Source organism: Pseudothauera rhizosphaerae (genome assembly GCF_004801305.1).
Lineage (GTDB): Bacteria > Pseudomonadota > Gammaproteobacteria > Burkholderiales > Rhodocyclaceae > Pseudothauera > Pseudothauera rhizosphaerae.
The window spans coordinates 55,778-111,396 of the sequence record NZ_SSOD01000007.1 but is presented as its reverse complement, the minus strand read 5'-3'; the positions used below and the strand labels follow the sequence as shown (position 1 = coordinate 111,396).

Below are 55,619 nucleotides of genomic sequence, written 5' to 3'. Positions count from 1 at the left end.
GTACTTGAGGGCGGCTTCCGAGATGCGCTTGGATTCCACGCCCAGGTCCTGGGCGCTTTTCTGCAGGAAGTGGCGCACCAGGATGGGGATGTCCTCGCGCCGCTCCCGCAGCGCCGGCAGGCGCAGGCGGATGACGTTGAGGCGGTGGAAGAGGTCTTCGCGGAACAGGCCCTGGCGCACCCGGTCTTCCAGGTTCTGGTGGGTGGCGGCGATGACGCGCACGTTGGCCTTGATGGGCTGGTGGCCGCCGACGCGGTAGAAGTGGCCGTCGGAGAGCACGCGCAGCAGGCGGGTCTGCAGTTCCGGCGGCATGTCGCCGATCTCGTCCAGGAACAGCGTGCCGCCTTCGGCCTGCTCGAAGCGGCCGCGGCGCTGGGTGGCGGCGCCGGTGAAGGCGCCGCGCTCGTGGCCGAAGAGTTCGGATTCCAGCAGGTCGCGGGGGATGGCCGCGGTGTTGATGGCGATGAAGGGCGCGTCGCGGCGCGGGCTGTGGCGGTGCAGCGCGCGGGCGACCAGTTCCTTGCCGGTGCCGGATTCGCCGTTGATCAGCACCGTGGCGTGGGACTGGGACAGCCGGCCGATGGCGCGGAAGACTTCCTGCATGGACGGCGCCTGGCCGAGGATCTCCGGGGCGAGGGTGGTTTCGACGTCAGCACCAACCTGGTGCGCGTTCTGGTCGATCGCACGCCGAACGAGTGCAACCGCCTGATCCACGTCGAAGGGTTTGGGCAGGTATTCGAAGGCGCCGCCCTGGAAGGCCGCGACCGCGCTCTCCAGGTCCGAGTAGGCGGTCATGATGATCACCGGCACCTGCGGGTAGCGCGCCTTGACCTTCTGCAGCAGGTCGAGTCCGGATTCGCCGGGCATGCGGATGTCGGAGATCAGCACCTTGGGCGGCTGGGACTCGTCCTGCAGGGCAAGCAGGGCCTCGCTGGCGGAGGTGAAGCTGCGGTGCGGAATGTCCTCGCGGCCGAGCGCCTTTTCCAGCACCCAGCGGATGGAACGGTCGTCGTCAACGATCCAGACTGTATTCATGAGCGATGCACTATTCTGGTGCGAGCGATGCCGGAGTCCGGCTCAGGAGCGCTCGGTGATTGGCAGCAGAATGGTGAAGCAGGTGCGCCCGGGGCGGCTTTCCACTTCTATCATTCCCTGGTGCTGCTCGATGAAGCTTTGGGCCAGCGACAGACCCAGTCCGCTTCCACCTTCCCGCCCCGAGACCAGCGGGTAGAAGATCTTGTCGCCGATCTCCTCCGGGATGCCGGGGCCGTTGTCGATCACTCGCAATTCCAATGCCAGCTTGAAGCGGCGTTTGGCCAGCGTGACCTGGCGCGCGACGCGGGTGCGCAGGCGGATTTCGCCGCGGCCGTCGAGGGCCTGGGCGGCGTTGCGCACGATGTTGAGAATGGCCTGGATGAGCTGTTCCCGGTCGGCGGTGAGCGCGGGCAGGCTGGTGTCGTAGTCGCGCCGCACGGTGAGTTCGGGGAACTCGGCGAGGATGAGCCGGCGCACCCGTTCGAGCACGTCGTGGATGTTGAGCTGTCCGGGGCGCATCATGCCGTGGGAGGTCAGCAGGCGGTTCATCAGGTCCTGCAGGCGGTCGGCCTCGGCGATGATGACTTCGGTGTATTCGCGCAGCAGCGGGTCGGTGAGCTCGCGTTCGAGCAACTGGGCCGAGCCGCGGATGCCGCCCAGCGGGTTCTTGATTTCGTGGGCCAGGTTGCGGATCAGTTCGCGGTTGGCCTGCTGCTGCTGCAGCAACTGCTCCTCGCGGGCGACGCGCAACTGGGCGTCGATGGGGCGGAATTCGAGCAGCAGGCTCACGCCGGCGGCCTCGATGGGGCTCACCGTGCAGTCCAGGTGCAGGGCCTCGGTGCCGGGACGCTGGATGCGCAGATCCTGGCCGGTGTAGCTCCAGTTGTTGTGCAGGGCGTTCTGCAGCGCCGCCGTGAGACCGGGCGGGTCGCCGAGCAGGCGGGCGAGCGGCTGGCCGGCCAGCTTGCGCCGGCTGATCGCGAACAGGTTTTCCGCGCCGGGGTTGAGGTAGCGGATGATCAGGCCGCCGTCCACCAGTACGACGGCCGAGGACAGCAGTTCCAGCCCGGCAAAGGGGCTGTTCGAGTTCAGGGGGGCGGGGTGTGGGGTCATGGGCGCGGCCGGGGTGTAATTCGCTTGCATAGCAAGAGGCGCGCCAGATATCCCCTTACCTCAGTTCCTGCAATTCGCGCTGGATCGCCTCGACGTTGCGCTGGTGCAGTTCCGCCTTGTCCTTGAAGGGCTGCAGGCGTGCTTCGCGCTTGGCCAGGTTGATGGTGGCCGGCCCTACGTCGACGACGGTTTTCTTGCCGCCGTCAGGGGTTGTGATCGTACGGGTCGTGCGTTTCGGCGCGTTGCGGTCCTCCGGCGTATCCCGCGCCTCTTCCTCGGCCAGGGCCTTGCGTGCTTCGGCCAGGGCTTCCTGTTCCTTGGCGAGTTCCGTTTGCAGGATTTCGCGCCGCGTGCCGTCGCGTTCGCGCTGGGTATCGGGGGCAACGCGGGGGAAACCGCCGGGCGTGGCCTGAGGGCTGGGCGTGCGCTCCGGCACGGGGACCGAGGAGACCGGCAGGTCCTGCTTCAGCACCGTGCAGCCCTGCATCGACGTGCGGTCGTTGGTGTAGGTGACGCGTCCTTCGGCATCCACGCACTTGTAGACCTGGGCGTGGGCCGAGGCGGCGAACACGGTGAGCAGCGACAGGAGGAGTTTGCGCATCGCGACCTGCATCGGGAAAAAGCGGTTGAACTGGGACCCGGAGCCGCCGGCGGAGTTCGCCGGCGGGAACCCGGCAATTAGACCGCATAAAAAAGGGACGGGCAATGCCCGTCCCTTCCTGGTCAGCCGAATGCGCGGATTACAGGCTGTAGTACAGGTCGAATTCCACCGGGTGGGTGGTGACGCGCACGCGGTTGACTTCCTCGGTCTTCAGCTCGATGTAGGCATCGAGGAAGTCGTTGGAGAACACGCCGCCGCGGGTCAGGAACTCGCGGTCCTTGTCCAGTTCGGCCAGCGCCTGGTCGAGGCTGAAGCAGACGGTCGGGATCTTCGCGTCTTCTTCCGGCGGCAGGTCGTACAGGTTCTTGTCGGCCGGATCGCCCGGGTGGATCTTGTTCTGGATGCCGTCCAGGCCGGCCATCAGCAGCGCGGCGAAGGCCAGGTACGGGTTGGCGGCCGGGTCCGGGAAGCGCGACTCGATGCGGCGGCCCTTCGGGTTGGCGACGTAGGGGATGCGGATCGAGGCCGAGCGGTTGCGGGCGGAGTAGGCCAGCTTGATCGGCGCTTCGTAGTGCGGCACCAGACGCTTGTAGGAGTTGGTGGCCGGGTTGGTGATGGCGTTCAGCGCCTTGGCGTGCTTGATGATGCCGCCAATGTAGTACAGCGCGGTTTCCGACAGGCCGGCGTAGCCGTTGCCCGCGAACAGGTTCTGGCCGTCCTTCCAGATGGACTGGTGGACGTGCATGCCGGAGCCGTTGTCACCGACGATGGGCTTGGGCATGAAGGTCGCCGTCTTGCCGTACTGGTGGGCGACGTTGTGCACGATGTACTTCAGGGTCTGGGTCCAGTCGGCGCGCTTGGTCAGGGTGTTGAACTTGGTGCCGATTTCGCACTGGCCGGCGTTGGCCACTTCGTGGTGGTGCACTTCGACCGGGATGCCCACGCCTTCGAGCGCCAGCACCATGGCGGCGCGAATGTCGTTGAGGCTGTCCACCGGGGGAACCGGGAAGTAGCCGCCCTTGACCTTGGGACGGTGGCCGGTGTTGCCGCCTTCGAACTTGTCGGCGGTGGACCAGGCCGCTTCTTCGGAGGTGACCTTGCTGTAGACGCCGGACATGTCCACCGACCATTCCACCGAGTCGAAGATGAAGAATTCGGGTTCCGGGCCGAAGAAGGCGGTGTCGCCGATGCCGGTGCTCTTCAGGTAGGCCTCGGCGCGCTTGGCGATGGAGCGCGGGTCGCGGTCGTAGCCCTTGCCGTCGGAGGGCTCGATGACGTCACACGTGAGGACCAGGGTGGTTTCGTCGTAGAACGGGTCGATGTAGGCGGTGGAGGCTTCCGGCATCAGGATCATGTCGGAGGCCTGGATGCCCTTCCAGCCGGAGATGGACGAACCGTCGAACGGGTGGCCGTGTTCGAAGTGCTCTTCTTCGAAGGCCGACACCGGCAGGCCGACGTGCTGTTCCTTGCCACGGGTATCGGTAAAGCGCAGGTCGATGAAGCGCACTTCATTTTCCTGGATCAGCTTCATGACGTCTTGAGCGTTCATATTCACTCCTGGTGAGATGAGGCGAAATTCGGGTAACGGTGAGTCACGCCGGCCTGGGGGCCGGAGCTTCCTCGCCACAAGTTTGTGGAGCCTGCGGCTCCGGAAACGCTGGCCTCGCCAGTCCCGCCATGAAGGCGGGCCTGCGCTCGACCCGTGGTCACTCCGTTGCGGCGCAAGGTAAGCAGCATCCGTGCCATGCGTTCCGGGGACGTGCAACATTGTGCCACAAGGGCGGGAAATACATGGGGTTCCCGCGAATGCACCGAAGCGGTGCGTTCGCGGATGATCGTGCATCGTTATGGTGCAATGCGTACATAGAAAGACATGCTGCGATAGGCCGGATTGCCATCGGTCAGCGCTTGCACGCGCCGTTTGAGTGCATCGGGGTCGACGCCGCCGACGGAAGGCAGCAGGACCTCCACCTCCAGCCGGTCGCCGAGGAAGTGGATCTGCACCCGCTGGGGCGCGGGGGCGTCGGGCGCCAGCGTCTCCTGCACCAGCTTCAGCACCTCGGCGCGGTCCGGCAGCGGGCCAGGGGGGACGATGTGCAGCACGCCGTCGTCCTCGCTGTCGATGTGCACCAGCACTTCCTGCACCTCGGGGTGGGCGGCGCGCACGCGGAAATACACCGCGTCCGAGATGTGGTGTCCCTCGGACACCGTGATGCGAGGGTCCACCCGCACGTGGGCGTCGCACAGCACGCGGTCGGCCATGCGCCGGGTGCGCAGGTCGTGCAGGCCGGCCACGCCGGGGGTCTGTTCGATGGTGGCGCGCAGGCGGGCGAGCTCCTCCTCGGGCAGACCGGTGTCGATCAGTTCGCGGATCGCCCGCCAGGCCAGGCGCGCGCCCATGTGCAGGATCAGAAAGCCCACCACGGCGGCGGCCAGCGGTTCCAGGAAGGGGTAGCCCGCCAGGCTGCCGCCGATGCCGGCCGCGACCACCAGCGAGGAGGCCGCGTCCGAGCGCGCATGCCAGGCATTGGCTTCCAGCACCGGCGCACGCAGGCGGCGGGCCGCGCGCAGCGTGAAGCGGAACAGCACCTCCTTGGCGGCCAGCGTGAATAGCGCCATGGCCAGCGCCGCTCCATGCAGTTCGGGTAGCGCACCGATATTCTGCAGGCGGATGCCGGAACTCCACAGAAAGCCCAGCCCGACCCCCGCGAGGATGAGGCCGAGGGCGAGCGAGGCGGCGGTCTCGATGCGCCCGTGGCCGTAGGGATGGTTCTTGTCAGCCGGTTCCGCGCCGCCGCGCGCAGCGGCCAGCACCATGATGTCGGTGATCAGGTCGGACAGGGTGTGGGTGGCGTCGGCGACCAGGCTGAAGGCGTTGGCGAACAGGCCGACGACGATCTGGCCGACGGTGAGGACGGTGTTGGTCAGGATGGCGATCAGGGCGACACGCTGCATGGCTGCAGCGCGCGCCTGGGCGGTGGAAGGGGCGAGGCGGGGAGGGCTGCGCGACATGTCGTGTTCCGGTGGGCGGGGGTATACTTCCGCGTTCCAGATCGAATTCTAGCCGGACCGTCGCCATGGGAACCCTATCCGACCTGCTCGGGCTCGCCCAGCAACGTGCGCAAGACCGCAAACTGCCCTATCAGGGGGCGCTGACCCCGCAGGAAGCCTGGCAGGTCTGGCAGGCCGCGCCCGGCGCCAAGCTGGTGGACGTGCGCACCCGGGCCGAGTGGGACTGGGTGGGCCACATCCCCGGCGCGGTCGAGATTGAGTGGAACACCTGGCCGGGCGCCCAGCCCAACCCGAATTTCCTCACCCAGCTCCGCCAGCAGGTGGACCCGGAGGCGCTGGTGCTGTTCGTCTGCCGTTCCGGCATCCGTTCCGATGCCGCCGCGCGTGCGGCCAGCGGCGCGGGCTACAACAACTGCTACAACGTCCTCGAAGGTTTCGAGGGCGACAAGGATGCCAACGGCCAGCGCGGCAAGGTGGGCGGCTGGCGCCATGCCGGCCTGCCGTGGCACCAGGGCTGAAGCCCGCTGTCCAACCCGTCCCCCAACGAGTTCGAGTCCCATGCAAGTCGCCACCATCGCCTTCGACCGCTTCAACGCCCTGGCCGACGACCAGGCGCAGGAGCGCATCCGCGCCGCCCGCGCGCGCCTGGGCAGCCGGGCCGTGCTGCTGTGCCACCATTACCAGCGCGCCGACGTGTACCAGCACGCCGACCTCACCGGCGACTCCCTCAAGCTCGCGCGCCTGGCCTCCCAGACCGATGCGGAGTTCATCGTGTTCTGCGGCGTGCATTTCATGGCCGAGGTGGCCGACATCCTGTCGCGGCCCGAGCAGACCGTGATCCTGCCCGATCTGGCGGCCGGCTGTTCCATGGCCGACATGGCCAACCTCGCCAAGGTGGAGCGCTGCTGGCGCGAACTCACCGAGGTGCTGGGCAAGCCCGACGAGTTGATCACCCCGGTCACCTACATCAATTCCGCGGCCGACCTGAAGGCCTTCTGCGGCGAGCACGGCGGCATCGTCTGTACGTCGACCAACGCGCCCGTGATCCTGGACTGGGCCTTCGCCCAGCGCGAGAAGGTGCTGTTCTTCCCGGACCAGCATCTGGGCCGCTGGACCGGCTACAAGAAGGGCATCCCGCTGGACAAGATGGTGGTGTGGGACCCGGACCTGGAGTACGGCGGCCTCACCCCGGAGCAGATCCGCAACGCCAGGATCCTGCTGTGGAAGGGCCACTGTTCGGTGCACCAGATGTTCCAGGAAAGCCACATCCGCCGCTGGCGCATGCAGCATCCGGACGGCTTGGTGATCTCCCACCCGGAAAGCAACCTGGACGTGTGCATCAACTCGGACTACGTGGGTTCCACCGAGTACATCCTCAAGACCATCACCGCCGCGCCGCCCAACACGCGCTGGCTGGTGGGCACCGAGCTGAACCTGGTGAACCGCCTGGCGGAGGAGATGAAGCCCCAGGGCAAGATCGTGCAGTTCATGGCGCCCACGGTGTGCATGTGCTCCACCATGCAGCGCATCGACCCGCAGCACCTGGCCTGGGCGCTGGAAAACCTCGCCGACGGCAAGGTGGTCAACGCCATCCGCGTGCCGCCCCACGAGGCGGAACTGGCCAAGGTGGCGCTGGACCGGATGCTGGCGGTTTCCTGAATCAGCCCTTCGGCCACAGGATCATCTGCGTGCAGCGGAACAGCGCGATGGTGCGCCCGCTGGCGGCGTCGCTGACCACCGCGTCCCACACCTGGGTCGTGCGCCCCAGGTGCTGGGCAGTGGCGATGCAGGAGACGCTGCCGCCTTCCCGCACCGTGCCCAGGTGGTTGCTCTTCAGCTCGATGGTGGTGAAGGATTCCGCCCCTTCCGGCAGGTGGGCCATGGCGGCGTAGCCGCAGGTGGTGTCGGCCAGGGCGACGATGCTGGCCGCGTGCAGGAAGTCGTTGGGCGCCACGTGCAGCTTCTTCACCGGCATGCGGCTGGTCAGCGTGCGTTCGGCCAGGGTCAGCAGTTCGATGCCCAGGTAGCCGGGCAGGTACTCGTTGCCGCGTTCGTTCAGCAGTTCGGCGTGGATGTCGGGGCGCAGCGTGCTCATGGGGTGGTCTCCTCGTTGTCGTTGTGGCAGATCGGGTCAGGCCGGCGCGGTGGCGCGCACCACCGGCGCTTCGCGGATGGGCAGGTTCACCAGCGCGGCGGCCGCGGCCAGCGCGATGTCCGCATACCACATCCACGTGTAGTCGCCGCTCAGGGTGATGCTGACGCCGCCCAGCCAGGCGCCGAGGAAGCCGCCGATCTGGTGGGAGAGCAGCGTGAGCCCGAACAGGGTGGCGAGATAGCGGATGCCGAAGAGCTTGCCCACCAGGGCCGCGGTGGGCGGCACCGTGGCGAGCCAGGTGAAGCCCAGCCCCGCGGCGAAGAGGTAGAAGGTCCATTCGGTCTTGGGCAGCATCAGGTAGAGCGCCACCAGCACCGCGCGCGAGCCGTACATGATCGCCAGCACGTTGCGGCTGCGGTAGCGCGCCACGCAGGCGCCGGCGTACAGGCTGCCGAAGATGTTGGCCAGCCCGATGATGGCCAGCGACCAGCTCGCCACCGTGGGCGGCAGACCGCACAGGTCCACCTCGCCGGGCAGGTGGGTGACCAGGAAGGCGATGTGGAAGCCGCAGGTGAAGAAGCCGGCGTGCAGCAGCAGATAGCTGCGGTCCTTGAGGGCGTTGCCGATCGCACGCATCACCCCGGTGTCTTCCTCGTGGTGGTGCAGCGGCGCAAGACTCGGTTTCGCCACCCTGCCGATCAGCGGCAGGGCCGCCAGCGTCAGCACCGCCAGCGACCACAGCGCGCCCATCCAGCCGAAGACCTGGATCAGCTTCTGCAGCAGCGGGGCGAAGACGAACTGGCCAAAAGAGCCGCCGGCGTTGATCACCCCGGACGCCGTGCCGCGCGCCTCGGCCGGCAGGCGCTGGGCGGCGGCGCCGATCAGCACCGAGAAGCTGCCCGCGCCCGAGCCGATGGCCGACAGCAGCCCCAGCGAGAAGACCAGGCCCCAGGTGGAGTCCATGAAGGGCGTGATGGCGCTGCCCACCGCCAGCAGCAGGATGCCGGCGACCAGCACCGCCCGCGGCCCCCAGCGGTCGGCCGCGGCGCCGGCGATGGGCTGGATCGCGCCCCAGGTGAACTGGGCCACCGCCAGGGCCAGGCTGATGGAAGCGATGCCGAGGCCGGTGGCGGTGTTGATCGGGCTGACGAAGAGGCCGAGGGACTGGCGCGCGCCCATGGTGATGGCGAGGATGCCGGCGGCGGCCAGCGTGACGAACAGCGCCTCGGGCTGGCGCAGGGAACGGAACATGGGGAGGGTCTGGAAAGTGGCAGGGAAGGGCACGCACCGGCGGACGGGCGGTGCGATGGCGTGAGGATAGGTTCCGGATCGGACACGAAAAAGCCCATAATCCGATCCGTTATGTCAACGGATCATTGACAAATGTCCCATACGAATCGCCCCGCGGGCCCGGGGGATGCGCGATGAACTGGCTGCCCGCCTGGGAGGGCTTCATCCGCGTGGTCGAAGGCGGCAGCATGGCCGCCGCGGCGCGCGCGCTGGGCTGCACGCGTGCCCAGGTCAGCAAGCAGATCGCCGAGCTGGAGCGCCGCCTGGACGTGCGGCTGTTCGAACGCTCCACCCGCCGCCTGGCGCTGACCCCGGCGGGTGCGGTCTTCCACCAGCACGCGCTGCGGGCGCTGGAGGCGGTGGAAAGCACGGAGACCGCGGTGCGCAACCTGGGCGACGCGCCCCGCGGCACGCTGCGCGTGAGTGCCACGGTGAGCTTCGGCCGGCACTGGGTGGCGCCGCTGCTGCCGGAGATCACCGCCGTCCATCCCGAGTTGGAGATCGAGCTGATCCTCACCGACCACATCGTGGACCTGGTGGGCGACAACATCGACCTCGCCCTGCGCATGACGCGGCTGCCGCCCGAAGATGCGGTGGCGCGCCGCATCGTGAGCCTGCGCCGGGTGATCTGCGCCGCGCCCGCCTACCTCGCCCGCCACGGCGTTCCGCGCACGCCCCAGGACCTGCTGCAGCACCAGTGTCTGAGCTACGTGCTGGGCGACGGCAAGACCTGGACGCTGGTGGACGAGCGCGGCACCAAGACCCTGGTGCCGGTACGCAGCCGCATCCATTTCAACAACGCCGACTGCATGCTGGACGCGGCGCTGGCCGGCCACGGCATCGCCATCCTGTCCACCTACCTGTGCCATCGCGAACTGGCCGCCGGCAGCCTGCTCACCGTGCTCGACGGCCATGAGCCGGACATCGTTTACGGGCGGGAACTCTACGCCTGCTACACGCCGAGCCGGGTGCGGGTGCCCAAGGTGAGGGTGTTCCTCGATGCGCTGATGCGGCGCTTCCAGCCGCTGCCGCCGTGGGAGCGGGCGTCCGGCGGCGCGTTGCCGCGCTGAACGGCGGTTCAGGGGCGGATGAAGGCCGCCACCTTCGGATCGCGCCGCAGTTCGGCGAGGTCCTCGGGCCCGGGCAGCCGGGGGCGGTCCCGGTCCACGTTGACCATGCACAGGAAGCCCAGGTGGCCGCCCTCGCTGGCGCGGAACTGGTGCCAGCTCAGGGCCGGGATGTGCACCAGGTCGTGCGTGCCCACCGCGCGCACTTCATTGCCCACCAGGCAGGCGCCGCCGCCGGAGAGGATCAGCACCGCGTGCTCGTGCTCGTGGCGCTCCAGCGTGGAATGCCCGCCCGGGCCGATCTCGAAGTAGCGCAGCTCGCAGCCCAGCGCTTCGGTGCGGAACAGCAACTGGCGGCTGATGCCGAGGAATGGCGCGCTGCCTTCCGGCTTGTAGTCCAGCACCTCGACCTCGTCCCAGCGCCGTCCCGCTCGGGCCTTGCGGAAAACGGGGTGGCTCATCGTCCCTCTCCCATGGCATGCACGCGGGCGACGAAGGCACGCGCGGCGGCGCGCAGGTCGTCGGCTTCGAGCAGGGCGCCGCCGATCAGCAGTATCACGTCGGCGCCGTAGAAATCGACCATCTCCTCCACCCGCGCCGGCGTCATGCCGCCGGCCGGCACCGGCAGCGCCGGCGCGAGCGGACCCCAGGGGGCGCTTGCGGCCTCGGCGATGGCGCGGCAGGTCTGCGGCGTGTAGCTGAAGCGGCCGCCGTGGTTGGGGTAGATCACCGCGTCCGCCCCGGCCAGGCGGAACAGCTTGCCGATCAGCGCCTGGGGGGCGATGCGCGCCGCACCCCCGAGGGCCGGATGGGCCAGTACCGGCAAGCCTTCCTCGGCCAGTTCCTGCAGCGCGCCCAGGCCGGACGCCATGGGCGCCAGCATCACCATGCCCACGCCGGCCTCGCGCACGATGCGCATCTGCTCGCGCAGCCGGCGCGGGCCGCCGCCCAGGCTGGGCGCATACACGCAGCGATGGCCGCCGGCGCGGTTGGCCGCGGCGATGGCGCGCTGCACCGCCTCCACCCGGCGCGCGAAGGGCGCCGCGGCCTGGTCGGCGAGGCCGTGGTCATCCTTGACGATGTCGATGCCCCCGGCGGCGAGTTCGCCGGCCAGCGCGGCCAGCACCTCGGGCGGGCTGCCCTGGGGTTTGAGGGCGCTGCAGGTCAGGGGCCGCGAGGTGGCGCCGACGAGCATGCGCAGTCCGGCGATGCCGAAGCGCGGACCGCCGAAACGCGCCAGCGCCTGGTCCGGCATGTGCACGTCGAGGAGTTCCACTTCCGGCTGCAGGGAGCAGTTGCCGAACAGCATGTTCATCAACTGGCCGGCCTCGTAACCCGTGGTTTCCAGCGCCAGGCCCAGCGTGACGCGGAAGTGCTCCGCATCCTCCTGCGCGATCGCCTCGACCCGGCCCACGACCTCGGCCAGCACGCGCGCATCGCGCACCGCCGCGGCGGGCATCTCCACGCTCTGCTCGACGGCGAGGGCGGCGGCGCGCCGTTCGATGTCCGCCGCGCTGGCGCGGATGCGGTAGGTCGCCTGCAGTCTGTTCATGAAACGGGTTTAAATTTCACCTTCAGGGCGCATATTATGCCCTGTGGCCGGAGTGCATCCGGCATCCTGTCCGCCCCCCATGAAGCTGCGCATCTGCACCTACAACATCCACAAGGGCTTCTCGCAGTTCAACCGCCGCATGGTGGTGCATGAGTTGCGCGAGGGCCTGCGCAGCCTGGATGTAGACCTCGTCTTCCTGCAGGAAGTGCAGGGCCTGCACCTGGGCCACGCGGTGCGCCACGGCAACTGGCCGGCCGATCCGCAGCACGAGTTCCTGGCCCGGGACATCTGGCACCAGACCGCCTACGGCGGCAACGCGATGTACGACCACGGCCACCACGGCAACGCTATCCTGAGCCGCCACCTGATCCTCTCCGCGGACAACCAGGACGTTTCCGACCACCGCTTCGAACGGCGCGGCCTGCTCCATTGCGAAGTCGAGCTGCCCGGCTTCCCGCAGCCGGTGCATTGCGTGTGCGTGCATCTGGGCCTGATGGCCGGCAGCCGACGCCGCCAGATGGCCGCCCTGGCCGAGCGCATGGAGCGGCTCGCCGCCGACGGGGCGCCGCTCATCATCGCCGGCGATTTCAACGACTGGCGCAACCACGCCGACGACATCCTGGCGGGCCGGCTGGGCCTCACGGAAGTCTTCCACCTGCAGCGTGGCCGTCCCGCGCGCAGCTACCCCAGCCACCGGCCGGTGTTTCGCCTCGACCGCATCTACGTGCGCGGCTTTTCCGTGCGCGACGCCCAGGTGCATCACGGCGTGCCCTGGTCGCAGTTGTCCGATCACGCCGCCCTCACTGCGGAGCTGGAGCCCTTGGCGTGAGCCGCTTCATCGCCGGCAATGCGCTGACCCTGCTGGAAACGGGGCAGGCCTATTTCCCCGCGCTGATCGACGCCGTGGACGGCGCGCGCCAGGAGATTTTCCTGGAGACCTACATCTTCGAGCCCGACGAGGTGGGCCGCCAGGTGGCCGCTGCGCTCGGGCGCGCCGCCCGGCGCGGGGTACGCGTGCGGGTGCTGGTGGACGGCTTCGGCGGGCGCAGCTTCGTGCGCGAGCTGATGTCCGCGCTGGAGGCCGACGGCGTGCAGGTGCTGATCTACCGCCGCGAGGTGCGCGCCCTGTCCCTGCGCCGCTACCGCCTGCGCCGCCTGCACCGCAAGCTGGTGGTGGTGGACGGCCGGGTGGCCTTCGTGGGCGGCATCAACATCGTGGACGACTTCGACGCCGGTGCCCCCCACCATCCGCGCTTCGACTACGCCCTGCGCGTCGAAGGGCCGCTGCTCGCCCACATGCTGGCCTCGGTGCATCGGCTGTGGCGGCTGGTGTCGTGGGCCAACTTCCGCCGCCGCCTCCACGAGCCGCTGCTGGCCCCGGCCCAGGCGGCGCCATCCGGGCGGCTGCGCGCGGCCTTCGTGATCCGCGACAACATCCGCCACCGGCGCGACATCGAGAACGCCTACCTGGCCGCGATCGGGCACGCCCGCGAGCAGGTGGTGATCGCCTGCGCCTACTTCTTCCCCGGCCGGCGCTTCCGCCGCGCGCTGATCGAGGCCACGCGGCGCGGCGTGCGGGTCACGCTGCTGCTGCAGGGACTGGCCGACCACCCGGTGCTGGCGAGCGCAAGCCGCGCGCTCTACCCCTATTTCCTCGAGCACGGCATCCGCCTGTTCGAGTACCACCGCAGCTACCTGCACGCCAAGGTGGCCGTGGTGGACGACCGCTGGGCCACGGTGGGGTCCAGCAACATCGACCCCTTCAGCCTGCTGCTGGCGCGCGAGGCCAACGTGGTGGTGGTGGATGCCGCCTTCGCCGCCGAACTGCGCGGCAGCCTGGCGCGGGCGATGGGCGAGGGCGCCCGGGAGCTGCGCCACGGGGACTGGCACCGCCAGCGTCCGCTGCGCCGCTGGGGCAGTTGGCTGGCCTACCAGTTCGTGCGCCTGGTGATCGGCGTGGCGGGGTACGGCGGCAAGCACTAGAGGGTAGGTTCCTCCCCCTTCAAGGGGGAGGTCAGGAGGGGGATGGGTTTCGGTTCATTGCGACGCTAAACCCATCCCCACCCCAACCCTCCCCTTGAAGGGGAGGGAGTAAACACCCGGCTCTTCGACACGTTCAAGGCGAATGCCGCCGGTGTTCCGGCACCACCTTTCAGCGCACGTTGGGCAGCAGGGGGCGCTTGGACGAGATCACGCCGGTGTTCACGCCGGCCCAGTTGAGCCCGCCGAACAGGCGTGCGTGCTCGATCTTCACACAGCGGTCCATGACCACCTGCAGGCCGGCGGCTTCGGCGCGCCGTGCGGCTTCCTCGTTGATCACGCCGAGCTGCATCCAGAAGGTCTTCGCACCGATGGCCACCGCGTCGTCCACCAGCGGCGGCACGTCCTCCGGCTTGCGGAACACGTCCACCATGTCCACCGGCACCGGAACGTCGCGCAGGCTGGGGTAGCACTTCTGCCCCAGCACCTCGTCGTAGGCCGGGTTCACCGGGATGATCGTGTAGCCGTGCTCCAGCATGTATTTGGCGGCGAAGTTGCTCGGCCGGTGCCAGTTGGCCGACAACCCCACCACCGCGATGCTGCGGGTGCCGAGCAGCACCCGGCGCAGTCCGTCGATATCGTCGATCATTCCCTGCAAGTCTCCTCGTACGCTCACAACTCCGGGGCCGGCAAGTGGCGCAGCCGGGGCACGGCGGCCAGCACCCAGTGGGCCCGCGCCCACTGCCACAGCTCGGCCAGCGGGGCGCGCTCCAGCCCGGAAGGCGGATTCTGGCCCAGAAAGCGGAGCGCCGCCACCAGGGCGGCACCGGGCGCCAGTTCGTCCACGGCGCGGGCCAGCGTCTGCTTGGAGAGCTTCTCCCCCGCGGCATTGGTCGCCACCGGCAGATGGGCGTAGTGCGGCGTGGGATGGCCCAGCAGGCGCTGCAGGCAGACCTGCCGGCCGGTGGATTCCAGCAGGTCGGCGCCCCGCACCACGTGGCTGACGCCGGCCTCCGCGTCGTCTACCACCACCGCGAGCTGGTAGGCATACAGCCCGTCGGCGCGCAGCACGATGAAATCCCCCGCTTCCCGCGCCAGGTCTTCTTCCTGCCGGCCCTGCACCGCATCGTCGAAGACCACAGCGCCTTCCGCCTTCACCCGCCACGCGCGCGCGCTGCGCCCCGGCGGCAGGCCGTTGCGGCAGGTGCCGGGATAGACGTGGGAGCCGTCGCGGGCCAGCGCGGAATCGGCCAGTTCGCGGCGCGTGCAGGCGCAGGGGTAGACCGCGCCCTGCGCCTTCAGCCGCGCCAGCGCCGCGGCATAGGCGTCCTGGCGCCGGCTCTGCCACACCGGCTCGCCGTCCCAGTCGAAACCGAAGCGCTCCAGCGTGCGCAGGATGTCCTCGGCCGCGCCGGGCACGCAGCGCGGCACGTCCAGGTCCTCGATGCGCAGCAACCAGCGCCCGTCCCGGCTGCGGGCGTCCAGCCAACTGCCGGTCGCGGCCACCAGCGAGCCGAAATGCAGTGGGCCGGTGGGCGAGGGGGCGAAGCGGCCGACGTAGGGCGTGGCGGAACTGTTCATCGGTGCGCCGGATCATAGCACCCGTGTCATGGCCGAGCCGTATCTTCGGCAGGGCGCCGTTGGGCGCCCGCAATGACTTGGCCCGGCATGTCCGGAGCCTCTTGTGCGGCCGGCTATGTACTGCGTACGGTCGTGAGTGACTCCTGGTGACAGCCCCCGGTTGTCGGCATGAGAGTGGCAGAGCACGTCCGGCATGCCATGCAGCGTTCGATTTCGATCGTCAAGGACAGCCGCGGGTCGGCCGGGATGTTCCACCCTGTCAACTTGCGCAGCCGCTCCATCAGTTCCCCGTCCTGAAAGCCGACGCTGCGCCGGCAAGACCGGCATACCAGACGATGCGTCGCTGCGTGGGCCTCGGCCACATGGCGGTGAGGGACCGAATAGGCCGCTCTCGGGCCGCTGTTGCCCGGCACCCACTCGCGGGCCAGCAGACCCGCCGATACGAACTCGCCCAGTACCCGATACGTGGTTCCCATGCTCACCGCCATGCCGCCTTCGGCCAGATTCCTGAAGACATCCTCAGCCGTAACGGGATGCGCCTCGACGGCGACCCATTGCAGGATGCTCACTCGTGCCTGGGTGGGGCGCAGCCGGGCGGCACGCAGTCGTTCGAACACGCTGAGCGTGGGATTCCGCAAGCGTAGCGGCAGGTCGGCGCGGTTCAGGGGCATGGCCGCTTGTCTCCGTGTCGATTTCGGTTGTCGGGCCGGTTTCGGGCTGCCGCGAGGCGACCGCGATCTTCACGTTCTCGGCAATCCGGCAATTGAATGCTCCCGGTTCGCCCGGGCAGCGCTTGTGAAGTTCAGACGTTTTTTCGCGCAAAGCGGCCAGAAATCTGTAGCGGCCCGATCAGAGCCGGACCGTCAGCGCGAGCTTCATCGTGCGCCCCGGCGCCGGCTGCATGACGCGGGCCATGGGGTCGATGTAGTAGCGGTTGGTGATGTTGTTGATGCCGAAGTCGATGCTGATCCGGTCGTCGAGCCGGTAGCTGGCGTAGGCGTCGAAGACCATGACGGGGTCCCAGTAGTAGGGGCGGTTGAAGCCCCAGCCGCTCTGGCCGAACCTTTCCTCGTCCTCGTTCTTCGCCTCGGCGTGGTAGGTCAGCCGGCCGCCGATCTCCAGCCGGCGCTGCAGCAGGCGGGTGCCCAGGTCGAGGTTGATGGAGTACTCGGGCTGCAGGCTGGTGCGGGCGAAGCTGAGCGGGAAGCCGGCGGTCACGCATTCCGGGATGCGGCCCTGGACCGGGTCCAGGTAGGCGGCGTAGTCCTTGTCGCACATCTCCTGCTTGAGCCGGTAGGTCGCCCCCAGGCTGCCGAACCAGGCGCCGGCATCGAGGCGCGACTGCAGTTCGACGCCGGTGAGCTTCTTGCGGTCGAACTGGACGATGTTGAAATTGTGGTCGCGGTCGATGTAGTCGCGGATCTGGTTGTCGAAGTAGTTGATGCGGAAGTCGGCGAACTGCAGGCGGCGGAAGAGGCCGCGCAGGTCGTGCACGTAGCCGATCTCCCAGTTGTAGGCGTGCTCGGGCTTGCTCGCCGCGCTCGTGACGCCGCGGCCATCGGCGTAGCCCCAGGCGGCCTGGGTGTCCTCGAAGATGGTGGGGAAGCGGACGAATTCCGCATAGCGTGCATAGACGCGCGCGTTGTCGCTGAGGAAGGCGGTGACGCCGAATTGCGGCGCCCAGGCATGGCCTTTCTTCTTCTCCGGCTTCTGCCAGGGATTGGAGGGTGCGCTGCCCTGGACGGTGGTACGGCTGCCAACGATGTACCTGCTGACGCTGCCGGTATTGCCCTGGGCGTCCTGGACCTGTTCGGCGACGTCTACCGTACCGTTCTGGAAGGGGTTGTTGGCGGCGAAGCCCTCGTGGGTGCCGTTGTAGGGGATATCGACGTAGGTTTGCTCGTAACGGTAGCCGTTGATCTTCCCCGTGTTTATGTAGTCGTCACGGTTGCCGAAGTACTCCGTCATGATCAGGGAGGCCAGTTCTTCGCCCAGTTCTTCGCCCAGTTCTTCGCCCAGTTCTTCGGCGAGGCTGGCTGCAGCAATGTCATAGTCGTAGGCATTCGCCTGGTCCACCGCAGCGGCGGCCGAGTCCGACATCAGTTGCTGGACGTCGTACCGCAATGCCACTGTCGGCGTGGGCACCCGCCAGTTCGCCTCCTGTTTCGTCCGCATCTCGGCTAGCTTGTCGTCGTAGGACCAGTAGTCGCTGTAGCGCGTGCCGGCGGAAAACTGCAGCCAGTTGGTCGGCGTCCAGTCGAAGTTGAGGCTGTAGTTCTGCTGCTCACGGGTGCCGGAGCGCGGACCGAGGTGGTTGGCGCCCCAGGTCAGTTCCGTCACCCGGTAGCCCTCGGAGGCGTCGCGCTCGCGCAGCTTCTCGCGGGTGAAGTCGCCGCCCACGGTGAGGTTCAGCGTGGGGTGCAGGCGGAAAGTGTTGCTCAGGTTGACGCCCCAGCGGTCGTGGCTGGAGATCTGCAGCGCCTTGGGGTAGATGGTGAACTGGCCGTCGGTGTTCGGCTCGCGTTCGGGCGGTGTGGCGGGGACGCTGGCGCAGCCACCCAGGCTGGTATCGCCGACCACATGGCATCTCACGTAGTCGTTCCAGGCCGTGTCGCCGCGCCGGTATGTCCCGCCGTCTATGCCGAAGACGTAGTCGCCATTCTGGTGCCGGCGGCTGTCGTTCCGGGTCATCCACAGCCCGGCCTTGAGGTCGATCCAGGCGTTGCCTTCCGGCTGCCAGGCATAGTCGAGATGGTAGCTGTCCTGCTTGACCTCGCTGTACGGGTATTGGGCCTGGGTGCCGTCCACGCCGGAGCTGTCGCGCACCGCCCATGAGACCAGCCAGGGGACGCTCTCGCCGAAACTGTGGTCGCTGTGCATGTAGCCCAGCTTCAGCGTCTGCCGGTCCGGCAGACGCAGCGTGCCCTTGAGCAGCGTGGATTCGAGTTCGCTGGAGGTGTTGGCGACCTCCTGGCCGGGCAGGAAGTAGTTGGCGACGTAGGAATGCTCCAGCCCGCCCACGCCGCCGTCCTGGTCGTACTGGGCCTCGGCCTGTTCGCGCCACTTGTCGCTGCGGTAGCTGCTGGCGCCGTTCTTGCCGCTGAAGTAGTTGCCGCGTTTCCGGTAGCTGTAGGCGGCGAGCAGGTCGAAGTATTCCTGCTTGGTCGCCAGGGCGAGGCGGAAGGCCTTGTCGTCGAAATCGAAGTCGGTGCCATTTGAGCCCTTGCGCGGGGTCATCTCGCTGCCATGCCCCAGGCGGAAGGCCAGCGTGCCGTCGTAATTCGAGTACACGCCGGGAATGTCGCGGTAATCCTTGCCGAAGTTGCTGAAGCTGCTTTCGTCGGGTTTGACGGCGTTGGTCGCGGTCTCCAGCTTGACCTCGGCGCCGAAGGTCCGGCCCGGCTGGACGATGTCGTCGACGTCCAGCGTCCTGACCTGCACCGAGCCGCCGATGCCGCTCCTGACGCCGGGCGTCATCGACGGCCCCTTCTCGACCATGATGCTGCCGATCAGGTTGGGATCGAGGTAGTTGCGGTTGGCGACGCCGGCCGGCCCCATCCATACCGAGGTGGCCTGCTCGGTGCCGTCCACCGTCAGCGGGATGCGGCCTTCGCCCTGGATGCCGCGGATGTTCGGGTCGAGCGCGCCGCTGTTGCGCGAGTCGCCGCTATAGACGCCGTTCAGCCCCTTGAACAGGTCGCCGACCGAGGTGCCCTTGTAGCGCTCGATTTCTTCCTTGCCGGCATAGACGTTGGAGACGTCCCTGGCATAGACCTCGTTGCGGCCGGCCTCGTCCCGGCTTTCGGGCCGGCCGGTGACGACGACTTCCTCCAGCGCGGCGGCTTTGGCCTTCTCCTTGTCATCCGTGTCTTCCTTGTCGGCGCCGGCATCGTCGGGCAGGGCCGGTATGGCTGCGCCGGTTTGCTGGGCGTGGGCATGGCCGGAGGAAAGGGCGATGCAGAGGATCCAGGCCAGCAGCCTGGGCCGGAGCCTTCCGGGAAGAGTCAGTGACGACATGGCGAATCTCGATCTCCGTATCTGTGGCTGGGGCATTCCGCTTTGGCGGACCCGGCTGTGGATGGCGGCCGTCGCGCCGAACGGGCGCGGGCCGGGGACGAAGGCCATCAGGGGGATGGCATCCGGCGGAGTCGATTATCTGAATAAATAAGAATGCGTATCAGTTAGATACGTATGCGTAGCGGCGTATTTCCTATGCGTTGCCGGCGGACGCGTGGAAACCGGCCGCGCCGTGGGGAACGGCGCAGCGCCGGCGGGAAGGGTGCGGCGGAGGATGCCTACCGGCGCCTGGCGCCGAAGATGGACTTGGGCGAACGGCCGAAGTAGCGGGTGAAGGCGACGGAGAAGTTGTTGGGGTATTTGTAGCCCACCTGCCAGGCGGCCTGGGCGACCTGCTGGCCCGCTTCGAGCAGGGTGTAGGCCTTGCGCATGCGCAGTTCGAGCAGCACGCCGGCCGGCGTATTGTCGTACAGGTAGCGGAAGCCTTCCTTGAGCTTGTTCTCGTTGATGCCGACCTTGGTGGCGAGGTATTCCGTGGTCAGCGGCTGGTCCAGCTGCTGGGCGAGGATGTCGCGGGCGCGCTCGATGCGTTCGAGATCGTCGGTGGTGAGCGGCGCCGAGTCGGGCGGCGGCGGCGCCAGCAGGTTGAACTGCTCGGCCAGCAGGCTGAGCGCGTGGATCTGCAGGTCCACGCGGTGGTGGCAGTGGGGCTGGGCCATGACGCAGGGCTGCATGTAGCGGTTCAGCGCCGAGGCATGGGCCGAGGTCGCGCCGGTGCTGGCGCGGAAGGCGAGCCGGTGCAGGCCGCCGCTGCCCAGGATCTGGTCGGCGCGCTCGCTGCCCACGTACTTCTGCAGCGCGGCCTCGCCGATCACCAGGCGCAGTTGGGAGACGGCGCAGCCCCCTTCATAGTGGCGCTCGCCGCGCAGCGCGCGGAAGGTGCTGATGGTGGTGTGGCCGGCCTCGAACAGCAGGCTGGAGGCGTCCGTCCCGAGATAGCCGGACTTGCCGTGCAGGCCGACGGTCACGACCATGACGCGCCCTTCGTGCGGACCCAGGCTCTCCTCGATCAGCGGGCGGACCGGGTGGTAGTGCAGCCGGCCGAGCAGGATGTCGTGCTCGAGCTGCATGCATTCGGTGTAGCAGTGGCCGAGGTCGTCGGGCAGCTGCAGCCGCAGCCGGCCGTCGTCCTGGGCACACAGCGCGCGCGGCTGATCGGGCGTCAGGCGGCAGCAACTCTTGTAGGCGCTCATCTGTTTCTCCTGGATTTGCGCATTCCGCATACGAATGACTCCGCTTCGCATAGCCATCGATGCGAATGATTCTCATTGATATATATATCATCAAACGCATCGTTATCGATGTTTGTGATTTGTCTTCGTGTCATGAAGGGAGGAACGCAGTGCGCCATCGACTGAGGGGCGGTGCCCCATCGACATCAGCATCCGCCGGACGTGCGCCCGCGTGCGCCGGAAGCCGGCCCGGGGCGCCGCGGGCGCGCGTGCATCCGTGCGATCCGGAGCCGCGATGATTCCATGTCCCGAACCCGTCACCAGTCCCCACGCCCTGCAGGCGTGCTGGGACATGCAACTGGCCGGCGTGGGCGCCGATGCCCTGCGCGTGGCGCTGGAGTGCGGCCTGTTCGCGCACCTGGCGGGCTACGCCAGCCCCGGCGAAGTCGCCGACAGGCTGGCGCTGGATGCCGCCGGCGCCGGCTATGTCCTGGAACTGCTGTGGGGCATGGAACTGGTGGAGCGCGACGGCGCCGCGCCGCGCTACCGCAACCTGCCGGTGGCGGCGCGCTATCTCGATCCGGCGTCCGGGCAGTACTGCGGCGACGCCCTGCTGTTCCGCCACCGCGTCGTGCGCGAGGTCGGCGCCGGCCTGGGCGACCGGCTCCGCACCGGGGCGGGCCGGGCGGCGAACCCGGATGCCGCCGCCGCGCGGCGCGCCTGGGCGGAGGCGGCGCGCACCCAGATCGCGCAGGAACAGCGCGCCGTCACCGCCGAGGTGGCCGTCGGCCTGCTGGCGGCGCTGCCCGAGTTCCGCCAGGCCACGCGGCTGCTGGACCTCGGCGGCGGGCCGGGGCTGGTGGCCATCGCCGCGGCCAGGGCGCAGCCGGATCTGGGCGGGGTGGTATTCGAGTACGAGGAGGCGGCCGCCGTCGCCCGCGAGCACATCGCCGCGGCCGGCCTGTCGCGGCGCCTGAGCGCCGTGGGCGGCGATCTCGCCACCGACGCGCTGGGAGAGGGGTTCGACCTCGTCTGGTGTTCCTCGGTGCTGCATTTCGTGCCGGACATCCCGGACGTGCTCGACCGCGTGCGCCGCGCCATGCGGCCGGGCGGCGTGCTGGTCTGCTGTCACGGCGAACTGCGGGCCGAGGCGCGCGACGCCTGGCGCGTGCTGCAGTACTACCTGCCGTTGCGGATGCAGGGCCGGCACGTGCTGGCCGAGGGCGAACTGGCGTGCTGTCTGGCGCGCGCCGGTTTCATCGACATACAGCGGATCGACGGCGTGCGCTTTCCGGTGGCGCCCGTCACCGCGCTGATCGCGCGCAAGGCGCGGGGAGAGGGAGAATGACGAAGCTGCGACTGCTGGGCCTGCAACTGGCGTTCGGCTGGATGAACCTGGTGCTGGCGGTGCCCGCCATCTACCTGATGTTCGGCATGCCGCTGGTGATGCGCCAGCACGGCTGGTCGGGGACGGAGATCGGGCTGTTCCAGCTGGCGGCGCTGCCGGCCGTGTTCAAGTTCCTGCTGGCGCTGCCGGTGCAGCGGCTGCGGCTGGGCAGGGGGCATTTCGTGCATTGGCTGCTGCTGCTGGGCGCCGTGCTGCTGGCGCTGTTCTGGCTGATCGGCCGGCACAACCTGATCGAGCAGCGCCTGCCGCTGTTCGCGCTGACCTTCGCCATCAGCATCGCCGCCACCTGGGCGGACATTCCGCTGAACGCCCTGGCCGTGCAGTGGCTGCCGCGCTCCGAGCAGTTGCGCGCGGGCAGCATCCGCTCGGCGGCGCTGTTCGTCGGCGCCATCGTCGGCGGTGGCCTCATGCTGCTGGTGCAGGCGCGCTGGGGCTGGCAGGCGCCGTTCGTGCTGATGGGGCTGGGTCTGGCGCTCGGCTGCCTGCCCTTCCTGGCGCTGCGGGCGCGGGCCGCGCTGCCCGCGCTGGAGGCCGCGGACGCCGCCCAGGGCGTGCTGGCGGACTGGGCCGGCTTCTTCGGCCAGCCGGGCGCGCGCCAATGGACCTGGCTGCTGCTGATCGGCTTTCCCTTCATCGGCGCGGCCTGGCTCTATCTGAAACCGCTGATGCTGGACCAGGGCATGCCGCTGGAGCAGGTGGCGTGGACCGTGGGCGTGGCCGGCGGCGTCACCGGCGCGCTGTTCAGCCTCGTCGGCGGACGTCTGGTGCCGCTGCTGGGGACGGCGCGCGCGATCGTCCTCTATCTGCTGGCCGCGCTGTGCGCCCTGGTGCTGCTGTCGGTGACGGTGTGGGCGCAGCTCGGGCCGCGCTGGCTGACGGGCTGCGTGCTGGCGGTGGCGGCGAGCATGGGCGCGCTGTCGGCGCTGATGTTCGGCCTGACGATGTTCTTCACCCGCAGGCAGCGCAACGCTTCCGACTACGGCTTGCAGTCGACGCTGTTCACGGTGACGCGGCTGGCGGTGCCGGTGGCAGCCGGGCTGATGCTCGACCATCTCGGCCAGCTCGGCATGCTCGCCGGCCTGAGCGTGGGCGTGCTGTGCGCCTTCGCCTTCGCATGGCGGGTGCGGCACAGCGTCGGCGGCAGGGCCGAGAGCCTGCTCGCCGCGGAGTGAAGGCGCGGCGGTGTCCGGAACCGGACTGGGGAGCGGCCGCAATCCCGTTGCTGCATCGCCCGCCAGCCTTGTGCGTAAAGCCGCGGACTCCTGGCCGGTCTCGCGCACGGAGGCTGCATCGGTCAGACGTTGAACAGGAAATTCAGCACGTCCCCGTCCTTGACCACGTAGTCCTTGCCTTCCGCACGCATCTTGCCCGCTTCCTTGGCGCCGGCTTCGCCCTTGTACTGGATGAAGTCCTCGTAGGCGATGGTCTGGGCGCGGATGAAGCCGCGTTCGAAGTCGGTGTGGATGACGCCGGCCGCCTGCGGTGCGGTGTCGCCGGTGTGGATGGTCCAGGCGCGCACTTCCTTCACGCCGGCGGTGAAGTAGGTCTGCAGGCCGAGCAGCTTGTAGCCGGCGCGGATCAGGCGGTCGAGGCCGGGTTCTTCCAGGCCCATGGATTCCAGGAAATCCTTCTTGTCGGCGTCGTCCAGGTCGGCGATCTCGGCCTCGATGGCGGCGCACAGGGCGACCACCTCGGCGCCTTCGGCGGCGGCATGGGCGCGCACGGCGTCCAGATGCGGGTTGTTCTCGAAGCCGTCCTCGGCCACATTGGCGGCGTACAGCACCGGCTTGGCGGTGATGAGGCAGAAGGGTCTCAGCAGCGCCCATTCTTCCTTGCTGAAGTCGAGCGCGCGCACGGGCCTGGCCTCGTTGAGCTGGGCGAGGCACTTTTCCAGCACCGCGACCAGCGCCTTGGCTTCCTTGTCGCCGGAGGCGGCGGGGCGCTTGTAGCGGGTGACGGCCTTGTCCACCGTGGCCATGTCGGCGAGCGCGAGTTCGGTGTCGATGACCTCGATGTCGCGGATCGGGTCCACGCTGCCGGAGACGTGCACCACGTTGTCGTCGGCGAAGCAGCGCACCACATGCACGATGGCGTCGGTTTCACGGATGTTGGCGAGGAACTGGTTGCCCAGCCCTTCGCCCTTGGAGGCGCCGGCGACCAGCCCCGCGATGTCCACGAACTCGACGATGGCGGGCTGCACGCGCTGCGGCTTGACGATCTCGGACAGCGCAGCGAGGCGCGGGTCCGGCACTTCCACGATGCCGACGTTGGGCTCGATGGTGCAGAAGGGGTAGTTCGCCGCTTCGATGCCGGCCTTGGTGAGGGCGTTGAACAGGGTCGACTTGCCGACGTTGGGCAGGCCGACGATTCCGCATTTGAGGCTCATGGCGTGGATTCGTCCTTGGAGTTGTCGGGGGCGCGCGGCGCCTTCGGGGCCTTCGGCGGCTTGGGTGCGGCCGGGCGGGCGTTGAGGCGTTGGGTGGCGGTGTTCCAGTCGCCGGCGGCGATCTTCGGCCAGGCGAGCAGCGCGCGGTCGATGGCTTCGTCGATCAGCGCCTGCTCCTCGCACCGCGCGGGCTTGAGGACGAAGTTCACCACCTCGTTGCGGTCGCCGGGATGGCCGATGCCGATGCGCAGCCGCCAGTAGTCGTTGGTGCCCAGGTGGGCGGAGGTGTCCTTGAGGCCGTTGTGGCCGCCGAGGCCGCCGCCGAACTTGAGCCGCAACTGGCCGGGCGGGATGTCCAGCTCGTCGTGCACGACGAGAATCTCGGCGGGCTGGATGCGGTAGAAGCGCGCCAGCGCGCCGATGGCCTGGCCGGAGCGGTTCATGAACGTCTGCGGCATCAGCAGCCAGACCCCGGCTTCGCGCGCGTTGGCGACCAGGCCGTGGAAGCGCGATTCGTGGGCGAAGCGCGTGCCGAGCTGGTCGGCGAGCCGCTCACAAAACCAAAACCCGGCGTTGTGCCGGGTCTGGGTGTATTCGCTGCCCGGATTGCCGAGGCCGACGACGAGACGCGGGGCTGCTGCGGTCATCGGATAAGGCTCTCCACGATCCGGGCGGGCACGGGCGTTCAGCCTTCGGCGCTGCCTTCTTCTTCGGCAGCGGCCTCGCCCTTGGTCTTCAGCACGGTGACGACGACCGGGTCGGCATCGCCGTGGAGCACCAGATCGACGCCCTCAGGCAGTTTGATCTGCGAGGCGTGGATGGACTGGTCGGCTTCCAGGCCGCCCAGGTCCACCTCGATGAACGTCGGCAGGTCGCCCGGCAGGCAGTTCACATCCAGTTCGGTGATGACGTGGGAGATCAGGCCGCCGCCGAGCTTGACGGCCGGGCTGTTCTCGCCGTTGGCGAAGTGCAGCGGCACCTTCAGGTGGATCTTGTGGGTGGCGTCCACGCGCTGGAAGTCGATGTGCAGCACTTGCGGCTTGTAGGCGTGCCACTGGGCGTCGCGCAGCACCACGGTCTGCTTCTTGCCGTCCAGGTCGACGGTCAGCACGGAAGAGTGGAAGGCTTCCTTGTTGAGCAGGTGGTACAACTCGTTGTGATCCATGGTGATCGGCAGGGCGGCGACGTCGCCGCCGTAGATGATGCCGGGCAGTTGGCCGGCGCGACGCAGGCGGCGGCTCGCACTCGATCCCTGTTCCTCGCGCTGGGTGGCCTTGAACTCGATGGTCATTGTGATGCTCCTGGATTGAAACGCCCCGCCCGCGACCAGGCGGGGCCGGTTGGGCCCGCCGGCACGGGGCCGGCGGGCGAATTCTCGATTACTCCATGAACAGCGAGGAGACGGACTCCTCGTTGCTGATGCGCAGCACGGTGTCGGCCAGCAGCGAGGCCACCGACACCTGGCGGATGCGTCCGCTGGCCTTGGCGTCGTCCCGCAGCGGGATGGTGTCGGTGACGACCAGTTCGTCCAGTTCGGAATCGCTGATGCGCGACACCGCGGCACCGGACAGCACCGCGTGGGTGCAGTAGGCCAGCACGCGCTGGGCGCCGTTTTCCTTCAGCGCGCTGGCGGCCTTGCACAGGGTGCCGGCGGTGTCGACGATGTCGTCCATGATCACGCAGGTGCGGCCTTCGACTTCGCCGATGATGTTCATCACTTCCGAGACGTTGGCCTTGGGGCGGCGCTTGTCGATGATCGCCAGGTCGCATTCCATGCGCTTGGCGAAGGCGCGCGCGCGCACCACGCCGCCCACGTCCGGCGAGACCACCAGCAGGTTGTCGTACTTCTGCTTGTCCAGGTCGGCCAGCAGCACCGGCGCGGCATAGACGTTGTCCACCGGAATGTCGAAGAAGCCCTGGATCTGGTCGGCGTGGAGATCCATGGTGAGCAGGCGCTGCACGCCCGCGGCCTGCAGCATGTTGGCGACGACCTTGGCCGTGATCGGCACGCGCGCCGAGCGCGGGCGGCGATCTTGGCGGGCGTAGCCGAAGTAGGGGATGGCGGCGGTGATGCGGCCGGCGGAGGCGCGCTTGAGGGCGTCCACCAGCACCAGCATTTCCATCAGGTTCTCGTTGGTGGGCGCGCAGGTCGGCTGCAGGACGAAGACGTCCTTGCCGCGCACGTTCTCCAGCAGTTCGATGTTCACTTCGCCGTCGGAGAAGCGGCCCACCGTGGCGGAACCGAGGGAAATGCCCAGCCTGCGCGCCACGTCGGTGGCAAGCTTGGGGTTGGCGTTGCCGGTGAAGACCATCAGGCTGCCGTGGGGCATAACCGCATCTCCGATGCCGATAGAATGACTGCTGCGAAAACGACTCGGGCAGGCGCAAGGCCTGCCCGGTTTGTCTGGCTGGGGAGGAAGGATTCGAACCCTCGAATGCCGGAATCAAAATCCGGTGCCTTGACCAACTTGGCGACTCCCCAAGAAACCTGTTCGACAGCTCAACCGACCAGATCGAAGAGCGGGTGTCGCGGCAGGCTGCGTGCTTTCCACGCCTTCCATCGCGCCGGGCAGCTTTCGACGATGCGCTGGGCATCGGCTTCTGCTGCGACCTGTGCGAACACACAGGCACCGGAACCGGTCATTCTCGCCGGCGCAAACCGCGCCAGCCAGTCGATTGCTGCGGCCACTTCCGGGTAACGGTTGCATGCCACGGGCTGCAAGTCGTTTCGGGTGGTGCTCGCTGCGAAGTCCGCAATTTTGATGGGTTCGGTATTTCGCGTCAACTCCCCCGCGGAGAAAATTTCCGCGGTCGGCACGACGACGCCGGGAGAGACGATGACGTACCACGCCCCGGGCAGTTCGAGCGCCTGCAGGCGCTCGCCCACGCCTTCGACGAAGGCATCGCGGCCGTAGATGAAGAAGGGCACGTCCGCCCCCAGTTCCAGGCCCAGCGCCTGCAGGGCCTCGCGGTCCAGGCCGGTGCCCCACAGGTGGTTCAGGGCGATGAGCGTGGTGGCCGCATCCGAACTGCCGCCGCCCAGGCCGCCGCCCATGGGCAGTTGCTTGTCCACCTCGATGTCGGCGCCCAGGGTACAGCCGCTGCGGCCTTGCAGCAGGCGGGCGGCGCGTACGACGAGGTCGTCGGCTTCCGCCACGCTGGGCACGCTGCCCAGGCGGCGGATCAGGCCGTCGGCGCGGCGGCGGAAGTTCAGCCGGTCGCCCCAGTCCAGCAGGCGGAAGGCGCTCTGCAGCAGGTGGTAGCCGTCCGCGCGGCGCCCGACGACGTGCAGGAACAGGTTGAGCTTGGCCGGCGCGAGGCAGGCGTTCAAGGTGTCGGGGGGGAGACTCACGGCGCGGGGGTCCAGTGGTCGATGATCAGGCGCAGGCGGGCGTCGCCGCGGGAGAGGTCGATGCGGCGCGGCGGGGCGGCGGGATCGTCCGCGGCGTACTCGGGGTATTCGATGCGCCAGCCGGTGTCGACGACCAGCGCCGGACGGCCGCGGGCGTCGCGCGCGCGGACCTCGCCATGGGGGCCGGGCGCGGCCTGCACCCAGGCGGGCAGCAGCGCGACCGGGGCGTCGACGCCGAGCACCTGGGGGAGCAACTCGTCCGCATTGGCGGCGGCGTAGCGGCGGCCGTCGGCGGTGCGCAGCAGCGCGCCGTGGCGGTCGCGCTCCAGTTGGGCGACGATTTGCCCGAGGGGGCTGAGTACCGTCCAGCGGTCGCCGTCGGCCTGGTGTTGCCATTCGAGCCGGCCGCTGGCTGCGCTGGCGCCGTCGCTCGCCGACAGGCGGCCTTCGAGCGTAAAGCCGGCTGCGAGGGGGCGTTCGGCGGCCGGCGTATGGATGGCGAGAGGTGTGGCGCAACCGGCGGCGAGCAGGCTGGCGGCGAGCAGGGCGGCCGGCGCATGGCGCCTGGTGCAGGGGTGCGGCATGGGTTTCCGGGGGCTTCAGCGGCGCAGGCGGTCGATGGTGTCCTGCAGCCCGCGGTGGCCGGGGTGGGCGGCGAGCGCCTCGTCCCAGATCTTCCGGGCTTCCGTCTGGCGGTCGAGGGACCACAGCACTTCGCCCAGGTGCGCGGCGATCTCGGGGTCGGCGCGGATGGCGTAGGCGCGCTCCAGGTGGTCCAGCGCGTCGGCCGCCGCGCCGCGGCGGAAGCGCACCCAGCCCATGCTGTCGAGGATGAAGGGGTCGTCGGGGGAAAGCTCCAGCGCGCGTCCGATCAGGTTTTCGGCCTCGTCCAGACGCAGGCCGCGGTCGGCCAGCGAGTAGCCGAGGGCGTTGTAGGCATGGGCGTGGTCGGGGTCGAGGGCGATCAGCTTGCGCAGGCGCGACTCCATGACTTCGAGGCGCTCCAGGCGCTCGGCGAGCATGGCCGATTCGTACAGCAGGTCGGTGTCGTCCGGGCTGCGGCGCAGCCCTTCATCGAGCAGGTTGAAGGCGGCTGCGGGCTGCTCCGCGTCGCGCAGCAACTGCGTTTCCGCCAGCAGCAGGCGCTTGCGCGTTTCGGCATCGGCCTCGGCGGCGTGCAGCCAGCCGCGGCCCTCGTCGAGCCTACCGTGGCGGGCGAGCAGCTGCGCCGCCCGTACCCGTGCCTGCACCGCGTGCGGACCACTGCCGACGCTGCGGTAATGGGCCAGCGCGCCGTCCAGGTCGTTGCGGCGCTCGGCGATCTGCGCGAGGTTCAGGCGGATGGTGTCGGCCTCCGGGTGGCCGGCGGCGAGTGCCTCGTTGAACAGGCGTTCGGCCTGGTCGAAGTCCTCCAGTTGGGCCGAAAGCAGTCCCACGGCGTAGAGCAGGTCGCGGTCGCCGGGCGCGTCCTGGAGCAGTTGCTGGAACTCTGCGCGTGCGGCGTCGAACTGCTGCAGCGCGACCATCAGGCGGGCGTGCAGCAGGCGGGCGTTGCGGCTGTCCGGATGGCGGACGAGGTAGTCGTCGATCAGCACGGCCGCGGCGCGGTTGTCGTTGGCCTGTTGCAGCAACTGGGCCTTCATCAGCACCGCGGGCTCCCAGTCGGGATGCACTTCCAGCGCGCCGTCGATGGCCGCCAGCGCCTCCTCCGTGTCCTGCGCGACGGCGGCGGCCTGGGCGCGCGCGTAGTGCGCCTCGGGATGGTCGAGATAGGGTTCGGTGAGCCGTTCGACGATGCGCAGCACCGTCTGCTTGTCGGAAATCCGCGCCAGCGCGCGGTTGAGCGCCATCAGGTTCGGTCCCAGGCGTTCGGGCGATTCGGCGAGGATGCGGGCGAAATGGATCTGCACGTCGTCGAGGCGGTCGCCGCCGCTGGCGAGCATGCCGGCGAGGAGCCGCCGCGCTTCCTCGGAGGACGGATCGGCACGGTTCCAGATGCGCGCCGCCTCGATGGCCGCCTCGAAGTTGCGTGCGAACAGCGCGATCTCGGCCGCGCGCCGCGCGATGCGCGGGTCGTTCGTGCGGCGGGCGACTTCCAGATAGGCCTGCACCGACAGGCCCAGTTCGCCGCGGGCGCCGGCAATCTCCGCGAGCAGGAACTGGTACAGCGTCTCCGCGGTGAGTTCCTGGGCGGGCAGGTTGGCTGGCGTCTCGTCGCTTGCCGGCAGTTCCTCCTGCGCCGTGGCGGCGAGCGGCAGGACGAGCGCCAGGGCGAGGCCGAGGCGCCGGGCGAAGCGGGCGAGGTTGCGGGAAGAGGGGGTCATGGGCGCGGTCCGGCAGGACTTCGAGGGGGGGATTGGGGCATGCGCCTTGCGGGGCGTCACATCGTCCCGGGCGGCAGGTTGCCCGGTTTGATGCTTGAACTAGAATTGCGTTCGCCCGATGTTAACCAGTCGAGAGGGGCGAGTCGAGAGCGCGGACGTCATCGGCCCGATTCCCGGACGACATGCCCCTGCGGCCGCCCCCATCGAATCGCCACCTCCAACCGCCACCTCCACCCATGCCCGAACTGCCCGAAGTCGAAACCACCCGCCGCGGCATCCGCCCCCACGTCGAAGGACGCACCCTGAGCGCGCTGGTGGTGCGCAATGCCAGCCTGCGCCTGCCGGTGCCCGCGGATTTGCCTGAACTCCTCGTCGGACACGCCGTGCAGACCGTGGGGCGGCGTGCCAAGTACCTGCTGCTCGGCTTCGAACACGGCAGCGTGATCGTGCATCTGGGCATGTCCGGCAGCCTGCGGGTGGTGCCGGCCGCGCTGCCACCGGACAAGCACGACCACGTGGATTTCGTGTTCGGCGAAATCGCGCTGCGCCTGCGCGACCCGCGGCGCTTCGGGCTGGTGGTGTGGCAGGCCGGCGACGCGGCGTTTCATCCGCTGCTCGCCTCCCTCGGGCTGGAACCGCTGGACGACGGTTTCGACGGCGCCTGGCTGTTCCGCGCCACGCGCGGCCTGCGCCAGCCCATCAAGCACACGCTGATGGACGCGCACCGCGTGGTCGGCGTGGGCAACATCTACGCCTCGGAAAGCCTGTTCCGCGCCCGTATCCATCCGCTGGAACCGGCCGGCGCGCTCGGCCGCCAGCGCTGCGAGCGGCTCGCCGCCAGCGTGCGCGAGACCCTGGCGGAGGCGATCGCCGCGGGCGGCAGCACGCTGCGCGATTTCGTCGGTGGCGACGGCCGCCCCGGATACTTCCAGCAGCAGTACTTCGCCTATGGGCGCGAGGGCGAACCCTGCCGGGTGTGCGGAACGCCGGTGCGCCGTTTCGTCACCGCGCAGCGCTCCACGTGGTTCTGCCCGCGCTGCCAGGTGCGCCGCGGATGAAGCCTGCGGAATCCAATGGAATGGCATGCGCCGCGGTTCGGCGCTATGCTAGCGAAGTGCCAAAAATCTCACGTTCCGCATTCGCGGACTGTCCGGAGCATGACATGAACCTGGTCGATCAGTTTTCCGCCTACGGGCGCTGGCGGTCCGAAGCGGCCGAAGCCGTGGGCCGGTTGCGCAACTGGCTGTCGCGCAACGAGGTGGGCGACGCGCAGGGTGACATGCGGCTGCAGTACATCCTCGACCGCCTGCGCGACGACAAGCTCACCGTAGCCTTCGTCGCCGAGTTCTCCCGCGGCAAGTCCGAACTGATCAACGCCATCTTCTTCGCCGATTTCGGCGACCGCATCCTGCCGTCGAGCGCGGGGCGCACCACCATGTGCCCCACCGAGCTCAAGTGGAGCGAGGGCGACCGCCCGGAGATCCGCCTGCTGCCGATCGCCACCCGCGCCGCGCACGCGGGTGTGAGCGAGCTCAAGCGCTTCCCGGAAGAGTGGGAAGTCACGCCGCTGCCGGCCGATTCGGCGGCCGGCCTGCAGCAGGCACTGTCGCGGGTGGGCGAGACCACCCGTGTGTCGCAGGACGATGCACGCAACTACGGCTTCCACATCGACCCGAGCGGCGAGAAAGGACTGAAACCGGGCGCGGATGGCCAGGTGGAGATTCCGAGCTGGCGCCATGCGGTGATCCAGTTTCCCCATCCGCTGCTCGAACAGGGGCTGGTGATCCTCGACACGCCGGGGCTCAACGCCATCGGTGCGGAGCCGGAACTGACCCTGTCGCTGCTGCCCAATGCCCATGCGGTGCTGTTCATCCTTGCCGCCGATACCGGCGTCACGCAGAGCGACATGGCCGTGTGGCGCGAGTACGTGCACGCCGGCCAGGGGCGGCAGAAGGGCCGGCTGGTGGTGCTCAACAAGATCGACGGCCTGTGGGACGGCCTGCGCGACGAGGCCCGGATCGATGCCGAAATCACCCGCCAGGTGGCGTCGGTGGCCGACACGCTGGAAGTCGGCCGCAACGCGGTGTTCCCGGTGTCGGCGCAGAAAGGGCTGGTCGGCCGCATCAACCGCGACGCCGCCCTGCTCGAACGCAGCCGCCTGCCGGCGCTGGAACGGGCGCTCACCGAGGATCTGCTGCCCACCAAGCAGGAGATCGTGCGCGACAACACCCTGGGCGAGACCGAGGACCTCGCCGGCCAGGCATCGGCGCTGCTGGAGGCGCGCCTGTCCGGCCTGCGCGAGCAGTTGCAGGAACTGACCGACCTGCGCGGCAAGAACCAGAGCGTCATCGAGTACATGATGCGCAAGATCCGCACCGAGAAGGACGAGTTCGAGCAGGGGCTGCAGAAGTACTACGCGGTGCGCTCGGTGTTCACCAACCTGACCAACAACCTGCTCGGCCACCTGGGGCTGGACACCCTGCGCAACGAAACCCGGCGCACCCGCGAGGAGATGCTCGAATCGACCTTCTCCAAGGGGCTGAAGGACGCCATGGAAGGCTTCTTCGCCCGCCTGCGCGCCAACTTCAAGGCCTCCAACGACGAGATCACCGAAATCACCACCATGCTGGAGGCGATGTACAAGCGCTTCTCGGTGGAGCACGGCCTCAAGCTGACGCCGCCCGAGGCCTTCTCCACCCGCCGCTACGTGCGCGAGCTGGACCGGCTGCAGAAAGCCTTCGACCGCCAGATCAACAATGCGCTGGTGCTGGTCACCACCGAAAAGCACACGCTCACGCAGAAGTTCTTCGAAACCGTGGCGCTGCAGGCGCGGCGCACCTTCGAACTGGCCAACCGGGACGTGGAGCAGTGGCTGCGCGCGGTGATGTCGCCGCTGGAAACCCAGGTGCGCGAATACCAGTTGCAGCTCAAGCGCCGCCTGGAGAGCGTCAAGCGCATCCACCAGGCCACCGACACGCTGGAAGACCGGGTGGAGGAGCTCAAGCAGGCCGAGGTGCAGTTGCTGCGCCAGATGGACGAGCTGGATGGCCTGGCCGAGGCGATCCGCAGCGCACTGGGCGTCGCGCGCCCCGGGAGCGGCGGGGTGTCCGCAGCGGCCGACGAGAAAGTGGCCTGAGCGCCGGCGGGCGTCCGGCCGTAGACGAACGGGGGCGGGTCCGAGGACCCGCCCCCGTGTCGTTCATCGCCGCTGGTTCACTTGCTGGCGGTCAGGCGGATGAACTTTTCCATCAACTGCTCGCGGGTTTCCTGGTGGCCGGGGTCGTGCGGGATACAGTCCACCGGGCAGACCTGCTGGCACTGCGGTTCATCGAAGTGGCCGACGCATTCGGTGCACTTTCCGGGGTCGATCTGGTAAATCTCGTCCCCCTGCGAGATCGCGCCGTTGGGGCACTCGGGTTCGCACACGTCGCAGTTGATGCACTCGTCGGTGATCATCAGGGCCATCTGTCACTTCCTCACTATTGCTCAGGTTTCAATTTCAGGCGCAGCCGGTCATTGACGACCGGCTGCACGAACTTGCTCACGTCGCCCCCCAACCGGGCGATTTCGCGCACCATCGTGGCGGAGATGAACATGTATTCGTCGGCCGGAGTCAGGAACACCGTCTCGACGTCCGGATAGAGCTTGCGGTTCATCCCCGCCATCTGGAACTCGTACTCGAAGTCCGAGACCGCCCGCAGCCCGCGCAGGATCAGGCGTGCATCCTGCGAACGCAGAAAATCCATCAGCAGACCGTCGAAGCCGGTCACCGTCACGTTGGGGAAGGGCGCCAGCACCTCGCGCGCGATCTCCACCCTTTCCTCCATGGTGAAGATCGGCGCCTTGCCGGCGCTGCGCGCCACGCCCACGATCACCTTGTCGAACAGCATCGCGGCACGGCGCACGATGTCCTCGTGTCCGCGGGTCAGCGGGTCGAAGGTGCCCGGGTAAACCACCTTGCCGTGTCTCACGCTGCATTCCCCCGCATCAGATGAAAGTGCACCTGTCCGGCGCGCCCCTGTTTGACCGTGGACCAGCCGCCGAGTCCCCGCAGCGGCGCTTCGGCTTCGACGTACAGCCAGCCATCCGGCTCGAGAATCCTGCCGAGCAGCGGCGCGATCCGTTCCAGCCAGCCGCGGTGGTAGGGCGGGTCGAGAAACACGACGTCGAACCTGTCCGTGGCCGAAGCGGCGAATTTTACCGCATCGCCCCGAATCAACTCCACCTGCGCCGCCTGTAGGGTCTTTGCCGCCTGCTGCAGGGCGGCGAAGGCGCGCGGATCGTGCTCCACCAGGGTGACGTGCGCCGCGCCGCGGGAGGCCGCCTCGAAGCCGAGGATGCCGCTGCCCGCGAAGAGGTCCAGGCAGCGGAGGCCGTCGAGCTCCTGCCCCAGCCAGTTGAACAGCGTTTCCCGCACGCGGTCGGGGGTGGGGCGCAGGCCGGTGACGTGGGCCACCTCGAGCTGGCGCGAGCGCCATTGCCCGCCGACGATGCGGACCCGGCTCACCGGGCCGGTCCGGTCGCCGGCGCAGCGGCCGCGTTGCCGTTGCCCTTGTTGTCGCCGTCGCCGCCCACCACCACCGTGACCAGGTGCTCCGGGCGCACCCGGCGGGCGAAGGCGTCGCGCACCGCGGCGGCGGTGACTTCCTCCACGTGGCGCGGGTAGGCGTCCAGCCAGTCCAGCGGCAGACCATAGAAGCCGATCATGGACACATAGCCCAGGATCTTGCTGTTGGAATCCAGGCGCAGGCCGAAGCCGTTGACGATGTTGTCGCGGGCGGCCTGCAGTTCGGCTTCGGTCGGACCCTCGGCGATGAAGGCCGCCAGCGTTTTCTCCACCAGGCCCAGGGCAGCGTCGATCTGCGATCCGCGGGTCTGCAGGCCGATCTGGAACGGGCCGGCCACCCATTGCGGCGAGAAATAGCTATAGACGCTGTAGGCGTAGCCGCGCTTCTCGCGCACCTCGCGGGTCAGCCGCGAGACGAAGCCCCCGCCGCCCAGCACGTAGTTGCCCACCAGCAGCGGGTAGTAGTCCGGGTCCTCCCGCGCCATGCCCGGCAGGCCGAGCAGCAGGTGGGCCTGGGCGGAGGGGTGGGGCACGCGCACCGTGTGGCGCGCCGGCTGCTGCGGCGCGGCGAGCGGGGCGGGCGCTTCACCCGGGGGCAGGTCGGCGGTCAGGCGCCGGGCGATCTCGGCGGCTTCGGCCCGGGAGACGTCGCCGACGATGGCCACGCTGGCACGTCGCGCGCCGTAGTGCTCCCGGTGGAAGCGCACCAGGTCGTCCCGCGTGATCGCGGTCAAGGATTCCTCCGTGGTGACCCGGCCGTAGGGGTGGTCGCCGTAGATCGCTCCCGAGAAACTGCGCGCGGCGAGATTGCCCGGCTGGGTCAGCGCCTCCCGCAGCCCGGCGATGCTGCGCGCCCGTTCGCGCTCCAGCACGTCCTGGGGAAAGCCCGGGCGGGCCAGCAGTTCGGCGCCGAGCGCCACCGCGGCGTCGCGTTCGGCGGGGGCGGACAGGGTGCGCACCGACAGGCTGGCACGGTCGTCGTCCGCGCCGCCGCCGATGCGGGCGCCGATGTCGGCCGTGCGGTCGGCGATGGCCTGTTCGTCCAGGGTGGCGGTGCCGGCGTCGAGCAGGCCGCGGGTGAGGCTCGCCAGGCCGGCCTTGCCGGCCGGCTCGAAGGCACTGCCGGCGGCGAAATCCACCTGAATGTCCACCATGGGCAGGGCGCGGCTCTCGACGAAATACACGCGCGCGCCGGTGTCGGCGATCCAGTGCTGGATCTGCGGCCCGGCCTGGGCCGCGGCGGCGGCGCACAGGCACAGCGTGGTGGCGAGGGCGTGAAGGAAGCGGATGCGGGTCATGGGCATGGCGGCGCTCAGTGTCTCATTCCGGGCAGGGCGGGGCGGGGGCGTTGTTCCGTGAGCGGCAGCGGCTCCAGGTGTGCGGTGGTCAGCGAGACGTCGCTGAACACCTTGCGTGCCACCGCCTGCACCTCCTCGGCGGTCACGCTGCGCAGACCTTCCAGCAACCGGGCCTCATCACGCCAGGACAGCCCCGCGCTCTCCAGGAAACCGATCTCCATGGCCTGGCCCATCAACGAGTCGCGCTTGTATACCTCGGCGGCCACGGCCTGCGCCTTGACCCGGCGCAACTCGTCGGCATTCACGCCATCCTTCGCGATGCGGGCGATCTCGGCGTGCAGCGCCGCCTCCAGGTCCGCCTTGTCGCGGCCGGGGGCGGGCGCGCCGTCCAGGTAGAACAGGGCCGGGCCGCGCCCGGCGCCGTCGTAGCCGGCGCTGGCCGACACCGCCAGGCGTTCCTCCCGCACCAGGCGGCGCGGCAGGCGGGCGCCGTCGTAGCCGGACAGGATGGCGGCGAGCATGTCCAGGGCGTAGGCCTCCCGGTCGGCCACGGGGTCGCGCAGGGCCGGCGCGTGCCAGGCCAGCGCCACGTAGGGCAGTTCGGCCGGCGCCTTGACCGTGGTCTGGCGCGGGCCGCGGGGTTCGGGCTCGCCGGCGATGCGGCGTGCGGGCAGTTCGCGCGCGGAAATCGGGCCGTAATGGCGGCGCGCCAGTTCGAATACTTCCCGGTGGTCCACATCGCCCACCACCACCAGCCGGGCGTTGTTGGGCGCGTACCAGTTGCGGTACCAGGCGCGGGCGTCGTCGGCGCGCATGGTCTCCAGGTCGGTCATCCAGCCGATGACCGGGCGGCGGTAGGGATGGGCCTGCAGCGCGGTGGCCATCAACTGCTCGTACACCAGCGCGCGGGGCTTGTCGTCGGTGCGCAGGCGGCGCTCTTCCTTGACCACCTCGATCTCCCGGGCGAACTCCTCGTCGGTGATGACGAGATTCACCATGCGGTCGGCCTCCAGCGCCATCATCGCGCCCAGGTGCTGGGGCGGGACCTGCTGGAAGTAGGCCGTGTAGTCGCGGCTGGTGAAGGCGTTGTCGCGCCCGCCCAGGGCGGCCACGCGCTTGTTGAACTCGCCCGGCCCGACTTCCTTCGTGCCCTTGAACATCATGTGTTCCAGCACGTGGGCCACGCCCGAGACGCCTTCGGGCTCGTCCATGGAGCCGATGCCGTACCACAGCATGTGCACCACCGAGGGCGCGCGGCGGTCTTCCTTGACGATGACCTCTAAGCCATTGTCCAGCGTGGTTTCGAAGGGATTGGCGACAGCCGGCGCGGAGATCAGGCCCAGCGCGGTGAGCAGTGCGGCGGTCAGTCCGGAAAGGGGTTTGCGAAGCATGGGGATGTCCTGCATCTGGTAGAATTCGCGACGGTTTCGGCGGCCCCCGCGGGTCGCCGGATTCGGCCCGGCGCCGCATGATAGCCTCATCCGGGATCATGCGCCCGCCCGGCCGCAAACGCCCCATCTGACCCGAGTGCCCATGTTTGGTTTCCTGAAGAAGTCCGGCAAGCCCGAGGCGGCCGAGACGCCCGCCCCGGCGGCGGAGCCGGCGGCCGTCCCGGCCGGGGCGGTGCCCGCGCCCGTCGAGGCTGCGTCCCCTCGCGCGTCGTGGGCCGAGCGTCTCAAGGCCGGCCTGTCGCGCACCCGCCAGCAGCTCGGCGGCGGGCTGGCGAGCCTGTTCGGCCGCCGCAGGATCGACGAGGACCTGCTCGAAGAGCTGGAAACCACGCTGTTGATGGCCGACTGCGGCGTGGACGCCACCCAGCACCTCCTCGACGAACTGCGCCGCCGCTGGAAGCGCGACAAGCTGGAAACGGCCGACCAGCTCCAGCAGGCGCTCTCCGAATCCCTGCTGGAGATCGTCGCACCGCTGGAGGCACCGCTGCAGGTGGAAGGCCACCGCCCCTTCATCATCATGCTCGCGGGCGTCAACGGCGCCGGCAAGACCACCTCCATCGGCAAGCTGGCGAAGTACTTCCAGTCCCGGGGCAAGAGCGTGCTGCTGGCGGCCGGCGACACCTTCCGCGCCGCGGCGCGGGAGCAGCTCATGGCCTGGGGCGAGCGCAACGACGTCACCGTGATCGCCCAGGAAGGCGGGGACGCCGCGGCGGTGATCTTCGACGCCATCAACGCCGCGCGCGCGCGCGGGATCGACGTGGTGCTGGCCGACACCGCCGGGCGGCTGCCGACCCAGCTCCACCTGATGGAAGAGATCGCCAAGGTGCGCCGCGTCATCGCCAAGGCCGAGCCTTCCGGGCCGCACGAGGTGCTGCTGGTGCTGGACGCCAACATCGGCCAGAACGCGCTGGCCCAGGTCAAGGCCTTCGATGGCGCCATCGGCGTCACCGGACTGGTGTTGACCAAGCTGGACGGCACAGCCAAGGGCGGCGTGGTGGCGGCCATCGCCCGCCAGTGCCCGAAACCGCTGCGCTTCATCGGCGTGGGAGAGGGCATCGACGACCTGCAGCCCTTCCATGCGCGCGAGTTCGTGGACGCGCTGTTCGCGCCGCTGCCCGGCACGCGGGACGACGCCGACGCATGATCGTCTTCGAGGACGTCTCCAAGCGCTATGCGGGCGGCTACACGGCGCTCGCCGGGGTCAGCTTCGAGATCCGCCACGGCGAACTGATCGTGCTCTCCGGCCATTCCGGCGCGGGCAAGAGCACGCTGTTGAAGCTGATACCGGTCATCGAGCGGCCCACCGCCGGCACCGTCCGCATCAACGGGCAGGCCGTCTCCCGCATGCCGGCGCGCTCCATCCCCTACCTGCGCCGCAACCTCGGCCTGGTGCTGCAGGAATCCCGCCTGCTGTTCGACCGCAGCGTGTTCGACAACGTGATGCTGCCGCTGGTGATCACCGGCCATCCGCCGCGGGATGCCGCCAGGCGCGTCGCCGCCGCCCTCGAACGGGTGGGTCTGGACGGGCGCGAGCGGGAACTGCCGGCGGGGCTCTCCGGCGGCGAGCAGCAGCGCGTGGCGATCGCCCGCGCCATCGTGAACCGCCCCTCCATCCTGATCGCCGACGAGCCCACGGCCCACCTGGACCCGGACTACGCCCGCGACATCGCCGAACTGTTCCGTTCCTTCAACAGCGCCGGGGTGACGGTGGTGGTGTCCACCCACGACGCGACCCTGTTCGCCGCCAGCCGGCCGCGCCGCCTGGTGCTGCACAAGGGGCTGCTGGTGGAGGGCGCCGAATGATCCACTGGCTCTACCTGCACTGGCGCGCTTTCGCCCAGGCGGTCGGGCGGCTGGCGGCGCAGCCGCTGGGCACCCTGCTCTCGGCTCTGGTGGTGGGCATCGCCCTGTCCCTGCCGGCCGGCGGCTACTTGCTGCTGGACAACGTGGCGGGGCTCGCGAAAGGCTTTTCCGGGGCGCCGGAGATCAGCGTGTTCATGGCGCCGGATGCCTCCACAGACGAGGTGCGAGCCATCGACGGCCGCCTCAAGGCCGAGGCGCGGCTCGCCCGCTACCGCTTTGTGCCGCGGGACACGGCGCTGGCGCAACTGGAAAAGAGCGGCCTGGGTGACGTGCTGGGCGGGCTGCAGGCCAATCCGCTGCCGGACGCCTTCGTGCTGGTGCCGGCCGGCAACGAGCCGGAACTCTTCCAGGCGCTGGCCGGCGAACTGCGCACCTGGCCCCGGGTGGCCCACGTGCAGCTCGATTCCGCGTGGGTCGAGCGCCTGCACGCCCTGCTCGGCCTGGGCCGGTCGGCGGTGCTGGTGCTCGCGGCGCTGCTCGGCGTGGCGCTGGTCATCGTCACCTTCAACACCATCCGCCTGCAGATACTCACCCAGCGCGCCGAGATCGGCGTGAGCCGGCTGCTGGGCGCCACCGATCCCTTCATCCGCCGGCCGTTCTACTGGTTCGGCAGCCTGCAGGGCCTGCTGGGCGGGCTGGTGGCCCTGGGTACGGTGTGGGGCGTGGTGCTGGCGCTGCGCGCGCCGGTGGCCGGGCTGGCGCAGACCTATGGCACCCTTTTCCAGCTCGCCGGCCCGCAGGCGGCCGAGAGCGCGGCCATCCTCGGCTTCGCCGCCTTCCTGGGCTGGCTGGGCAGCGCCATTTCCGTGCGCCGCCACCTCGCGGGCGAGTCCATCGGCTAGCAAAATCCGGCGCGCATTGATGGTATACATGGCGGTCGCCGCGCCGGGCGCGTGTTTCCGGCGTGGCGGCGAGCGTGATGCGATTAATCCAGACAATCGCGCATATCTCGACAATCAATTAGATCGATATGGTGCACTGCCGTAACATGCACCCATCGAGTTTTCGTCACGCTGTTCCACCAACCCATTACGGAGGATACGCAATGTCCCTGATCAACACCCAAGTCAAGCCTTTCAAAGCCCAGGCCTACAAGAACGGCAAGTTCATCGAAGTGACCGACGAGAGCCTGAAGGGCAAGTGGTCCGTGCTGATCTTCATGCCGGCCGCCTTCACCTTCAACTGCCCGACCGAAATCGAAGACGCCGCCGAGCACTACGCCGAGTTCGAGAAGGCCGGCGCCGAAGTCTACATCGTCACCACCGACACCCACTTCTCCCACAAGGTGTGGCATGAAACCTCCCCCGCCGTGGGCAAGGCCAAGTTCGCGCTGGTGGGCGACCCCACCCACGTGCTGACCAACGCCTTCGACGTGCACATCCCGGAAGAAGGCCTGGCCCTGCGCGGCACCTTCATCATCAACCCGGACGGCATCATCAAGACGCTGGAAGTCCACTCCAACGAGATCGCCCGCGACGTGACCGAGACCGTGCGCAAGCTGAAGGCCGCCCAATACACCGCCGCGCACCCGAACGAAGTGTGCCCGGCCAAGTGGAAGGAAGGCGAGAAGACCCTGGCGCCGTCCATCGACCTCGTCGGCAAGATCTAAGCAGCCGCTGTGTCGCCCGGGGCCGTGCGGCTCCGGGGCGCTTGCTCCGCAGCCGGCCCCGTGCCGGCTGTGTCGTATCTGGCTTGCCGTCCCTGACGGCAGGCAACCCATTACAAGGAAAATCGCCATGCTGGACGCCAACATCAAGACTCAACTGAAAGCCTATCTGGAAAGGGTGACGCAGCCGATCGAGATCGTGGCGTCCCTGGACGATGGGGAAAAGTCGCGGGAAATGCGCGAACTGCTGCAGGACGTGGCCGAGCAGTCCAATCTCATCACCGTGATCGAGAGCCGCGACGGCTCGCAGCGCAAGCCCTCCTTCTCCGTCGGCCCCAAGGGTGGCCAGGCGCGCGTGCGCTTCGCCGGCCTGCCCATGGGTCATGAATTCACCTCGCTCATCCTCGCCCTGCTGCAGTCGGCCGGCTACCCGCCCAAGGTCGAGGCTGACGTGATCGAACAGATCAAAAACCTGGAAGGCGAATACAACTTCGAGACCTATATCTCGCTGTCCTGCCACAACTGCCCGGACGTGGTGCAGGCCCTGAACCTGCTGGCCATCCTCAACCCCAACATCCGCCACACCATGATCGACGGCGCGCTGTTCCAGGAAGAAGTGGAAAAGCGCCAGATCATGGCCGTGCCCACGGTTTACCTGAACGGTCAGGAATTCGGCGCCGGCCGCATGGAACTGGGCGAAATCCTGGCGAAGATTGACACCGGCGCGGCCAAGCGCGACGCCGCCAAGCTTTCCGCCAAGGACGTGTTCGACGTGCTCGTGGTCGGCGGCGGCCCGGCCGGCTCGGCGGCGGCCATCTACTCGGCACGCAAGGGCATCCGCACCGGCGTGGTGGCCGAACGCTTCGGCGGCCAGGTGCTGGACACGCTCGCCATCGAGAACTTCATCTCCGTGAAGGAGACCGAAGGGCCCAAGCTCGCCGCGGCGCTGGAAGAGCACGTCAAGCAGTACGACGTGGACATCATGAACCTGCAGCGCGCGGTCAAGCTGGTGCCGGGCGAGGTGCATGAGGTGCAGCTCGAGAACGGCGCTGCGCTGAAGGCCAAGACCGTGATCCTGGCCACCGGCGCCCGCTGGCGCGAGATGAACGTGCCGGGCGAGAAGGAATTCCGCGGCAAGGGCGTGGCCTACTGCCCCCACTGCGACGGCCCGCTGTTCAAGGGCAAGCGCGTGGCGGTGGTCGGCGGCGGCAACTCCGGCGTGGAAGCCGCGATCGACCTGGCCGGCGTGGTCTCCCACGTCACCGTGCTGGAATTCGCCGACACGCTGAAGGCCGACGCGGTGCTGCAGAAGAAGCTCGCCAGCCTGCCCAACGTGGACGTGATCAAGAGCGCCCAGACGCTGGAAGTGACCGGCACCGACAAGGTCAACGGCCTGGTGTACAAGGACCGCGTCAGCGGCGCGGAAAAGCGCATCGAACTGGAAGGCATCTTCGTGCAGATCGGCCTGCTGCCCAACACCGACTTCCTCAAGGGCGCGGTGGAACTCTCCCGCTTCGGCGAGATCATCGTGGATGCCAAGGGCCAGACCTCGGTGCCGGGCGTGTTCGGCGCCGGCGACTGCACCACGGTGCCGTACAAGCAGATCATCATCGCCATGGGCGAAGGGGCCAAGGCCTCCCTGTCGGCCTTCGACCACCTGATCCGCATCAGCGCGCCGGCCTGATCGCCGCCGCGCCCGCCGGTGCCATGCCCCGCCTCGTGCGGGGCATTTTGCTTTGGGCCGCCGGCAAGGCAAACTTGCACGCTTGCGGGCTGCGCCCGCCCAGGAGAAAACCTTGTTCCGCTGGTTCGAAAACCGCGTCGATCCCTATCCCGAAGCCCAGCCGGCCATAGCACCCCGCGGCTTCTTCGCCTTCCTGTGGGCGGGCACCGAGGGCATGCGCCCCTTCATCGCCGGCATGACGCTGCTGACCGCGGTGATCGGCGCCTTCGAGGCCCTGCTCTTCGCCATGCTGGGCAAGGTGGTGGACTGGCTGGCGGAGGTCGAGCCCGCCCGTCTGTGGGCCGAGGAGGGCGGCAAGCTGCTGCTGCTCGCCGGCATCATCCTCGGCAGCATCGCGCTGGTGGCGCTGCAGACCCTGCTCAAGCACCAGTCGCTGGCGGGCAATTTTCCCATGCGCCTGCGCTGGAACTACCACCGCCTGCTGCTCGGCCAGAGCATGAGCTTCTTCCAGGACGAATTCGCCGGGCGGGTTTCCGCCAAGGTCATGCAGACCGCGCTGGCGGTGCGCGACACCTGCCTGATCATGACCGACATCCTGGTGTTCGTGAGCATCTACTTCATCACCATGGTGGCGGTGGTGGCGGGCTTCGACCTGTGGCTGCTGCTGCCCTTCCTGGGGTGGGTGGCGCTGTACGGGCTGGCGCTGCGCTGGTTCGTGCCGCGCCTGTCCAAGGTGTCCCGCGCCCAGGCCGACGCCCGCTCGCTGATGGTCGGGCGCATCACCGACGCCTACACCAACATCGCCACGGTCAAGCTCTTTTCCCATGCCGGGCGCGAGGCGTCCTACGCCCGTTCGGCGATGAAGGAGTTCATGCACACCGTGCATGGCCAGATGCGCCTGGTGAGCGGTATCGAGATCGTCAACCACACGCTCTCCATGCTGCTGATCCTGTCCACCGCCGGGGTCACGCTGTGGCTGTGGAGCCGCGGCCAGGTGGGCGTGGGCGCGGTCGCCGCAGCCAGCGCCATGGCCCTGCGCCTCAACGGCATGTCCCACTGGGTGATGTGGGAGACGGCCGCGCTGTTCGAGAACGTGGGTACGGTGCAGGACGGCATCAACACCCTGTCGCGCCCGCGCACCGTGGTGGACCGGCCGGACGCGCAGCCGCTGGCCGTTACCCGCGGGGAAATCCGTTTCGAGGACGTGGACTTCGCCTACGGCACCCGCGGCGGGGAAACCCGGCGCGTGATCGAGGATTTTTCGCTGGCGATCCGCCCGGGCGAGAAGATCGGCCTGGTCGGCCGCTCCGGCGCGGGCAAGTCCACGCTGGTGAACCTCCTGCTGCGCTTCCACGACGTGGAGGCCGGGCGCATCCTGATCGACGGACAGGACATCGCCGCGGTCACCCAGGAGAGCCTGCGCGCGGCCGTCGGCATGGTCACCCAGGACACCTCCCTGCTGCACCGGTCGGTGCGGGACAACATCCTCTACGGCCGTCCGGACGCCACCGAGGCGCAGATGATCGCCGCCGCCGAGCGCGCCGAGGCCCACGATTTCATCCAGACGCTGACCGATCCCAAGGGACGCAGCAGCTACGACGCCCACGTGGGCGAGCGCGGCGTGAAGCTCTCCGGCGGCCAGCGCCAGCGCATCGCCATCGCCCGCGTGATGCTCAAGGATGCCCCCATCCTGCTGCTGGACGAAGCCACCAGCGCGCTCGATTCCGAAGTGGAAGCCGCCATCCAGGCCAGCCTCTACCGCCTGATGGAAGGCAAGACCGTGGTCGCCATCGCCCACCGCCTGTCCACCATCGCCGCCATGGACCGCCTCATCGTCATGGACGGCGGGCGCATCGCGGAGGAAGGCAGCCACCGCGAACTGCTCGCCCGCGGCGGCCTCTACGCCCGCCTGTGGGCGCACCAGAGCGGCGGCTTCCTGGGCGACGAGCTGGACGAGGACGAAGCGGCGGCGCTGGCCTGAGGGGTGTGGGGCCTTGGCCGCGATTCGGGCGGTAGAACAACGCGCGCTGCAATCGCGGGCAAGCCCGCTCCTACAGCCGCCGCTCCAGCGGCGCGCCCGAACCCCGTGAGCGCCTCGCCTGTTCACCATACCCGCGTTCGCCGGCCAGCACTGCCCGGGCGTCCAGCACGCGGATCGGCACCTCCGTCTCCTGCGGAATCAGGCCCTGCAACTGCAATTGCAGGTAGCGCGTGCAGGTCACGCGCAGGAAGGAGGTGAAGTTGGCCCGGTCGCCCAGCACGCCGGCCTCGTCCAACTCGTCGTGCAGGCGGGCGACCAGTTGTGGCACGCTCAGCCCGTCGCGCCGGCCGATCTCCTCCAGCGTCCGCCAATAGACGTTCTCCAGCCGCAGGCTGGTGGCCGCGCCGTGCAGGCGGATGGAGCGGGCGCGCGAGGCGTAGAGCGCGGGGTCGGCGGAGGTGAAGATCTGGCACATCGTTCGTTCCGGCGGGCGGTTGCGACCCTCCCAGTGTAGACAGGCCGCCACCGCCCCGCCGGCCGAATGCGCTCCCCGCCGCCGTTCAGTGGCTGATGCGTGTGCCCAGCACCGCAAGGAACTGCGCGATCCAGGCCGGATGCGCCGGCCAGGCCGGCGCCGTGACCAGCTTGCCGTCGGTCACCGCCTGGTCGAGGGGGATGTCCGCATAGGTGCCGCCCGCCAGCTCCACTTCCGCGCGGCAGGCCGGATAGGCCGAACAGCGCTTGCCTTCCAGCACCCGCGCGCCCGCGAGCAACTGCGCGCCGTGGCAGATCGCCGCCACCGGCTTGTCCGCGGTGAAGAAGTGGCGAACCATCTTCACCACCGCGTCGTTCATGCGCAGGTATTCCGGCGCCCGCCCGCCGGGGATCACCAGCGCGTCGTAGCCCGCCGGGTCGATCTCGGCGAAGGTCGCATTGAGGGTGAAGTTGTGCCCGCGCTTCTCGCTGTAGGTCTGCTGCCCCTCGAAGTCGTGGATCGCCATCGCGACCGCCTCGCCCGCCTTCCGCTCCGGGCACACCGCATGCACGGTATGCCCCACCGCCTGCAGCGCCTGGAAGGGCACCATGGTCTCGTAGTCCTCGCCGAAATCGCCGCAGATCATCAGGATCCTCTTGCCCATCGTCGTCTCCTCGTTTCGGTGGATGCGGCGCGACGGACCGCCGCGCCGCGAGGCCAGTGTGCGCGCGGGGAGGGTGGGGTGGGTGGTAATGGGGTACTGCACGAGGGCCGTTCGGAGCGGAGCCTGGATACGGCGGACTCGTCCCGTATTCTCCGCGGGCAAACCGAGGCCGCTTGCTCATGCGAGCCAGGCCGCCATCGACGGCGATGACCTGCCCGGTGATCCAGTCTGGTCTTCGATGGCCGCGCTACTGCCGATCAGTCCCGCCTGCCTGGCGCAGCAGCCGATCGAGTCGATTCGCGAATGCCTGCCGGTCCGCGGCGGTAAACGCAGCCGGTCCGCCGGTCTCCACACCGGTGCTGCGCAGGGTGTCCATGAAGTTGCGCATGGCGAGCACTTCGCGAATGTTCTCCTTCCCGTAGAGCTCACCCCTGGGCGACAGCGCGCGGGCATCGTTCGCCACGACCTCGGCGGCGAGGGGAATGTCAGCGGTGATGACCAGGTGTCCGGCCTGCACGTGGGCAAGGATGTACTTGTCCGCCTCGTCGAAGCCGCCCGGAACCTGGATCATGCGGATCAGCGGGGAGGCGGGCACGCGGATGTACTGGTTCGCGACCAGCGTCAGCGGGCGTCCGGTGCGCTCCGCGGCGCGGAACAGGATGTCCTTGATGACGGCGGGGCAGGCATCGGCGTCGACCCAGATGTGCATGGCGCGTGTCCTTCTTGCAGGCTGAAGAATTGGCAGCCCTTTCCCGGTGCGGGCAGGGGCGGCCATTGTGCGGCGACAGGGTGGCCGGAGGCAAAGGAGACAGCAGGTTTCCGCGGCCGGAGACTGCCTCGTTGGCCGGTGCGGCAATTCTGCGTGAGCGAACGGGCGTGATCTGTTCCGGCTGCGGACCGCGCCGGGAGGCGATACCATCTCGTCATTGCATCCGCTTGTCCCGACGCGCGCCACCCGGACGCTGCCGGCGACTTCTCTCCCATGACCGACCACGCGCCCGCCATTCCGCCTTACTGGACCCGCCTCGGCAGCTTCTTCCTTTATCCCCTCTCCCTGGAGCCCTTGCTGGCCTGCTGCGGTTTCGGGGTGCTGGCCGGGCTGGCGTCCATGTTCTTCGTGCCGGCCAATCTGGTCCTGTGGGCGGTGCTGCTGGTGGCCACGCTGCGCTATGGCTACAAGGTGCTCGAACGCACAGCGCTGGGCCATCTCGACGACTCGCAGACGCTGTTCGATTCCGCCCATGGCGGCAAGTACCTGCCTTACAAGCAGTTCGTCGTCATTGCCGTGGGGCTGACCATTTGCGCCTACGTGGCGAGCGTGGCGGGGCCCCATGCGGCGCTCGTCCTGCTGGCACTGTTCGGCCTGCTGTTGCCGGCCAATACGATGCTGCTGGCCCTCACCAACGAACTGGGCGAATCCATGTCGCCGCCGCGGCTGTGGGCGCTGATCCGCGGCATCGGCATGCCCTATCTGGGGCTGTGCGCCTGCCTGCTGTTGCTCTCGTCCGGCCATGGTGCCCTGTTCGGGCTGCTGGCGTCGGTGGTGCCGGCGGGGCTGCTGGGGGTGCTGTTCGGGTTTCTCGGCGGTTATTTCACCATCGTCATGTTCCGCCTGATGGGCTATGCGCTGTACCAGTATCACGGGGAGCTGGGCCTTGCCGTCGACGTGGGTTTCGAGCGCCAGGCGACGGCGATCGCCCCGCCCGATCCGGTCCGCCAGCGCGCGGCGCAGAGCGCCGAGTTGCTCAAGGAGGGGCGCTACGACGAGGCGATTGCCGTGGCCCGTGGAGATGTCGTCGAACGGCCCGGCGACCTCTCCGCCAACCTGCGCCTGCACCGTCTGCTGCTGGCCGTGCCGGGGCAGACGCAGGCGATGCTGGCCCACGCCCGCGACTGGTTGCCGGCCCTGACGCGGGTGGGCCAGGAGTCCTACGCGATCGAGGTGCTGGAGGCGATCTGGCAGCATCAGCCCGATTACCAGCCGGCGCAGGCGGGTGCGATCCTGCCGCTGGCCACCGCCTTGCTGGCGGCGCGCCGCGGCGACGGCGCGGCGCGCCTGATCAGGGAGTTCGACCGGCGTTTCCCCGGGCATGCCGATACGCCGGCCATCTACCTGCTCGGGGCGCGGCTGCTGATCGAGCACAAGCGCGACGAGGCGCAGGCGCGCCGGGTGCTTGCGGCCCTGCGGCAACGCTATCCGGAGAGCCCGGCGGCAGCCGAGGCGGCGCGGCTGGACGAGTTGCTCGACCGCCTGGCGGCGGCTGCGGGCGGCAACCCGGCCTAGCGGGAAGCGGCGGCCGCCTGCGCCGCGACGCTGTTCGCGAGGCGCTGGATGGGCGCCGCGCGTCCGGCCTCGCCGCGGGCGATGAAGGCGTCTGCCAGGCGAGCGGCCTGGCGCACCGCGATCGGGCGAAATTCCCGGATGGGGAAGAGGCGCAGCAGCAGTCGTTCGGCGCCATCGAGCCGGCCGTCGTCGATCAGGCGGGCGAGCAGGGTTTCCCATTGGACGGCCGCGAGTTTCGGCAAGGCGGCCGGCAGTTCCTGCACCACTTCCGCCAGCAGGGCGGGGCTGGCGGATCGTCCGCGTTCCGCGGCCGCCTGCAGCACGCGGCGGTTGGCGTCGGCAAGCAGTTCAGGCTGGCGGGCCAGGCCGGCGATGCGGCGATATTCGACGATGGATTGCGCGTCCGTGCCGGGATGTTCGTCGAGCAGCTTGCGGTAGGTCAGCGCGGCAGGGCCGAAATTCAGCTCGGCGACCTGGCGGGCGGCCTGGGCCAGCAGGGCCGCAACAGCCTCTTCGTCGTCCTGGCGATGGACGATGTCGGCGCTGCGTCCGTGGCGGCGCCAGCGGTAGAGGCCGACGAGCAGCGCGCCGCTGACCAGCCCGCCGAAGTGCGCCATGTAGTTGGTGCGGCCTTCGGTGTCGAACACGAAGTTCTGCAGCAGTTCGTTGGCCAGCCACAGGGGCAGGATGGCCACGGCCGGCCAGCGCACCGTCCCGAGAACGAAGACCAGCCAGTAGAAGAAGGTGATGCGGCGCAGGCCGAACAGTACCAGGTAGGCCGCCATGACCGCTGAAATCGCGCCGGAAGCGCCCAGGGACAACTGCAGTTCGCTGGCCGGCATCAGCACGTCCGGCACGGAGGCGCCGAGGCCGCCGAGGAGGTAGAGGGCGAGAAAGCCCAGGGGGCCGAGGGCCGCCTCGACGGTGTAGCCGACGACGAAGAGCACGGCCATGTTGCCGGCCAGGTGCATGAGGCCGCCGTGCAGGAACATGTGGGTGAGCAGGGTGACCGGGCGCGGGTCGCGGCTGGAGAGGCTGTAGTGCTCGGTGACGACCCGTTCGCGCAGTGCTTCGTACCGGTCGCGCTTGCTGCGCCACGCCGCATGGTCCGGATGCTCGGGGGTGATCACCTGGTCGCGGCGCAGGCGGTCGATGAAATCGTTGTCCCGCTCCATCGCCTGGAAGGCCTCGACGCCGCTGTTCCGTGCGGTACTGCGGCGCAGGGCGGCGAGTTTCTCCTTCTCGCCGGCCCGCTCGAGATCGGCGAGATAGGCCGCCATCTCCATCCTGCCGATGCCCGATTGCTGGTAGAAGCGCGAGGCGTCCGCCATACGCTGGTAGTCCCCGCCCTGGATCAGGAAAGCGATCAGGCACAGCGCCATGATGGCCAGCGTCGCCAGCGGCGGCCGGGACCAGTCGGGACGGGCCGGAAGCGGGAGTATCAGCATGCGGTGTCCGAGGGTGGGAAGCGAGCGTGAAATTATAACGATCTAATGCCAAAGAGGTAGCGACGAAGCGGCGTTGTGGGCAGAATGACGGGCTGATCGGGTCATCGAAAAGAACGCCATGTCGGGAAAATACCAAGTGATCATTTCGGGGCGGACGCTGAACGGAGCCCCGCTGTCCGGCATCAAGGCCGAAGTCGCACAGGCGTTCCGGCTGCGGGACGACCAGGTCGAGCGCATGCTCTCCGGCAAGCCGCAAGTCGTTTCGCGCAGTACCTCCGCCGAAGGCGCGGAGAGATTGCTCGCCCGCCTGCGTGGCCTCGGTCTCGAAGCACGGGCCGAATTGCTGGCCGAAAGTCGCAACGAGGCGCCGGCGGAGCTGACGCCGAAGGCCGAGAGTCCATCCTCTCCGGCCAGCGACGAACTGTTCGCCCTTGCCGGCCCGGCCCCGGCCGGCCACGGGGCGGCGGCCGGCGGTATCGCCGCGGACGCGCTCCCGGTGGACGAAGTGGTCTGCCCGAAATGCGGAGAAGCCCAGCCGAAGCGCACCCTGTGCCGGGCATGCGGCCTGGACATGCCACGCTACCTGGCCAGCCAGGAAGCCCTGCAACGGGAAGAGCGCGAGGCCCGCGCCGCCGAACTGGCGGCCCGCCGGGCCGGATCGGGTACAGCGCCGCGGACGGGTGGCGGCGGCGGTGGGGCGGCCCTGCTCAGCTTCAGCTTTGCCGGGCGCTTCGGCCGTCTCGACTACTTTTCCGCTTCCCTGCTCAGTTCCGTGATCGCGTTCGCGCTGATCTGGCTGGCGGTGGTGACCGGCGTGAACGGCCTGGCAGGGCTCGGCATGCTGCTGTCTTTCATCTATGCGCTGCGTTGCGTCGCCTTGCGCCTGCACGACACCGGCCGCACCGGCTGGCTGGCGCTGGTTGCCATCGTTCCCTTGATCGGCGCCCTGATGATGCTGGCGCTGCTGTTCATCGGCGGGGAAGAGGAAGACAACGAGTATGGCCCGGCGATTGCGGAGGCCGGTGCCGGGCGCGCGTTGCTCTCGCTGGCGGCCATGGTCGTCGTGTCGGCAGTGACGTACGGCGCCGTCACGGAGAGCCCCGAAAGGATGATGAGCTTTGCCCAGGCGATGGGCGTCGGGCCGGGGGCGCCGGGCTTTGCCGGCGACGCGGACGAGGAAGCCTACATGGACGAGTCGGTCCAGTATGCCCGCAACAACCGGATCGACATCTATGTCATTGCCGGTTGCACGGATTGTGACGCGATGCAGGCCTGGCTGGAGGACAACGGCTTGTATGCCACGGTCTACCACGTCGACAGCGACCGGCAGGCCGCCGAACGCCTGCAGTCCATCATCGGCGGCAACGCCCGCATCCAGTTGCCGGTGCTGGAGGTGAACGGCAAGGTGCTGCCGGGCAATCCCGACGTGGGGGACGTGCACGACCACTTGCGCCTGGCATCGGATTGAGGCCGGCCGGAACGCACCCGGGCAAAAAAAGAGCCCGGGATTCCTCCCGGGCTCTCGTGGCTGTCGCGGTGGTGGGCCCTGCGGGACTCGAACCCGCAACCAAAGGATTATGAGTCCTCTGCTCTAACCGATTGAGCTAAAGGCCCGGCCGCGCCCGCCGGGGAGGCGGGCGCGGGAAAGCGGCTTACTGGTCGCTGTCGAGGAAGCTGCGCAGGCGCTCGGAGCGGCTGGGGTGGCGCAGCTTGCGCAGGGCCTTGGCTTCGATCTGGCGGATGCGCTCGCGGGTGACGTCGAACTGCTTGCCGACTTCTTCCAGGGTGTGGTCGGTGTTCATTTCGATGCCGAAGCGCATGCGCAGCACCTTGGCTTCACGCGGGGTGAGCGAATCGAGCACTTCGCCGGTGGCGTCGCGCAGGCTGGAGTACATGGCCGCGTCGGCCGGGGCCAGGGTGGCGGTGTCCTCGATGAAGTCGCCCAGGTGGGAGTCGTCGTCGTCGCCGATCGGGGTCTCCATGGAGATGGGCTCCTTGGAGATCTTCATGATCTTGCGGATCTTCTCCTCGGGCATCTCCATCTTTTCCGCCAGCGTGGCCGGGTCGGGCTCCTGCCCGGTTTCCTGCAGGATCTGCCGGCTGATGCGGTTCATCTTGTTGATGGTCTCGATCATGTGCACCGGGATGCGGATGGTGCGCGCCTGGTCGGCGATCGAGCGCGTGATGGCCTGGCGGATCCACCAGGTGGCGTAGGTGGAGAATTTGTAGCCGCGGCGGTATTCGAACTTGTCCACCGCCTTCATCAGGCCGATGTTGCCTTCCTGGATCAGGTCGAGGAACTGCAGGCCGCGGTTGGTGTACTTCTTGGCGATGGAGATCACCAGGCGCAGGTTGGCCTCGGTCATCTCGCGCTTGGCGCGGCGCATCTTGGCTTCGCCGGTGGACATCTGGCGGTTGATGTCCTTGAGCTCCTTGAGGGGAATGCCGATCCTGTCCTGCAGTTCGATGAGCTTCTGCTGTTCTTCGAGCACCGCGGGGTGGATGCGCATCAGGCCTTCGGCGTAGTTCTTGCCGGCGGCGATCTCGTCCTTGAGCCAGTCGAGGTCGGTTTCCTTGCCCGGGAAAACCTTGATGAAGTGGGTGCGCGGCATGCCGGCGCGGTCCACGCACAGTTGCAGGATCTGCCGTTCGTGGGCGCGCACCTGCTCGACCATGTGGCGCACGGAGTCGCACAGCTTCTCGATGGCCTTGGCGGTGAAGCGGATGTTGAGCAGTTCGTCGGAGATCGCCTGCTGCATCTTGAGGTAGGTCTTGTCCTGCGAGCCCTTCTTGGCCAGCGATGCCATCATCTTCCCGTACAGGCCGCGGATGGTCTCGAAGCGCTGCAGGCCTTCGGTCTTGAGCTTGAGGAGCGACGCCGCGTTGGCGCTGTCGCTGCCGTCGCCGCCATCGTCGTCATCGCCGTCCTCGTCGCCGTCGCTGTCGTCGGCGCTGGTATCGCCGTCCTCGGCCGCGGCTTCCGCCAGTTCGGCTTCCTCGCCGCCGCCGTTGGGGTCGAGCAGGCCGTCGATCAACTCGTCGATGCGCATTTCGTCGCGCGTGACCTTGTCGGCGATCTCCAGCATCTCGGCGATGGTGGTGGGGCAGGCGGAGATGGCCAGCACCATGTGCTTGAGGCCGTCCTCGATGCGCTTGGCGATCTCGATCTCGCCTTCGCGCGTGAGCAGTTCCACCGTGCCCATCTCGCGCATGTACATGCGCACCGGGTCGGTGGTGCGGCCGAACTCGGAATCGACGGAGGACAGGGCCTGTTCGGCTTCTTCCTCGGCCTCGTCCTCGTCCACGGTGGCGGGCACGTTGTCGGACATGAGCAGGTCTTCGGCGGCGGGCGCCTCGTCGAAGACCTGGATGTTCATGTTGTTGAAGGTGGCGATGATGCCTTCGATCTGTTCGGCGTCGGCGACGTCGTCCGGCAGGTGGTCGCTGATCTCGGCGTAGGTGAGGTAGCCGCGTTCCTTGCCGAGCGTGATCAGGGTCTTCAGACGGGTGCGACGCACTTCCGCGTCGAGCGGGGAAACCTGCGGGCTTTCGGCGACCTGTGCGGTTTTGCCGGCCTTGGAGGCTTTGCCTCGCGGGCTGGTCTTGCGCGAATCCGTGGTCTTTTCGCGGGCCATGGTGCTCCTCGGAATGGGGCCGAATAATCGGGAAAACAGAGAATTATACTGAAAAACTCAGACTTTGCCGGCGCCGGTCAGGTTCCGCTTCTCCAGCAGCAGTTCCGCCAGGCGGTGGCGCCCGGCCGCGTCGAGGCCGCCTTCGCCGGCGAGCGCCGTGAGGCGGGCGATTTCGGCGGCCACCGCATCGGCCTGCAGGGAGCGCAGGGCATCCTCGAACACGGCTTCGACGTTGTCCTCGTCGAACTCGGTTTCCAGCAGCGCGGCCGCCGCACGGGCCAGGGTGTCGCCGTGTTCGGTGTCGCGAAAGCGTTCCACCAGGGCGCCAAGGCCGCCGGCGGGTGCCAGGTCGCCCACGCTGATGGCGTCGATGATCGCCACCAGCGCGCGAGCCTCGGCGCTTTCGCCCGGCACCAGGTCCACCGGCAGGCGGGCGGCCCAGTGGGGGTGGTGCAGCACCAGGCGCAGCAGGGTATCCGCCTTGGACGGCGGCTTGCGCCGGCCGTTGCCGGGGCGCGGGAGGCGGCGTGCCGCGGCCGGCATTTCGCCGGAGCGCTGGGCTTGCCGCACGGGCGCGCCCTTCGGGCTGCCGAGGCCGAATACCTGCTCCACTTCCTGCTGGGTCAGCGCGCTTTCCTCGGCGACGGTCTTGACCAGTTGCAGGCGCAGCAGGGGCGCGGCGATGCGGGTCACCAGCGGGCGTGCTTCATGCACGAAGCGGGCGCGCCCTTCGGCGCTGTCCATGTCGCACTGTTCGCGCAGCGTCTGCACCAGGAAGGCGGCCAGCGGCGTGGCGCCGCGCGTGGCCTGGCGGAAGGCGTCGGCGCCTTCGGCGCGCACGAAGGAATCCGGGTCGTGCTCCTCGGGCAGGAACAGGAAAGCGAGGGTGGCGTCGTCCCGCAGCGCCTCCAGGGCGTTCTCCAGCGCGCGCCAGGCGGCCTTGCGCCCCGCGGCGTCGCCGTCGAAGCAGAACACGACGCGGTCGGTCTGGCGCAGCAGGGTGTTGATGTGATGCGGCGTGGTGGCGGTGCCGAGCGCGGCCACGGCGTTGTCGATGCCGAACTGGGCCAGTGCGACCACGTCCATGTAGCCTTCCACCACCAGCGCGAAGCCCGCGTCGCGGATCGCCTTCTGCGCCTGGAACAGGCCGTAGAGTTCGCGCCCCTTCTCGAACAGCGGCGTTTCCGGCGAGTTGAGGTATTTCGGCTCGCCTTTGTCCAGCACCCGGCCGCCGAAGGCGATGACGCGCCCGCGGCGGTCCAGGATGGGGAACATGATGCGGTCGCGGAAGCGGTCGTAGCGCCGGCCCTCGTCGTTGTCGATGACCAGCCCGGCGTCGAGCAGCACCTTGGCGCGATAGTCCGGGAAGAGTTTGTCGAGCGCCTGCCGCGGCGCGTAGCCGATGCCGAAGCGGGCGGCGATCTCGCCGGACAGGCCGCGGCGCTTGAGGTAGTCGATGGCTGCCGGGCTGTGCTTGAGCTGTTCGCGGTAGAACTGGGCGGTGCGCGTCATGGCCTCCACCAGGCGGTCGAGGGTGTCGTCCGGCGCGCGCGGGGTGAATTTGCCGTCGTCGGGCACCTGCATGCCGACCTGGCCGGCCAGCTCCTTGACCGCTTCGACGAAGCTGAGCCCGCTGTATTCCATCAGGAAGCCCAGCGCGCTGCCGTGCGCGCCGCAGCCGAAGCAGTGGTAGAACTGCTTGCTCGGGCTGACCGAGAAGGAGGGCGATTTCTCGCCGTGGAAGGGGCAGCAGGCGAAGTAGTTGGCGCCGCCCTTCTTCAGCGGCAGGTAGCGCTCGATGACGTCGACGATGTCGACGCGGGCCAGCAGGTCCTGGATGAAGGACTGGGGGATCATCGCCGGCCTTGCCCGCGGCCGTTCAGGCCGACAGCGCGGTGCGCAGCTTGCGCGATACCTCGGCCATGTCGGCACGGCCGGCGAGCCGGCCCTTGAGCTGGCCCATGACCTTGCCCATGTCGGCCGGCGAACCGGCGCCCACGGCGGCGATGGCCGCGGCGATCTCGGCGTCCACTTCCGCCTCGCCCAGTTGCGCCGGCAGGTAGGCGGACAGCACCTCGATCTCGAAGCGCTCGGCGGCGGCCAGTTCGGGGCGGCCGCCCGCGTCGTACTGGGCGGCGGAATCGCGGCGCTGCTTGACCAGCTTCTCGACCACGGCCAGGATCGCGCCGTCGTCGAGTTCGATGCGCTCGTCCACCTCGCGCTGCTTCACCGCGGCCAGCAGCAGGCGGATGGCCGACAGGCGCGCCGCTTCCTTGGCGCGCAGCGCAGCCTTCATGTCTTCCTGGATACGGGCCTTGAGGGACATGATGAACTCCGTGCAGAAATGCAAAGCCGCACCGGGCGCGGTCGAGGACCTGCGCCCGGTGCGGCGGTCTCCGGCCAATGCCGGGGCGAAATCAGTAGAGCTTGGGCGGCAGGGTCTGGCTGCGCAGGCGCTTGTGGTTGCGCTTGACGGCGGCGGCCAGCTTGCGCTTGCGCTCGGCGGTGGGCTTTTCGTAGAACTCGCGCGCACGCAGTTCGGTCAGCACACCGGTCTTCTCGATCGTGCGCTTGAAACGGCGGATCGCAACTTCAAACGGCTCGTTTTCCTTGACGCG

Annotated in this window: 51 protein-coding genes and 2 tRNA genes (2 of these 53 running past the window's edge); 17 read left to right on the top strand and 36 right to left on the bottom strand. The window is 68.9% G+C overall.

Annotation, left to right across the window (positions count from 1 at the left end; translation table 11 throughout):
* From ntrC to E6O51_RS10525, 5 genes are all read right to left on the bottom strand, one after another.
* Positions 1–1,035, bottom strand: partial view of a nitrogen regulation protein NR(I) gene (gene ntrC / locus E6O51_RS10545; RefSeq protein WP_136384957.1) — the 5' portion only. 396 nt of this gene lie to the left of the window's left edge; 1,035 of the gene's 1,431 nt are visible here — the first part of the coding sequence; it begins with the start codon at positions 1,033–1,035; its stop codon lies beyond the left edge, outside the window.
* Positions 1,036–1,077: 42 nt separating this feature from the next.
* Positions 1,078–2,148 carry a nitrogen regulation protein NR(II) gene (glnL, locus tag E6O51_RS10540; protein ID WP_136384956.1) on the bottom strand — a complete coding sequence of 357 codons (1,071 nt, stop codon included), beginning with the start codon at positions 2,146–2,148 and terminating at the stop codon, positions 1,078–1,080.
* Between the two features lie 55 nt (positions 2,149–2,203).
* Positions 2,204–2,749, bottom strand: coding sequence for a DUF4124 domain-containing protein (locus tag E6O51_RS10535; protein WP_136384955.1), 546 nt, complete (start codon positions 2,747–2,749; stop codon positions 2,204–2,206).
* 139 nt (positions 2,750–2,888) lie between these two features.
* On the bottom strand, positions 2,889–4,298 hold the full coding sequence (gene glnA, locus E6O51_RS10530) for a type I glutamate--ammonia ligase (protein ID WP_136384954.1): 1,410 nt from the start codon (positions 4,296–4,298) through the stop codon (positions 2,889–2,891).
* Positions 4,299–4,594: 296 nt separating this feature from the next.
* Positions 4,595–5,761 (bottom strand): cation diffusion facilitator family transporter, encoded by a 1,167-nt coding sequence (locus tag E6O51_RS10525; RefSeq protein ID WP_136384953.1) that lies wholly within the window; start codon positions 5,759–5,761, stop codon positions 4,595–4,597.
* A 65-nt stretch (positions 5,762–5,826) separates the two neighbouring features.
* On the opposite strand from E6O51_RS10525, the gene E6O51_RS10520 reads away from it, so the two are divergent.
* Positions 5,827–6,279: a rhodanese-like domain-containing protein gene (locus E6O51_RS10520; RefSeq protein ID WP_136384952.1), complete on the top strand. Its 453-nt coding sequence runs from the start codon at positions 5,827–5,829 to the stop codon at positions 6,277–6,279.
* A 40-nt stretch (positions 6,280–6,319) separates the two neighbouring features.
* Positions 6,320–7,420 (top strand): quinolinate synthase NadA, encoded by a 1,101-nt coding sequence (gene nadA, locus E6O51_RS10515; protein WP_136384951.1) that lies wholly within the window; start codon positions 6,320–6,322, stop codon positions 7,418–7,420.
* A gap of 1 nt (position 7,421) precedes the next feature.
* On the opposite strand, the gene E6O51_RS10510 is transcribed toward nadA, so the two are convergent.
* Positions 7,422–7,856 carry a PaaI family thioesterase gene (locus E6O51_RS10510; RefSeq protein ID WP_136384950.1) on the bottom strand — a complete coding sequence of 145 codons (435 nt, stop codon included), beginning with the start codon at positions 7,854–7,856 and terminating at the stop codon, positions 7,422–7,424.
* 36 nt (positions 7,857–7,892) lie between these two features.
* Complete coding sequence (locus E6O51_RS10505; protein WP_136384949.1) at positions 7,893–9,107, bottom strand: MFS transporter; 1,215 nt, start codon at positions 9,105–9,107, stop codon at positions 7,893–7,895.
* Positions 9,108–9,280: 173 nt separating this feature from the next.
* On the opposite strand from E6O51_RS10505, the gene E6O51_RS10500 reads away from it, so the two are divergent.
* Entirely contained in the window at positions 9,281–10,216 is a 936-nt protein-coding gene (locus tag E6O51_RS10500) for a LysR family transcriptional regulator (protein ID WP_136384948.1), read from the top strand.
* Positions 10,217–10,224: 8 nt separating this feature from the next.
* On the opposite strand, the gene E6O51_RS10495 is transcribed toward E6O51_RS10500, so the two are convergent.
* Entirely contained in the window at positions 10,225–10,674 is a 450-nt protein-coding gene (locus E6O51_RS10495; protein WP_136384947.1) for a cupin domain-containing protein, read from the bottom strand.
* Complete coding sequence (locus E6O51_RS10490) at positions 10,671–11,765, bottom strand: RuBisCO large subunit C-terminal-like domain-containing protein (protein ID WP_136384946.1); 1,095 nt, start codon at positions 11,763–11,765, stop codon at positions 10,671–10,673. Before E6O51_RS10490 ends, E6O51_RS10495 begins: the two co-directional genes overlap by 4 nt.
* 79 nt (positions 11,766–11,844) lie before the next feature.
* On the opposite strand from E6O51_RS10490, the gene E6O51_RS10485 reads away from it, so the two are divergent.
* Positions 11,845–12,594, top strand: a complete 750-nt coding sequence (locus E6O51_RS10485; RefSeq protein ID WP_136384945.1) for an endonuclease/exonuclease/phosphatase family protein — start codon at positions 11,845–11,847, stop codon at positions 12,592–12,594.
* Positions 12,591–13,748, top strand: a complete 1,158-nt coding sequence (clsB, locus tag E6O51_RS10480; protein ID WP_136384944.1) for a cardiolipin synthase ClsB — start codon at positions 12,591–12,593, stop codon at positions 13,746–13,748. Before E6O51_RS10485 ends, clsB begins: the two co-directional genes overlap by 4 nt.
* Positions 13,749–13,917: 169 nt before the next feature.
* Here clsB and E6O51_RS10475 read toward each other — a convergent pair whose 3' ends face one another.
* From E6O51_RS10475 to E6O51_RS10455, 5 genes are all read right to left on the bottom strand, one after another.
* Positions 13,918–14,394, bottom strand: coding sequence for a CoA-binding protein (locus tag E6O51_RS10475; protein ID WP_408003407.1), 477 nt, complete (start codon positions 14,392–14,394; stop codon positions 13,918–13,920).
* A gap of 23 nt (positions 14,395–14,417) precedes the next feature.
* Positions 14,418–15,326, bottom strand: a complete 909-nt coding sequence (gene gluQRS, locus E6O51_RS10470; RefSeq protein ID WP_136384943.1) for a tRNA glutamyl-Q(34) synthetase GluQRS — start codon at positions 15,324–15,326, stop codon at positions 14,418–14,420.
* Positions 15,327–15,439: 113 nt separating this feature from the next.
* Positions 15,440–15,997 carry a Fur family transcriptional regulator gene (locus E6O51_RS10465; protein ID WP_136384942.1) on the bottom strand — a complete coding sequence of 186 codons (558 nt, stop codon included), beginning with the start codon at positions 15,995–15,997 and terminating at the stop codon, positions 15,440–15,442.
* Positions 15,998–16,175: 178 nt separating this feature from the next.
* Positions 16,176–19,343 (bottom strand): TonB-dependent receptor domain-containing protein, encoded by a 3,168-nt coding sequence (locus E6O51_RS10460; RefSeq protein WP_136384941.1) that lies wholly within the window; start codon positions 19,341–19,343, stop codon positions 16,176–16,178.
* Positions 19,344–19,621: 278 nt separating this feature from the next.
* A complete protein-coding gene (locus E6O51_RS10455; protein ID WP_136384940.1) occupies positions 19,622–20,596 on the bottom strand; it encodes a helix-turn-helix domain-containing protein in 975 nt (324 codons plus the stop codon).
* Between the two features lie 274 nt (positions 20,597–20,870).
* On the opposite strand from E6O51_RS10455, the gene E6O51_RS10450 reads away from it, so the two are divergent.
* Complete coding sequence (locus E6O51_RS10450; protein WP_136384939.1) at positions 20,871–21,923, top strand: methyltransferase; 1,053 nt, start codon at positions 20,871–20,873, stop codon at positions 21,921–21,923.
* Complete coding sequence (locus tag E6O51_RS10445) at positions 21,920–23,155, top strand: MFS transporter (RefSeq protein WP_136384938.1); 1,236 nt, start codon at positions 21,920–21,922, stop codon at positions 23,153–23,155. Before E6O51_RS10450 ends, E6O51_RS10445 begins: the two co-directional genes overlap by 4 nt.
* A 122-nt stretch (positions 23,156–23,277) precedes the next feature.
* Here the strand turns inward: E6O51_RS10445 and ychF are convergent, their stop codons facing one another.
* The 8 genes from ychF to E6O51_RS10405 form a co-directional block, all read right to left on the bottom strand.
* Entirely contained in the window at positions 23,278–24,369 is a 1,092-nt protein-coding gene (ychF, locus tag E6O51_RS10440) for a redox-regulated ATPase YchF (RefSeq protein ID WP_136384937.1), read from the bottom strand.
* Complete coding sequence (pth, locus tag E6O51_RS10435; protein WP_136384936.1) at positions 24,366–25,016, bottom strand: aminoacyl-tRNA hydrolase; 651 nt, start codon at positions 25,014–25,016, stop codon at positions 24,366–24,368. Before pth ends, ychF begins: the two co-directional genes overlap by 4 nt.
* Positions 25,017–25,054: 38 nt before the next feature.
* Positions 25,055–25,660, bottom strand: coding sequence for a 50S ribosomal protein L25/general stress protein Ctc (locus E6O51_RS10430; protein WP_136384935.1), 606 nt, complete (start codon positions 25,658–25,660; stop codon positions 25,055–25,057).
* An 88-nt stretch (positions 25,661–25,748) separates the two neighbouring features.
* Positions 25,749–26,699: a ribose-phosphate pyrophosphokinase gene (locus tag E6O51_RS10425; protein ID WP_136384934.1), complete on the bottom strand. Its 951-nt coding sequence runs from the start codon at positions 26,697–26,699 to the stop codon at positions 25,749–25,751.
* Positions 26,700–26,774: 75 nt separating this feature from the next.
* Positions 26,775–26,851 (bottom strand) — tRNA-Gln (locus E6O51_RS10420).
* Positions 26,852–26,869: 18 nt separating this feature from the next.
* Positions 26,870–27,721: a 4-(cytidine 5'-diphospho)-2-C-methyl-D-erythritol kinase gene (gene ispE, locus E6O51_RS10415; RefSeq protein WP_136384933.1), complete on the bottom strand. Its 852-nt coding sequence runs from the start codon at positions 27,719–27,721 to the stop codon at positions 26,870–26,872.
* Complete coding sequence (lolB, locus tag E6O51_RS10410) at positions 27,718–28,305, bottom strand: lipoprotein insertase outer membrane protein LolB (RefSeq protein ID WP_136384932.1); 588 nt, start codon at positions 28,303–28,305, stop codon at positions 27,718–27,720. The genes ispE and lolB overlap by 4 nt, the downstream gene beginning before the upstream one ends.
* A gap of 15 nt (positions 28,306–28,320) precedes the next feature.
* The gene (locus E6O51_RS10405; protein ID WP_136384931.1) at positions 28,321–30,045 is read right to left on the bottom strand and encodes a tetratricopeptide repeat protein; all 1,725 of its coding nucleotides are present in this window, start codon (positions 30,043–30,045) and stop codon (positions 28,321–28,323) included.
* Positions 30,046–30,281: 236 nt separating this feature from the next.
* Here E6O51_RS10405 and mutM point away from each other — a divergent pair, with 236 nt between their 5' ends.
* Together mutM and E6O51_RS10395 are read left to right on the top strand one after the other, a co-directional pair.
* The gene (gene mutM, locus E6O51_RS10400) at positions 30,282–31,103 is read left to right on the top strand and encodes a bifunctional DNA-formamidopyrimidine glycosylase/DNA-(apurinic or apyrimidinic site) lyase (protein WP_136384930.1); all 822 of its coding nucleotides are present in this window, start codon (positions 30,282–30,284) and stop codon (positions 31,101–31,103) included.
* A 104-nt stretch (positions 31,104–31,207) separates the two neighbouring features.
* Positions 31,208–33,181, top strand: a complete 1,974-nt coding sequence (locus E6O51_RS10395) for a dynamin family protein (RefSeq protein WP_136384929.1) — start codon at positions 31,208–31,210, stop codon at positions 33,179–33,181.
* 77 nt (positions 33,182–33,258) lie between these two features.
* Here the strand turns inward: E6O51_RS10395 and E6O51_RS10390 are convergent, their stop codons facing one another.
* Genes E6O51_RS10390 through E6O51_RS10370 form a run of 5 tightly spaced genes read right to left on the bottom strand, consistent with a single transcriptional unit; the run spans position 33,259 to position 37,301 of the window.
* Entirely contained in the window at positions 33,259–33,510 is a 252-nt protein-coding gene (locus tag E6O51_RS10390; RefSeq protein WP_136384928.1) for a YfhL family 4Fe-4S dicluster ferredoxin, read from the bottom strand.
* Positions 33,511–33,524: 14 nt separating this feature from the next.
* Positions 33,525–34,016, bottom strand: a complete 492-nt coding sequence (coaD, locus tag E6O51_RS10385) for a pantetheine-phosphate adenylyltransferase (RefSeq protein WP_136384927.1) — start codon at positions 34,014–34,016, stop codon at positions 33,525–33,527.
* Entirely contained in the window at positions 34,013–34,552 is a 540-nt protein-coding gene (gene rsmD / locus E6O51_RS10380) for a 16S rRNA (guanine(966)-N(2))-methyltransferase RsmD (RefSeq protein ID WP_136384926.1), read from the bottom strand. The genes coaD and rsmD overlap by 4 nt, the downstream gene beginning before the upstream one ends.
* Positions 34,549–35,910: a M16 family metallopeptidase gene (locus E6O51_RS10375; protein ID WP_230976764.1), complete on the bottom strand. Its 1,362-nt coding sequence runs from the start codon at positions 35,908–35,910 to the stop codon at positions 34,549–34,551. Before E6O51_RS10375 ends, rsmD begins: the two co-directional genes overlap by 4 nt.
* Before the next feature lie 14 nt (positions 35,911–35,924).
* Positions 35,925–37,301, bottom strand: a complete 1,377-nt coding sequence (locus E6O51_RS10370) for a M16 family metallopeptidase (RefSeq protein WP_230976759.1) — start codon at positions 37,299–37,301, stop codon at positions 35,925–35,927.
* 142 nt (positions 37,302–37,443) lie between these two features.
* On the opposite strand from E6O51_RS10370, the gene ftsY reads away from it, so the two are divergent.
* From ftsY to E6O51_RS10340, 6 genes are all read left to right on the top strand, one after another.
* Positions 37,444–38,505 carry a signal recognition particle-docking protein FtsY gene (gene ftsY / locus E6O51_RS10365; protein WP_136384923.1) on the top strand — a complete coding sequence of 354 codons (1,062 nt, stop codon included), beginning with the start codon at positions 37,444–37,446 and terminating at the stop codon, positions 38,503–38,505.
* Complete coding sequence (locus E6O51_RS10360) at positions 38,502–39,164, top strand: cell division ATP-binding protein FtsE (protein WP_136384922.1); 663 nt, start codon at positions 38,502–38,504, stop codon at positions 39,162–39,164. The genes ftsY and E6O51_RS10360 overlap by 4 nt, the downstream gene beginning before the upstream one ends.
* Positions 39,161–40,066 carry a permease-like cell division protein FtsX gene (gene ftsX, locus E6O51_RS10355; RefSeq protein ID WP_136384921.1) on the top strand — a complete coding sequence of 302 codons (906 nt, stop codon included), beginning with the start codon at positions 39,161–39,163 and terminating at the stop codon, positions 40,064–40,066. Before E6O51_RS10360 ends, ftsX begins: the two co-directional genes overlap by 4 nt.
* Before the next feature lie 203 nt (positions 40,067–40,269).
* Positions 40,270–40,833, top strand: a complete 564-nt coding sequence (gene ahpC, locus E6O51_RS10350) for an alkyl hydroperoxide reductase subunit C (RefSeq protein ID WP_136384920.1) — start codon at positions 40,270–40,272, stop codon at positions 40,831–40,833.
* Positions 40,834–40,960: 127 nt separating this feature from the next.
* Positions 40,961–42,514, top strand: a complete 1,554-nt coding sequence (gene ahpF / locus E6O51_RS10345; protein ID WP_136384919.1) for an alkyl hydroperoxide reductase subunit F — start codon at positions 40,961–40,963, stop codon at positions 42,512–42,514.
* A 112-nt stretch (positions 42,515–42,626) separates the two neighbouring features.
* Entirely contained in the window at positions 42,627–44,495 is a 1,869-nt protein-coding gene (locus E6O51_RS10340; RefSeq protein ID WP_136384918.1) for an ABC transporter ATP-binding protein, read from the top strand.
* A 70-nt stretch (positions 44,496–44,565) separates the two neighbouring features.
* Here the strand turns inward: E6O51_RS10340 and E6O51_RS10335 are convergent, their stop codons facing one another.
* The 3 genes from E6O51_RS10335 to E6O51_RS10325 form a co-directional block, all read right to left on the bottom strand.
* The gene (locus E6O51_RS10335; RefSeq protein WP_136384917.1) at positions 44,566–44,970 is read right to left on the bottom strand and encodes a ribbon-helix-helix domain-containing protein; all 405 of its coding nucleotides are present in this window, start codon (positions 44,968–44,970) and stop codon (positions 44,566–44,568) included.
* 85 nt (positions 44,971–45,055) lie between these two features.
* Positions 45,056–45,634: a DJ-1/PfpI family protein gene (locus tag E6O51_RS10330; protein WP_136384916.1), complete on the bottom strand. Its 579-nt coding sequence runs from the start codon at positions 45,632–45,634 to the stop codon at positions 45,056–45,058.
* Positions 45,635–45,881: 247 nt separating this feature from the next.
* Positions 45,882–46,343 (bottom strand): YaiI/YqxD family protein, encoded by a 462-nt coding sequence (locus E6O51_RS10325; protein ID WP_136384915.1) that lies wholly within the window; start codon positions 46,341–46,343, stop codon positions 45,882–45,884.
* 273 nt (positions 46,344–46,616) lie between these two features.
* On the opposite strand from E6O51_RS10325, the gene E6O51_RS10320 reads away from it, so the two are divergent.
* Positions 46,617–47,918, top strand: a complete 1,302-nt coding sequence (locus E6O51_RS10320) for an outer membrane protein assembly factor BamD (RefSeq protein WP_136384914.1) — start codon at positions 46,617–46,619, stop codon at positions 47,916–47,918.
* On the opposite strand, the gene E6O51_RS10315 is transcribed toward E6O51_RS10320, so the two are convergent.
* A complete protein-coding gene (locus E6O51_RS10315; protein WP_136384913.1) occupies positions 47,915–49,366 on the bottom strand; it encodes a rhomboid family intramembrane serine protease in 1,452 nt (483 codons plus the stop codon). The two genes, E6O51_RS10320 and E6O51_RS10315, sit on opposite strands and share 4 nt — an antisense overlap.
* A 118-nt stretch (positions 49,367–49,484) precedes the next feature.
* On the opposite strand from E6O51_RS10315, the gene E6O51_RS10310 reads away from it, so the two are divergent.
* Positions 49,485–50,834 carry a DUF805 domain-containing protein gene (locus E6O51_RS10310; RefSeq protein ID WP_136384912.1) on the top strand — a complete coding sequence of 450 codons (1,350 nt, stop codon included), beginning with the start codon at positions 49,485–49,487 and terminating at the stop codon, positions 50,832–50,834.
* Positions 50,835–50,903: 69 nt separating this feature from the next.
* On the opposite strand, the gene E6O51_RS10305 is transcribed toward E6O51_RS10310, so the two are convergent.
* The 5 genes from E6O51_RS10305 to rpsU all read right to left on the bottom strand — a co-directional run.
* Positions 50,904–50,980: transfer RNA gene (locus E6O51_RS10305), tRNA-Ile, on the bottom strand.
* 38 nt (positions 50,981–51,018) lie between these two features.
* Positions 51,019–53,001, bottom strand: a complete 1,983-nt coding sequence (rpoD, locus tag E6O51_RS10300; protein ID WP_136384911.1) for an RNA polymerase sigma factor RpoD — start codon at positions 52,999–53,001, stop codon at positions 51,019–51,021.
* A gap of 57 nt (positions 53,002–53,058) precedes the next feature.
* A complete protein-coding gene (gene dnaG, locus E6O51_RS10295; protein WP_136384910.1) occupies positions 53,059–54,858 on the bottom strand; it encodes a DNA primase in 1,800 nt (599 codons plus the stop codon).
* 22 nt (positions 54,859–54,880) lie between these two features.
* Positions 54,881–55,327: a GatB/YqeY domain-containing protein gene (locus E6O51_RS10290; protein ID WP_136384909.1), complete on the bottom strand. Its 447-nt coding sequence runs from the start codon at positions 55,325–55,327 to the stop codon at positions 54,881–54,883.
* Between the two features lie 91 nt (positions 55,328–55,418).
* A protein-coding gene (gene rpsU / locus E6O51_RS10285) for a 30S ribosomal protein S21 (RefSeq protein ID WP_110522461.1) crosses the window boundary here: on the bottom strand, positions 55,419–55,619 show its 3' portion. It continues 12 nt past the right edge of the window; only the last 201 of its 213 coding nucleotides appear in the window; the start codon falls outside the window, past its right edge — the gene reads right to left on this strand; its stop codon occupies positions 55,419–55,421.

Excerpts from the sequence above, each read along its gene's own strand:
- E6O51_RS10465 (WP_136384942.1), bottom strand. The coding sequence starts at position 15,997 with ATGCCCCTGAACCGCGCCGACCTGCCGCTACGCTTGCGGAATCCCACG.
- glnA (WP_136384954.1), bottom strand. The coding sequence starts at position 4,298 with ATGAACGCTCAAGACGTCATGAAGCTGATCCAGGAAAATGAAGTGCGC.
- E6O51_RS10290 (WP_136384909.1), bottom strand. The coding sequence starts at position 55,327 with ATGTCCCTCAAGGCCCGTATCCAGGAAGACATGAAGGCTGCGCTGCGC.
- glnL (WP_136384956.1), bottom strand. The coding sequence starts at position 2,148 with ATGACCCCACACCCCGCCCCCCTGAACTCGAACAGCCCCTTTGCCGGG.
- E6O51_RS10520 (WP_136384952.1), top strand. The coding sequence starts at position 5,827 with ATGGGAACCCTATCCGACCTGCTCGGGCTCGCCCAGCAACGTGCGCAA.
- E6O51_RS10310 (WP_136384912.1), top strand. The coding sequence starts at position 49,485 with ATGTCGGGAAAATACCAAGTGATCATTTCGGGGCGGACGCTGAACGGA.
- E6O51_RS10370 (WP_230976759.1), bottom strand. The coding sequence starts at position 37,301 with ATGCTTCGCAAACCCCTTTCCGGACTGACCGCCGCACTGCTCACCGCG.
- ftsX (WP_136384921.1), top strand. The coding sequence starts at position 39,161 with ATGATCCACTGGCTCTACCTGCACTGGCGCGCTTTCGCCCAGGCGGTC.
- E6O51_RS10505 (WP_136384949.1), bottom strand. The coding sequence starts at position 9,107 with ATGTTCCGTTCCCTGCGCCAGCCCGAGGCGCTGTTCGTCACGCTGGCC.
- E6O51_RS10330 (WP_136384916.1), bottom strand. The coding sequence starts at position 45,634 with ATGGGCAAGAGGATCCTGATGATCTGCGGCGATTTCGGCGAGGACTAC.
- E6O51_RS10490 (WP_136384946.1), bottom strand. The coding sequence starts at position 11,765 with ATGAACAGACTGCAGGCGACCTACCGCATCCGCGCCAGCGCGGCGGAC.
- E6O51_RS10360 (WP_136384922.1), top strand. The coding sequence starts at position 38,502 with ATGATCGTCTTCGAGGACGTCTCCAAGCGCTATGCGGGCGGCTACACG.
- E6O51_RS10535 (WP_136384955.1), bottom strand. The coding sequence starts at position 2,749 with ATGCGCAAACTCCTCCTGTCGCTGCTCACCGTGTTCGCCGCCTCGGCC.
- E6O51_RS10430 (WP_136384935.1), bottom strand. The coding sequence starts at position 25,660 with ATGACCATCGAGTTCAAGGCCACCCAGCGCGAGGAACAGGGATCGAGT.
- E6O51_RS10525 (WP_136384953.1), bottom strand. The coding sequence starts at position 5,761 with ATGTCGCGCAGCCCTCCCCGCCTCGCCCCTTCCACCGCCCAGGCGCGC.
- ahpF (WP_136384919.1), top strand. The coding sequence starts at position 40,961 with ATGCTGGACGCCAACATCAAGACTCAACTGAAAGCCTATCTGGAAAGG.
- E6O51_RS10405 (WP_136384931.1), bottom strand. The coding sequence starts at position 30,045 with ATGACCCCCTCTTCCCGCAACCTCGCCCGCTTCGCCCGGCGCCTCGGC.
- ahpC (WP_136384920.1), top strand. The coding sequence starts at position 40,270 with ATGTCCCTGATCAACACCCAAGTCAAGCCTTTCAAAGCCCAGGCCTAC.
- E6O51_RS10315 (WP_136384913.1), bottom strand. The coding sequence starts at position 49,366 with ATGCTGATACTCCCGCTTCCGGCCCGTCCCGACTGGTCCCGGCCGCCG.
- E6O51_RS10375 (WP_230976764.1), bottom strand. The coding sequence starts at position 35,910 with ATGACCCGCATCCGCTTCCTTCACGCCCTCGCCACCACGCTGTGCCTG.
- lolB (WP_136384932.1), bottom strand. The coding sequence starts at position 28,305 with ATGCCGCACCCCTGCACCAGGCGCCATGCGCCGGCCGCCCTGCTCGCC.
- E6O51_RS10320 (WP_136384914.1), top strand. The coding sequence starts at position 46,617 with ATGACCGACCACGCGCCCGCCATTCCGCCTTACTGGACCCGCCTCGGC.
- E6O51_RS10500 (WP_136384948.1), top strand. The coding sequence starts at position 9,281 with ATGAACTGGCTGCCCGCCTGGGAGGGCTTCATCCGCGTGGTCGAAGGC.
- gluQRS (WP_136384943.1), bottom strand. The coding sequence starts at position 15,326 with ATGAACAGTTCCGCCACGCCCTACGTCGGCCGCTTCGCCCCCTCGCCC.
- mutM (WP_136384930.1), top strand. The coding sequence starts at position 30,282 with ATGCCCGAACTGCCCGAAGTCGAAACCACCCGCCGCGGCATCCGCCCC.
- E6O51_RS10445 (WP_136384938.1), top strand. The coding sequence starts at position 21,920 with ATGACGAAGCTGCGACTGCTGGGCCTGCAACTGGCGTTCGGCTGGATG.
- dnaG (WP_136384910.1), bottom strand. The coding sequence starts at position 54,858 with ATGATCCCCCAGTCCTTCATCCAGGACCTGCTGGCCCGCGTCGACATC.
- E6O51_RS10485 (WP_136384945.1), top strand. The coding sequence starts at position 11,845 with ATGAAGCTGCGCATCTGCACCTACAACATCCACAAGGGCTTCTCGCAG.
- E6O51_RS10335 (WP_136384917.1), bottom strand. The coding sequence starts at position 44,970 with ATGTGCCAGATCTTCACCTCCGCCGACCCCGCGCTCTACGCCTCGCGC.
- E6O51_RS10475 (WP_408003407.1), bottom strand. The coding sequence starts at position 14,394 with ATGATCGACGATATCGACGGACTGCGCCGGGTGCTGCTCGGCACCCGC.
- E6O51_RS10395 (WP_136384929.1), top strand. The coding sequence starts at position 31,208 with ATGAACCTGGTCGATCAGTTTTCCGCCTACGGGCGCTGGCGGTCCGAA.
- E6O51_RS10510 (WP_136384950.1), bottom strand. The coding sequence starts at position 7,856 with ATGAGCACGCTGCGCCCCGACATCCACGCCGAACTGCTGAACGAACGC.
- rpoD (WP_136384911.1), bottom strand. The coding sequence starts at position 53,001 with ATGGCCCGCGAAAAGACCACGGATTCGCGCAAGACCAGCCCGCGAGGC.
- E6O51_RS10425 (WP_136384934.1), bottom strand. The coding sequence starts at position 26,699 with ATGCCCCACGGCAGCCTGATGGTCTTCACCGGCAACGCCAACCCCAAG.
- ftsY (WP_136384923.1), top strand. The coding sequence starts at position 37,444 with ATGTTTGGTTTCCTGAAGAAGTCCGGCAAGCCCGAGGCGGCCGAGACG.
- E6O51_RS10495 (WP_136384947.1), bottom strand. The coding sequence starts at position 10,674 with ATGAGCCACCCCGTTTTCCGCAAGGCCCGAGCGGGACGGCGCTGGGAC.
- E6O51_RS10455 (WP_136384940.1), bottom strand. The coding sequence starts at position 20,596 with ATGAGCGCCTACAAGAGTTGCTGCCGCCTGACGCCCGATCAGCCGCGC.
- pth (WP_136384936.1), bottom strand. The coding sequence starts at position 25,016 with ATGACCGCAGCAGCCCCGCGTCTCGTCGTCGGCCTCGGCAATCCGGGC.
- ychF (WP_136384937.1), bottom strand. The coding sequence starts at position 24,369 with ATGAGCCTCAAATGCGGAATCGTCGGCCTGCCCAACGTCGGCAAGTCG.
- E6O51_RS10325 (WP_136384915.1), bottom strand. The coding sequence starts at position 46,343 with ATGCACATCTGGGTCGACGCCGATGCCTGCCCCGCCGTCATCAAGGAC.
- nadA (WP_136384951.1), top strand. The coding sequence starts at position 6,320 with ATGCAAGTCGCCACCATCGCCTTCGACCGCTTCAACGCCCTGGCCGAC.
- E6O51_RS10450 (WP_136384939.1), top strand. The coding sequence starts at position 20,871 with ATGATTCCATGTCCCGAACCCGTCACCAGTCCCCACGCCCTGCAGGCG.
- E6O51_RS10460 (WP_136384941.1), bottom strand. The coding sequence starts at position 19,343 with ATGTCGTCACTGACTCTTCCCGGAAGGCTCCGGCCCAGGCTGCTGGCC.
- E6O51_RS10390 (WP_136384928.1), bottom strand. The coding sequence starts at position 33,510 with ATGGCCCTGATGATCACCGACGAGTGCATCAACTGCGACGTGTGCGAA.